Annotated in this window: 47 protein-coding genes, 2 tRNA genes, 2 pseudogenes and 1 riboswitch; of the genes and pseudogenes, 23 read left to right on the top strand and 28 right to left on the bottom strand. The window is 71.6% G+C overall.

Going from position 1 to position 56,180, the window contains the following annotated elements; genetic code table 11:
- Window positions 1–166 precede the first annotated feature (166 nt).
- On the bottom strand, window positions 167–721 hold the full coding sequence (locus tag AB0J02_RS35455; RefSeq protein WP_363197945.1) for a MarR family transcriptional regulator: 555 nt from the start codon (window positions 719–721) through the stop codon (window positions 167–169).
- A 118-nt stretch (window positions 722–839) separates the two neighbouring features.
- On the opposite strand from AB0J02_RS35455, the gene AB0J02_RS35450 reads away from it, so the two are divergent.
- Window positions 840–2,114 (top strand): MFS transporter, encoded by a 1,275-nt coding sequence (locus AB0J02_RS35450; RefSeq protein ID WP_363197960.1) that lies wholly within the window; start codon window positions 840–842, stop codon window positions 2,112–2,114.
- Between the two features lie 33 nt (window positions 2,115–2,147).
- On the opposite strand, the gene AB0J02_RS35445 is transcribed toward AB0J02_RS35450, so the two are convergent.
- Together AB0J02_RS35445 and AB0J02_RS35440 are read right to left on the bottom strand one after the other, a co-directional pair.
- Complete coding sequence (locus AB0J02_RS35445) at window positions 2,148–3,812, bottom strand: SpoIIE family protein phosphatase (RefSeq protein WP_363197944.1); 1,665 nt, start codon at window positions 3,810–3,812, stop codon at window positions 2,148–2,150.
- Window positions 3,813–3,993: 181 nt separating this feature from the next.
- Window positions 3,994–5,394, bottom strand: coding sequence for an NAD(P)/FAD-dependent oxidoreductase (locus AB0J02_RS35440; RefSeq protein WP_363197943.1), 1,401 nt, complete (start codon window positions 5,392–5,394; stop codon window positions 3,994–3,996).
- A 362-nt stretch (window positions 5,395–5,756) separates the two neighbouring features.
- Between AB0J02_RS35440 and AB0J02_RS35435 the strand changes: the two genes are divergently transcribed.
- Together AB0J02_RS35435 and AB0J02_RS35430 are read left to right on the top strand one after the other, a co-directional pair.
- Entirely contained in the window at window positions 5,757–6,521 is a 765-nt protein-coding gene (locus AB0J02_RS35435; protein ID WP_363197942.1) for a helix-turn-helix domain-containing protein, read from the top strand.
- Window positions 6,522–6,773: 252 nt separating this feature from the next.
- Entirely contained in the window at window positions 6,774–8,711 is a 1,938-nt protein-coding gene (locus tag AB0J02_RS35430) for a sigma-70 family RNA polymerase sigma factor (protein ID WP_363197941.1), read from the top strand.
- A 12-nt stretch (window positions 8,712–8,723) separates the two neighbouring features.
- On the opposite strand, the gene AB0J02_RS35425 is transcribed toward AB0J02_RS35430, so the two are convergent.
- Entirely contained in the window at window positions 8,724–11,975 is a 3,252-nt protein-coding gene (locus tag AB0J02_RS35425) for a BTAD domain-containing putative transcriptional regulator (RefSeq protein WP_363197940.1), read from the bottom strand.
- Between the two features lie 636 nt (window positions 11,976–12,611).
- Entirely contained in the window at window positions 12,612–12,998 is a 387-nt protein-coding gene (locus AB0J02_RS35420) for a nuclear transport factor 2 family protein (RefSeq protein WP_363197939.1), read from the bottom strand.
- 98 nt (window positions 12,999–13,096) lie between these two features.
- Here AB0J02_RS35420 and AB0J02_RS35415 point away from each other — a divergent pair, with 98 nt between their 5' ends.
- Together AB0J02_RS35415 and AB0J02_RS35410 are read left to right on the top strand one after the other, a co-directional pair.
- Window positions 13,097–13,675, top strand: coding sequence for a TetR/AcrR family transcriptional regulator (locus AB0J02_RS35415; protein ID WP_363197938.1), 579 nt, complete (start codon window positions 13,097–13,099; stop codon window positions 13,673–13,675).
- A 14-nt stretch (window positions 13,676–13,689) separates the two neighbouring features.
- Window positions 13,690–14,217: pseudogene (locus AB0J02_RS35410) on the top strand (IS630 family transposase); the annotation flags it as partial.
- Here the strand turns inward: AB0J02_RS35410 and AB0J02_RS35405 are convergent.
- Window positions 14,214–16,310 (bottom strand): asparagine synthase-related protein, encoded by a 2,097-nt coding sequence (locus AB0J02_RS35405; RefSeq protein WP_363197937.1) that lies wholly within the window; start codon window positions 16,308–16,310, stop codon window positions 14,214–14,216. The pseudogene AB0J02_RS35410 and the gene AB0J02_RS35405 overlap by 4 nt on opposite strands.
- Window positions 16,311–16,916: 606 nt before the next feature.
- Between AB0J02_RS35405 and AB0J02_RS35400 the strand changes: the two genes are divergently transcribed.
- The 4 genes from AB0J02_RS35400 (at window position 16,917) to AB0J02_RS35385 (ending at window position 21,828) form a co-directional block, all read left to right on the top strand.
- Window positions 16,917–18,338 carry an MFS transporter gene (locus tag AB0J02_RS35400; protein ID WP_363197936.1) on the top strand — a complete coding sequence of 474 codons (1,422 nt, stop codon included), beginning with the start codon at window positions 16,917–16,919 and terminating at the stop codon, window positions 18,336–18,338.
- Between the two features lie 87 nt (window positions 18,339–18,425).
- Complete coding sequence (lhgO, locus tag AB0J02_RS35395; protein ID WP_363197935.1) at window positions 18,426–19,634, top strand: L-2-hydroxyglutarate oxidase; 1,209 nt, start codon at window positions 18,426–18,428, stop codon at window positions 19,632–19,634.
- Window positions 19,635–19,687: 53 nt separating this feature from the next.
- Window positions 19,688–20,461 carry a tRNA (guanosine(46)-N7)-methyltransferase TrmB gene (trmB, locus tag AB0J02_RS35390; protein WP_363197934.1) on the top strand — a complete coding sequence of 258 codons (774 nt, stop codon included), beginning with the start codon at window positions 19,688–19,690 and terminating at the stop codon, window positions 20,459–20,461.
- 170 nt (window positions 20,462–20,631) lie between these two features.
- Window positions 20,632–21,828, top strand: coding sequence for a PrsW family intramembrane metalloprotease (locus AB0J02_RS35385; protein ID WP_363197959.1), 1,197 nt, complete (start codon window positions 20,632–20,634; stop codon window positions 21,826–21,828).
- Window positions 21,829–21,899: 71 nt separating this feature from the next.
- Here AB0J02_RS35385 and AB0J02_RS35380 read toward each other — a convergent pair whose 3' ends face one another.
- The 4 genes from AB0J02_RS35380 to AB0J02_RS35365 all read right to left on the bottom strand — a co-directional run bounded on the left by AB0J02_RS35380 (window position 21,900) and on the right by AB0J02_RS35365 (window position 25,709).
- Window positions 21,900–22,853 carry an aldo/keto reductase gene (locus tag AB0J02_RS35380; RefSeq protein ID WP_363197933.1) on the bottom strand — a complete coding sequence of 318 codons (954 nt, stop codon included), beginning with the start codon at window positions 22,851–22,853 and terminating at the stop codon, window positions 21,900–21,902.
- 66 nt (window positions 22,854–22,919) lie between these two features.
- Window positions 22,920–23,960 (bottom strand): M23 family metallopeptidase, encoded by a 1,041-nt coding sequence (locus tag AB0J02_RS35375; RefSeq protein ID WP_363197932.1) that lies wholly within the window; start codon window positions 23,958–23,960, stop codon window positions 22,920–22,922.
- A gap of 11 nt (window positions 23,961–23,971) precedes the next feature.
- Window positions 23,972–24,130: riboswitch (cyclic di-AMP (ydaO/yuaA leader) on the bottom strand.
- Window positions 24,131–24,374: 244 nt separating this feature from the next.
- Window positions 24,375–25,472 carry a PP2C family protein-serine/threonine phosphatase gene (locus AB0J02_RS35370; protein WP_363197931.1) on the bottom strand — a complete coding sequence of 366 codons (1,098 nt, stop codon included), beginning with the start codon at window positions 25,470–25,472 and terminating at the stop codon, window positions 24,375–24,377.
- Window positions 25,473–25,635: 163 nt separating this feature from the next.
- Window positions 25,636–25,709: transfer RNA gene (locus AB0J02_RS35365), tRNA-Met, on the bottom strand.
- Window positions 25,710–25,903: 194 nt separating this feature from the next.
- Between AB0J02_RS35365 and AB0J02_RS35360 the strand changes: the two genes are divergently transcribed.
- Window positions 25,904–26,191: a hypothetical protein gene (locus AB0J02_RS35360; RefSeq protein ID WP_363197930.1), complete on the top strand. Its 288-nt coding sequence runs from the start codon at window positions 25,904–25,906 to the stop codon at window positions 26,189–26,191.
- Window positions 26,192–26,250: 59 nt separating this feature from the next.
- Here AB0J02_RS35360 and AB0J02_RS35355 read toward each other — a convergent pair whose 3' ends face one another.
- Entirely contained in the window at window positions 26,251–26,658 is a 408-nt protein-coding gene (locus AB0J02_RS35355) for a rodlin (protein ID WP_363197958.1), read from the bottom strand.
- Window positions 26,659–26,832: 174 nt separating this feature from the next.
- Window positions 26,833–27,243: a rodlin gene (locus AB0J02_RS35350; RefSeq protein ID WP_363197929.1), complete on the bottom strand. Its 411-nt coding sequence runs from the start codon at window positions 27,241–27,243 to the stop codon at window positions 26,833–26,835.
- 207 nt (window positions 27,244–27,450) lie between these two features.
- On the opposite strand from AB0J02_RS35350, the gene AB0J02_RS35345 reads away from it, so the two are divergent.
- The 3 genes from AB0J02_RS35345 (at window position 27,451) to AB0J02_RS35335 (ending at window position 29,144) form a co-directional block, all read left to right on the top strand.
- On the top strand, window positions 27,451–27,861 hold the full coding sequence (locus tag AB0J02_RS35345; RefSeq protein WP_363197928.1) for a rodlin: 411 nt from the start codon (window positions 27,451–27,453) through the stop codon (window positions 27,859–27,861).
- A gap of 189 nt (window positions 27,862–28,050) precedes the next feature.
- Window positions 28,051–28,242 (top strand): chaplin, encoded by a 192-nt coding sequence (locus AB0J02_RS35340; RefSeq protein ID WP_363197957.1) that lies wholly within the window; start codon window positions 28,051–28,053, stop codon window positions 28,240–28,242.
- Between the two features lie 89 nt (window positions 28,243–28,331).
- On the top strand, window positions 28,332–29,144 hold the full coding sequence (locus AB0J02_RS35335) for a chaplin (protein ID WP_363197927.1): 813 nt from the start codon (window positions 28,332–28,334) through the stop codon (window positions 29,142–29,144).
- Between the two features lie 218 nt (window positions 29,145–29,362).
- On the opposite strand, the gene AB0J02_RS35330 is transcribed toward AB0J02_RS35335, so the two are convergent.
- Both AB0J02_RS35330 and AB0J02_RS35325 read right to left on the bottom strand, forming a co-directional pair.
- A complete protein-coding gene (locus AB0J02_RS35330; RefSeq protein ID WP_363197926.1) occupies window positions 29,363–30,634 on the bottom strand; it encodes a SidA/IucD/PvdA family monooxygenase in 1,272 nt (423 codons plus the stop codon).
- Window positions 30,634–31,935 carry an ATP-grasp domain-containing protein gene (locus AB0J02_RS35325; protein ID WP_363197925.1) on the bottom strand — a complete coding sequence of 434 codons (1,302 nt, stop codon included), beginning with the start codon at window positions 31,933–31,935 and terminating at the stop codon, window positions 30,634–30,636. The genes AB0J02_RS35330 and AB0J02_RS35325 overlap by 1 nt, the downstream gene beginning before the upstream one ends.
- A gap of 133 nt (window positions 31,936–32,068) precedes the next feature.
- On the opposite strand from AB0J02_RS35325, the gene AB0J02_RS35320 reads away from it, so the two are divergent.
- Complete coding sequence (locus AB0J02_RS35320) at window positions 32,069–33,316, top strand: glycosyl hydrolase (protein ID WP_363197924.1); 1,248 nt, start codon at window positions 32,069–32,071, stop codon at window positions 33,314–33,316.
- Window positions 33,317–33,353: 37 nt separating this feature from the next.
- On the opposite strand, the gene AB0J02_RS35315 is transcribed toward AB0J02_RS35320, so the two are convergent.
- The 9 genes from AB0J02_RS35315 to AB0J02_RS35275 all read right to left on the bottom strand — a co-directional run bounded on the left by AB0J02_RS35315 (window position 33,354) and on the right by AB0J02_RS35275 (window position 43,846).
- The gene (locus AB0J02_RS35315) at window positions 33,354–34,487 is read right to left on the bottom strand and encodes a GNAT family N-acetyltransferase (RefSeq protein WP_363197923.1); all 1,134 of its coding nucleotides are present in this window, start codon (window positions 34,485–34,487) and stop codon (window positions 33,354–33,356) included.
- A complete protein-coding gene (locus AB0J02_RS35310; protein ID WP_363197922.1) occupies window positions 34,487–35,158 on the bottom strand; it encodes a lipopolysaccharide biosynthesis protein in 672 nt (223 codons plus the stop codon). The genes AB0J02_RS35315 and AB0J02_RS35310 overlap by 1 nt, the downstream gene beginning before the upstream one ends.
- Window positions 35,155–36,294, bottom strand: coding sequence for a glycosyltransferase (locus AB0J02_RS35305; RefSeq protein ID WP_363197921.1), 1,140 nt, complete (start codon window positions 36,292–36,294; stop codon window positions 35,155–35,157). Before AB0J02_RS35305 ends, AB0J02_RS35310 begins: the two co-directional genes overlap by 4 nt.
- Window positions 36,291–37,073, bottom strand: a complete 783-nt coding sequence (locus tag AB0J02_RS35300) for a polysaccharide deacetylase family protein (RefSeq protein WP_363197920.1) — start codon at window positions 37,071–37,073, stop codon at window positions 36,291–36,293. The genes AB0J02_RS35305 and AB0J02_RS35300 overlap by 4 nt, the downstream gene beginning before the upstream one ends.
- On the bottom strand, window positions 37,063–38,748 hold the full coding sequence (locus AB0J02_RS35295) for a lipid II flippase MurJ (RefSeq protein ID WP_363197919.1): 1,686 nt from the start codon (window positions 38,746–38,748) through the stop codon (window positions 37,063–37,065). Before AB0J02_RS35295 ends, AB0J02_RS35300 begins: the two co-directional genes overlap by 11 nt.
- The gene (locus AB0J02_RS35290; protein ID WP_363197956.1) at window positions 38,745–40,034 is read right to left on the bottom strand and encodes an O-antigen ligase family protein; all 1,290 of its coding nucleotides are present in this window, start codon (window positions 40,032–40,034) and stop codon (window positions 38,745–38,747) included. Before AB0J02_RS35290 ends, AB0J02_RS35295 begins: the two co-directional genes overlap by 4 nt.
- A gap of 67 nt (window positions 40,035–40,101) precedes the next feature.
- Window positions 40,102–41,574: an exopolysaccharide biosynthesis polyprenyl glycosylphosphotransferase gene (locus tag AB0J02_RS35285; protein ID WP_363197918.1), complete on the bottom strand. Its 1,473-nt coding sequence runs from the start codon at window positions 41,572–41,574 to the stop codon at window positions 40,102–40,104.
- Window positions 41,571–42,719: a glycosyltransferase family 4 protein gene (locus AB0J02_RS35280; RefSeq protein ID WP_363197917.1), complete on the bottom strand. Its 1,149-nt coding sequence runs from the start codon at window positions 42,717–42,719 to the stop codon at window positions 41,571–41,573. The genes AB0J02_RS35285 and AB0J02_RS35280 overlap by 4 nt, the downstream gene beginning before the upstream one ends.
- Before the next feature lie 62 nt (window positions 42,720–42,781).
- Window positions 42,782–43,846: a DUF3344 domain-containing protein gene (locus tag AB0J02_RS35275; protein ID WP_363197916.1), complete on the bottom strand. Its 1,065-nt coding sequence runs from the start codon at window positions 43,844–43,846 to the stop codon at window positions 42,782–42,784.
- 414 nt (window positions 43,847–44,260) lie between these two features.
- Here AB0J02_RS35275 and AB0J02_RS35270 point away from each other — a divergent pair, with 414 nt between their 5' ends.
- From AB0J02_RS35270 to AB0J02_RS35240, 7 genes are all read left to right on the top strand, one after another.
- Window positions 44,261–44,449: a chaplin gene (locus AB0J02_RS35270; protein WP_363197955.1), complete on the top strand. Its 189-nt coding sequence runs from the start codon at window positions 44,261–44,263 to the stop codon at window positions 44,447–44,449.
- Window positions 44,450–44,574: 125 nt separating this feature from the next.
- Window positions 44,575–45,252 carry a hypothetical protein gene (locus tag AB0J02_RS35265; protein WP_363197915.1) on the top strand — a complete coding sequence of 226 codons (678 nt, stop codon included), beginning with the start codon at window positions 44,575–44,577 and terminating at the stop codon, window positions 45,250–45,252.
- Window positions 45,253–45,451: 199 nt separating this feature from the next.
- The gene (locus AB0J02_RS35260; RefSeq protein ID WP_363197954.1) at window positions 45,452–45,742 is read left to right on the top strand and encodes a hypothetical protein; all 291 of its coding nucleotides are present in this window, start codon (window positions 45,452–45,454) and stop codon (window positions 45,740–45,742) included.
- 95 nt (window positions 45,743–45,837) lie between these two features.
- Window positions 45,838–46,341, top strand: coding sequence for a DUF5949 family protein (locus tag AB0J02_RS35255; RefSeq protein WP_363197914.1), 504 nt, complete (start codon window positions 45,838–45,840; stop codon window positions 46,339–46,341).
- Window positions 46,342–46,452: 111 nt separating this feature from the next.
- On the top strand, window positions 46,453–47,034 hold the full coding sequence (locus AB0J02_RS35250) for a vitamin K epoxide reductase family protein (protein WP_363197953.1): 582 nt from the start codon (window positions 46,453–46,455) through the stop codon (window positions 47,032–47,034).
- Between the two features lie 24 nt (window positions 47,035–47,058).
- Complete coding sequence (locus AB0J02_RS35245; protein ID WP_363197913.1) at window positions 47,059–47,475, top strand: tyrosinase cofactor; 417 nt, start codon at window positions 47,059–47,061, stop codon at window positions 47,473–47,475.
- A 5-nt stretch (window positions 47,476–47,480) separates the two neighbouring features.
- Window positions 47,481–48,332, top strand: a complete 852-nt coding sequence (locus tag AB0J02_RS35240; protein WP_363197952.1) for a tyrosinase family protein — start codon at window positions 47,481–47,483, stop codon at window positions 48,330–48,332.
- A 72-nt stretch (window positions 48,333–48,404) separates the two neighbouring features.
- Here AB0J02_RS35240 and AB0J02_RS35235 read toward each other — a convergent pair whose 3' ends face one another.
- Window positions 48,405–48,704: a chaplin gene (locus tag AB0J02_RS35235; RefSeq protein WP_363197912.1), complete on the bottom strand. Its 300-nt coding sequence runs from the start codon at window positions 48,702–48,704 to the stop codon at window positions 48,405–48,407.
- A gap of 205 nt (window positions 48,705–48,909) precedes the next feature.
- Between AB0J02_RS35235 and AB0J02_RS35230 the strand changes: the two genes are divergently transcribed.
- Together AB0J02_RS35230 and AB0J02_RS35225 are read left to right on the top strand one after the other, a co-directional pair.
- A complete protein-coding gene (locus AB0J02_RS35230) occupies window positions 48,910–50,106 on the top strand; it encodes an FAD-dependent monooxygenase (RefSeq protein ID WP_363197911.1) in 1,197 nt (398 codons plus the stop codon).
- A 373-nt stretch (window positions 50,107–50,479) separates the two neighbouring features.
- Complete coding sequence (locus tag AB0J02_RS35225) at window positions 50,480–50,734, top strand: chaplin (protein ID WP_363197910.1); 255 nt, start codon at window positions 50,480–50,482, stop codon at window positions 50,732–50,734.
- Window positions 50,735–50,803: 69 nt separating this feature from the next.
- Here the strand turns inward: AB0J02_RS35225 and AB0J02_RS35220 are convergent.
- From AB0J02_RS35220 to AB0J02_RS35205, 4 genes and pseudogenes are all read right to left on the bottom strand, one after another.
- Window positions 50,804–50,876, bottom strand: a tRNA-Lys gene (locus tag AB0J02_RS35220).
- Window positions 50,877–50,965: 89 nt separating this feature from the next.
- Complete coding sequence (locus AB0J02_RS35215) at window positions 50,966–52,471, bottom strand: amino acid permease (RefSeq protein ID WP_363197909.1); 1,506 nt, start codon at window positions 52,469–52,471, stop codon at window positions 50,966–50,968.
- 47 nt (window positions 52,472–52,518) lie between these two features.
- Window positions 52,519–55,575 (bottom strand): FG-GAP-like repeat-containing protein, encoded by a 3,057-nt coding sequence (locus AB0J02_RS35210; protein WP_363197908.1) that lies wholly within the window; start codon window positions 55,573–55,575, stop codon window positions 52,519–52,521.
- A 210-nt stretch (window positions 55,576–55,785) separates the two neighbouring features.
- Window positions 55,786–56,180, bottom strand: a pseudogene (locus AB0J02_RS35205) (RNA helicase); the annotation flags it as partial.

The raw sequence follows: 56,180 nt of genomic DNA, 5'->3' as shown, positions 1-56,180 counted from the left end.
TTGAATTCGGGCACGCCGAAAACAATCCCGGTCTGGGAGATCGTGCTGGTGTTTGAGTGCCGCTTGAGCGGCGGGAGGTGCTGCCGAAGAACCGTTACGGCTCTGTGGCAACCCGAAGAACCTTACGGATCGGGCGGGGCAGTGTCAACCCCCGCCCTGCGAAGCCCTAGTCGAGGTCGGTGAGGCGGCCGCCGGCGTCCGGCTGGGCGTCCTCGACCCTGCGCAGGAGACGGGTGAGCACCTCGCCCAGGAGGCCGCGCTCGACGGACGTCAGGTCCTGGAGGAGCTCCTCCTCGAAGACGGACGCGAGGCGCATCGCCGACAGCCACTTCTCACGGCCCTGCGGGGTCAGCTCCACGATCACCCGGACGCGGTTCTTCTCGTCGCGGTCCCGGGTGACCAGCCCCTCCTGGACCATGCGGTCGATGCGGTGGGTCATGGCGGCGGGCGTCAGGCCCAGGCGCTTCGCGAGGTCGCCGGGGCCCATCCGATAGGGGGAGCCGGAGAGGACCAGGGCCTTGAGGACCTCCCAGTCGGCGTTGCTGATGCCGATCTCCGAGGTCTGGCGTCCGTACGCCACGTTCATACGGCGGTTGAGTCTGCCGAGCGCCGAGACGATCTGTTCGACCTGGGGGTCGAGGTCCTGGAACTCGCGCTGATACGCGGCGATCTGCTCGTCGAGGGTCGGCTCGGCTGGCGGCCCGCCCGTGGTGTCGGCCATGCCGCGCAGTATGGCACGCGAGTGGTTGGCGTTGAAGTCCTTCTCTGTGTATTGTTTAGTTTCTAACTTTAGCTTCGAAGTCTTGACCGCGAAAGGGCAGGTGAAAGTGACCAGGGCGATGGGCGGCGCTGCGATGCGCCGGGTTCAGGTGGGGAGCGCGCTGAGCGCGTTCGGTGTCGGCTTCACGGTTCCGTTCCTCTATGTGTATGTGGCCGAGGTTCGGGATCTTGGTGCCGGTGCGGCCGGCATCGTGCTGGCCGCGTTCGCCATGGCCGCCCTGATCGTCCTGCCTTTCACCGGCCGCGCCATCGACCGGCGCGGCCCGCTGCCCGTCCTGCTGGCGGCGTCGGTCGTGGCGTCCGTGGGAGCGGTCGGCCTGGGGCTCGCGACCAGTGAGCCGGCCGCCATCGGTGCGGCCGCCGTACTCGGTGCCGGGACCGCGGTGCTGCAGCCGGCCCTCGCCACGATGATCGTGTGGTGCTCTTCACCCGAGACGCGCACGCGCTCCTTCGCCATGCAGTTCTTCCTGCAGAACCTGGGGCTCGGCATAGGCGGCCTCATCGGCGGCCAGATCGTGGACGAGAGCCGGCCCGACAGCTTCCTGCTGCTCTTCGGCATCGAGGCCGTGATGTTCCTGGTTCTCGCCGCCGTCGTGCTGAGTGTGCGGATGCCGCACACCCCGTCGTTCGGCGAGGCGATACCGACGGGCGAGTCCACGGGCGGCCTGCGGGCGCTCCTGGGGCACCGGGCGATGGTGCAGTTGTGCGGGCTCGGGTTCGTGCTGTTCTTCGCCTGCTACGGGCAGTTCGAGTCGGGGCTGAGCGCGTACGGGGTCGAGGCCGCCGGTATCTCGGCGTCGACGCTCGGGATCGCGCTGGCCGCGAACACCGCGATGATCGTGGTCGCGCAGTTCGCCGTGCTGAAGTTCGTCGAGCGGCGCAAGCGGTCGCGGGTCATCGCCGCTGTGGGGCTCATCTGGGCCGTCGCCTGGATGGCCGCCGGATACGCGGGCCTCGGGCACGGCAGCCAGGCCATGGCCACCGCCGCGTTCATCTCCACGTACGCGCTCTTCGGGCTCGGTGAGGCGATGCTGTCGCCGACCGTGGCGCCGCTGGTCGCCGATCTCGCGCCGGCCGGCATGGTCGGCTCGTACAACTCGGCGTTCGCGCTGGTGAAGCAGCTCGCGCTCGCGGTCGGGCCTGCCGTGGGCGGTCCGATGGGGGCCGCGCTGCACGGGCCGTACATCGTGACGTTCCTGCTGTTCTCGCTGGGCATCACGTTCCTCGCGCTGCGGCTCGGGAAGCGGCTCACCCCGGTGCAGAACCAGCCGTCGCTGGCCGGAAGCCGTGTGGTGATGCAGAGCTCGCGGGAGCCCGCCACAGCGGAGGCGTGAGCGCGAGGCAGCGCTCGCCCTCGGGCCGCGGGCTCACCCCGTCCCGCGCGGCAGTACGAACTCGCACCACACCGCCTTGCCGCCGCCCGGCGTGCGCCGCGAGCCCCAGTTCGAGGCGATGGTGGCGACGATGGCGATGCCGCGGCCCGTCTCGTCGCCGGGCTCCGCGCGGCGGCGGCGCGGGAGGTGGTCGTCGCCGTCGGTCACCTCGATGATCAGACGGCGGTCGGTGCGGCGCAGACGCAGACGCATCGGGGGGGTGCCGTGCTGCAGGGAGTTGGCGACGAGTTCGCTCGCCGCCAGGACGCCCAGGTCGTGCAGTTCGGGTGCGAAGCGCCAGCTGGTCAGGACCCCGGAGGCGAAGGCGCGGGCGCGCGGGGCCGCCTCGACGCCGCCGAGCAGCTCCAGGGCGGCGTTGCGGAAGCGCTCGCCGTCGGGGCCCTTGCGCGCCGGGTGCTGGAGGACCAGGACCGCCACGTCGTCATCGTGGTCGGCCGTGACGCCCGCCGCCCGGATCAGGCGGTCGCAGACCACCTGGGGCGTGCCGGTCGCGCCCGACAGCGCGTGTTCGAGCGCCGCCACTCCCTCGTCGATGTCCTCGTCCCTGCGCTCCACCAGGCCGTCGGTGTACATGACCGCCGTCGAACCGGGGCCCAGCGGCACGGAGCCCGAGGTGTGCAGCCAGCCGCCGGTGCCGAGCGGCGGGCCGGTGGGTTCCTCGGCACGGTGGATCGTGCCGTTCTCGTCGCGTACGAGGATGGGGAGGTGGCCGGCCGACGCGTAGACGAGGCGGCCCTCGTTCGGGTCGTGGACCGCGTAGACGCAGGTGGCGATCTGCTGCGGGTCGATCTCGATGGCCAGCCCGTCGAGCAGTTGCAGCACCTCGTGCGGCGGCAGGTCGAGGCGGGCGTAGGCGCGTACGGCCGTGCGGAGCTGGCCCATCACGGCGGCGGCGCGCACACCCCGGCCCATCACGTCGCCGATGACCAGGGCCGTGCGGCCGCCGCCGAGGGTGATGACGTCGTACCAGTCGCCGCCGACCGCGGCCTCGGTGCCGCCGGGCTGGTAGGTGGCCGCGATACGCAGGTCGTCGGGCTCCTCCAACTCCTGTGGCAGGAGGGATCTTTGGAGGGTCACGGCGGTCTCGCGCTGCTCGCGCATGCTCGTGCGCAGCCGCTCCGCCGCGTCCGCGTGGTCGGTGACGTCGGCCGCGAAGACCAGTACGCCGGGGCCTTCGGCGGTCTCCAGCGGGGTGCAGGTGACCGTGTACGAGCGGCCGCCCGCGCCCTTGCGGGACTTGACCGTGCGGGGCTTCGCGCTGCGCAGCACCTGGTCGAGGAGGGGGAGCAGGCTCAGCTCGTCGAGTTCGGGCAGGGCATGGCGGGCCGGTTCGCCGGTGGGGCGGTCACCGAAGGCGGCGACGTACGCGTCGTTGACGTACGCCACGCGGTGCTCGGGTCCGTGCACCAGGGCGACCAGGGCGGGGATGCGGTCGAGGACGGCGCGGAGGGGCAGTTCGTCCACGTCACCACCATCGCCGCCACCGCCGACACCCGTCTCGGGTTCGTCGTCGGGCAGCTGCTCGGCGCGGGCCGCGGGTACGGCGCTCTCGCCTAGCTGGGGTTGGCCGTGGTCGGCCCGCGCTGCGGCGCGGCGCTGTGTTCCGGGGAGCCGGGCGCTCCAGCGCGTGAAGTTCACTGTGGGACAAGCCTCGTGGGGTCGAGGGCGGGCGATGGTGCCCGCCCAGGGTCGTGGACCAGTCTGGCCGACCGTACTGACAAACGTCAGACGCCGGTCCGTGAGCGGGAGTTTCGCTCTCCGGTCGGCCAGCGGTCGGGAGTTCGGTCGTCGGGTCGTCGCAGGGGCGTCGGCGGGACGGTCAGGGCGACTCTTTCGGGCTGCCGGACGGCGGAGGAGGGTCCTCGGGAGGAACGGCGCCGGCCGCGAGTTCGAACTCGGCGCGCGGCCGCTCCAGCGAGCCCAGTGAGACGATCTCCCGCTTGAACAGGCCGGAGAGTGTCCATTCGGTCAGGACGCGGGCCTTCCGGTTGACGGTGGGCACCCGGCTGAGGTGGTAGACGCGGTGCATGAACCAGGCAGGGTAGCCCTTCAGCTTGCGTCCGTAGACGTGTGCGACGCCTTTGTGGAGGCCCAAGGAGGCCACGGAGCCCACGTACGCGTGCTCGTAGTCGGTGAGGGGCCGGCCGCGCAGGGACGCCGTGATGTTGTCGGCGAGCGTCCTGGCCTGGCGCACCGCGTGCTGCGCGTTGGGCGCGCACTCCGTGCCGGGCTCGTCGGCGGTGACGTCGGGGACGGCGGCCGCGTCGCCCGCGCCCCAGGCGTGCGGGGCGCCGTCGACTCCGAGGGCGGCGGTGCACTTGAGACGGCCGCGTGCGGTCAGCGGCAGGTCGGTGGCGGCGAGCAGCGGACTCGGTTTGACGCCGGCCGTCCACACGACCGTACGCGTGGGAAAGCGGGAGCCGTCGCTGAGCACCGCGGTCCGGTTCTCGCAGGATTCGAGACGGGTTTCCAGGCGTACGTCGATGTTGCGGCCGCGCAGTTCGCGGATCGTGTACTGGCCCATTTCCGGGCCGACTTCCGGCAGGATCCGGTCGCTCGCTTCCACGAGGATCCACTTCAGGTCATCCGGTGTGACGTTGTGGTAGTACTTCGCCGCGTACCGGGCCATGTCCTCCAGCTCGCCGAGCGCCTCGACGCCCGCGTAGCCGCCGCCGACGAAGACGAAGGTGAGGGCCGCGTCGCGGATCGCCGGGTCGCGCGTGGAGGAGGCGATGTCCAGCTGCTCGATGACGTGGTTGCGCAGGCCGACGGCCTCTTCGACGGTCTTGAACCCGATGCCGAACTCGGCGAGGCCGGGGACCGGGAGCGTACGGGAGACCGATCCCGGTGCCAGGACCAGTTCGTCGTACGGGAGCGGGGCCGGGCCGGCGCCCTCGTCCTTGCTGGCGAGCGTGGCGTACGTGGCCGTGCGCTTGGCGTGGTCGACGGCGAGGACCTCGCCGACGATCACGTGGCAGTGCTCCAGGACGCTGCGCAGCGAGACGACGACGTGGCGCGGGGAGATGGAACCGGCGGCTGCCTCGGGCAGGAACGGCTGGTACGTCATGTACGGGTCGGGGGTGACGACGACGATCTCCACGGCGCCGCTTCTGAGCTCCGGTTTGAGCTTCTTCTGTAGGCGCAGGGCGGTGTACATCCCGACGTAGCCGCCGCCGACAACAAGAATGCGCGCAGGTTCCCTCACCCTCCCATGACGCATCGGCCCCACGCGTTTGTCCACAGCCCCGGCAATTTGTGTGACGCGGCCAAGGCCCTCGTGACGGAGGGGCTCTTGACCGGTGTGCGGGACAGGTGCGCAGGTCAGCGGGGAGGGAGGGGGCGGGCGGCAAGGGGGCAATCGGGGCGGAATCGGCGCGTACTCCGTTCGGGGGGCGCACTGTGCGGAACCTGCCCCTTCTGAATTGACTCCAGCTCAACTATGTTCGTGTGCTGTCGGGGTGTCGGGGGATGCACTGTCGGGCCCGCCGGGCGGGTCCGGAAATCGCTGTCTGTTCCTCACGCTCCGGCTGACAATGACGGGGAGTGTCTCCGGGGGGAGACGTCATTACCGGGGGAACACATATGCACATTCAGGAAAGTCAATGGACCTCAGCGCCTGCCGTCGCGCCCACGGGCGTCTCGGGAGGGGCCAACGGGCGGGGTGCGGGCGACAGTTCGCGCTCGACGCCGCTGCGGGTGGACGCCCAGCGCAATCTTGAGCATGTGCTGCGCGCGGCCCGGGAGGTTTTCGGCGAGCTGGGGTACGGGGCGCCCATGGAGGACGTGGCGCGGCGCGCCCGCGTCGGTGTGGGCACGGTCTACCGGCGTTTCCCCAGCAAGGACGTACTGGTGCGACGGATAGCCGAGGAAGAGACGTCCCGGCTGACCGACCAGGCACGCACGGCGCTCGGCCAGGAGGACGAGCCGTGGTCGGCGCTGTCGCGCTTCCTGCGGACCTCGGTGGCCTCGGGCGCCGGACGGCTGCTTCCCCCGCAGGTGCTGCGGGTGGGCGTGGCCGAGGAGCGGTCCGACGGTGTCCGGGACGAGAGGCGTGTCCCGGAGCAGCGCACCGGGGCGCCCGAGCTGCGGCTCGTGGAGCAGCGGCCGACCGCGCTCGACGAGAGCGTGATCGCTGACGACGCGGGCGCGGCGACGCTGCTCGAGGTCGTGGGGCGGCTCGTGGACCGGGCGCGTGCTGCCGGTGAGCTGCGCGGCGATGTGACGGTTTCGGACGTTCTGCTGGTCATCGCGACGGCGGCGCCCTCGCTGCCGGACGCGGCGCAGCAGGCGGCGGCGTCGGCCCGGCTGCTCGACATCCTTCTGGAAGGGCTGCGCTCACGGCCCTAGTGGATGTGCGGATGCCTTGACCGCGGGCGGCAGAAATGCGCCGTTCGCGGTCAACTGCCGTACAGGGCGTGGCGGTTGCGCCTCCCCCGGGTGACTTCCCGGATGAGCGCCCGGATGAGTGAACGGTAGTGCTCAGGTACGGCGAATCTCCACGGATGAGTGGTTGCTGTGCATGGACCGGTCCCGTGGGGCTCCGGTGTGACACTCTTTCCCGGTGTTCGGGTCAGAGTGTGCGGTCGGGGGCTTTCCGCTATGAGCGTTGACGGGCGGGATGAGCAGCGGCCCGACGGTGGGGGGACGAGCGACGAGAGCCTCCCCTCTCAGCAGGTGCCGAGCCAGGGCGGGCCCGGAAGGACTTCCGGCGAGCCGCGGAGCACGGCGCACGACGCCGACGCGTCCGTACCGGCTCAGCGGGAGAACGGTGGCACGGCTGCCCCGGGCGCGTCGGGTACTGGGCCGGGAGCGTCCGAACTCCCTTCGTCCGACGCCGATTTGATCGACCGGATGCGTGCGGGCGACGACAGCGCGTACGAGGAGCTGTACCGCCGGCACGCCGCCGCCGTCCGCCGCTACGCCCGCACCTGCTGCCGCGACGCGCACACCGCGGACGACCTGACGGCCGAGGTGTTCGCCCGCATGCTGGGCGCCGTCCGCGGCGGCAAGGGGCCCGAGCACGCGGTGCGCGCCTACCTGTTGACCACGGTGCGCCGCGTCGCCGCCACCTGGACGAAGACGGCAAAAAGAGAACACCTGGTCGATGACTTCGCCGTGTTCGCCACGCAGGCCGCCCGTTCGAACGAGGTCTCGGACGACGACACCCTCGACCTCGGCGCCGACGTCCGCGCCATGCACGTGGCCGAGCAGTCGATGGCCATGCAGGCCTTCCGCTCCCTTCCCGAGCGCTGGCAGGCCGTGCTCTGGCACACCGAGGTCGAGGACGAGTCGCCCAGCGACGTGGCCACCCTCTTCGGCCTCGACGCCAACGGCACCCGGGTGCTCGCCAAGCGGGCCCGCGAAGGGCTGAAGGAGGCCTACCTCCAGGCCCACGTCTCCACGACGCTCACCGAGTCCGAGGAGTGCTCCCGCTACGCGGACCGGCTCGGCGCGTACGCGCGCGGCAGTCTCCGTACGCGCGCCGAGCGGGGCTTGCGCAAGCACATGGAGGAGTGCGCCAAGTGCCGGCTGGCCGCGGGCCAGATCAAGGAAGTCGCCAGCGGCATCCCGGGGGTCGTGCCGATCGCCGTCATCGGCTGGTTCGGCGCCGCCGGGTACGCGAAGGTGGCCGCGCTCATCGGCGGCGGCGCCGCGAGTGCGGCGGGCGCCGGGGCCGGTGCGGCCGCCGCGGCGGGCGGGAGTTCGTCCGGCGCGGCCGGCGGGGCCGCGTCCGAGGGGCTCGGGGCGCCCGCCAAGGCCGGTATCGCGGCCGGTGTGGTGGCGGCCGGGGTCGCCGTGGCGGTGGCCATCGCGCTCGCCGGCGACCCGAAGCAGGAGCCCGAGGCGAAGGCGGCGAAGCCGCCGGTGTCGCAGCCGGTCCCGCCGCCGAAGCCCTCCCCCGAGCCGCCGACGCCCACGCCCGAACCCCCGGCGCCGAAGCCCACGCCCAAGCCCAAGCCCACGCCGACACCTTCGAAGCCGAAGCCCGCCCCCACGCCGAAGGCGCCCGCGAAGCCGGCCCCGAAGCCCGCGCCGCCCGAACCGTCGCCGGTGAAGCCGACGCCGAAACCGACACCCCCGAAGCCGACTCCGCCGCCCGCCCCGGCTGTCTACCAGTGGAACCGGCTGGCGTACGGGGCCCTCGGTGACGGCGCCGAGCCCGAGATGCGGCTCGGCGAGAGCAGCTGGGTGTGGCAGCGGTACGGCATGTCGATCGGCGGCAAGCAGTACGCGAACGGGGTCTCGGTGCACTCCGCGTCCTCCGTCACCATCGACCTGAACCGCACATGCACCGCGTACGACGCGTTCGCCGGCGTCGACGACATGACGCTCGGGCTCGGAGCCGTCCGGTTCTCCGTCTACGTCGACGGCGCGCGGGCCTGGAGCTCCCGGGTCGTCCGGGGCAACGACCCGGCCGTGCCGGTGCACGTCGGTCTGGCCGGGCACAAGACGATCCGGCTCGTGGTCGAACCGCACACCCCGTTCGGCACGGTGGCGCTCGCCGACTGGGCCGAGTCCCGCTTCACGTGCGGCTGACAGCGGGCCGCGTCAGGCCGCCTCGGCGCCGGTGATCAGTTCGGCCAGGATCGCCTGCTGGGTGAGGGCCACGCCCGCGGCCGTCTCGGCCTCGTAGCGGGCGTCGCCCAGCTCGGCCCGCGCGCGGGACTCCACCTCCGCGTACTCGGCCAGCTCCGGCATCGGCCGGAGCCGGCCGTCGCGCAGCCGGTCGGCTGCCGCGAACAGGCGCACCGAGCGCGTCAGATCGCCGCCGCGGGCCAGCAGTTCCGCCCCGATGTCGATCAGGCCCGCGGTGACCGACTCGGCGCAGCGCTCCATCACCGCGTCGCGCAGCACGCCGACGAGGCGCGCCAGGCCGGCCGCCGGGCCGGACTCTGCGGCCACGATGCGTGCGTCGGCCATGCCGAGCGCCGCGACGAACTGTGGCGGTGGTGTGCCTCCCAGAGCCACCGAACCGGCGCGGTCGCACAGCTCACGCGCGCGGACCACCTCACCGTCGGCCAGCGCGAGATGCGCCCGCAGCAGCGCGACGAAAGCCGTCGTGTCGACGGTCCCGTGCTGCTCCGCCTCCTCGCTCGCCACGTCGAGGGCCTTGTCCGCGGTCGCGCGATCACCCTCGCGATAGGCGATCTCGGCGAGACGGGCCATCAGGAACGGCGTCTCCGCGTACGCCCCCACTTCGTAGGCGAGACCCAGCGCCTCCTCGAACTCCTCCTTCGCCTCGGCCAGGCGGCCGCGCCCCATGGCGGCCTCCCCCGCCGCGCTGCACACCTGGGCGCGCATCCAGCGGTCGCCCACCCGGCGGCTGATGTCCCGCAACTCCACCAGGTCGGCGTCCACGCCGTCCATGTTGCCCGGCATGTCGACGGCCGCGTGCGTACGGAACATCAGGGTGACGCCGACCTCCCAGTCGCCGCCGTAGCGACGGCAGTTGGCGACAGCCGCTTCCAGGGCGGGCCGCACGTCCTTCCATCGGGCGCTCTTGACGAGGAACAGCGAGAACGGCCAGATGAGCCCGGGGAAGCGGGCGCCCTGCGGGCTGGGCGGCTCGAACGCCGACCGCACGCGCTCCACGTGCGCCCGGTCCTCCTCACTGCCGACGGCATCCTGGGGCCGGGCTTCGGCGATCATGAAGAGGGACAGCAGCCGCAGGTTCATCCGCGGCCAGTACAGCGGTTCCGCCGGATCGCCTTCGACCAGACGGTCCGGCATCATCCGCTCGATGGCCTCGATCCAGGCCAGGCCCTCCGGGCGGTAGTTGCGCAGCCACCAGAACCAGCCCATGTGCAGCGCCAGGGCGATCGCACTCTCCTCGTCGCCCGGGCCGGGCCCGCTCGTGGTGCGCGCCAGCGCCGCCCGGATGTTGTCCATCTCCGTCTCCAGGCGCTGGATCCACGGGAGTTGCTCGGCCGACCGCAGCTTCGGATCGGCCTGCGCGACCAGCGCCCGTACATACGCGATGTGCCGGCGCTGGGCATCCAGAAGCAGGCCGGGGGTCTCCTCGGCGCGCTCCGTGGCGTACTCGTGGATCGTCTCCAGCATCCGGTACCGCATGCCGGTGCCCTCGGGGTGCGGGCCCTGGTGAGGCGTGGCGATCAGCAGCGACTTGTCCACGAGGGAGCCGATGATGTCCGCGACCGTGCCCGCGTCGCCCGCGCACACCGCCTCGGCCGCCTCCAGATCCCAGCCGCCGGCGAACACCGACAGCTCGCGCAGCGCCGCGCGCTCCCGGTCGTCGAGCAGGTCCCAGGACCAGTCGACGACCGCGCGCAACGTCTTCTGGCGCGGCAGAACCGTACGGCTTCCGCCGGTCAGCAGGCGGAAGCGGTCGTCCAGGCGGTCCGCGATCTGGCGGGGCGTGAGCAGTCTGAGACGCGCCGCCGCCAGCTCGATCGCGAGCGGCAGCCCGTCGAGCCGGCGGCAGATCTCGGCGACGGCCGCCGGGTCGCGGCCCGGGTCGAAGCCGGGGCTCACCGCCTGCGCGCGCTCCGTGAACAGGCGGTGCGCCGGGTCCGGGGGCAGCGGCTCGATCGGGCGCACCGATTCGCCCGGGACGCCCAGTGGTTCGCGGCTCGTGGCGAGGATCGTGAGGTCCGGGCAGTGGGTGAGCAGGGTCTCCGCCAGCTCCGCCGCCGCGTCGATCACGTGCTCGCAGTTGTCCAGGACCAGGAGCAGGCTGCGGTGGGCGCAGTACTCCAGGAGCAGCGCGGTCTGGTCGTCGAGCGGGACCGACAACTCGTTCGTCATCAGGATCGTCTCGCGCAGGCCCAGTGCGTTGACCACCGCGCCCGGGACCGCGCGGGGGTCGTCCAGCGGGGCCAGCTCCACCAGCCAGGCGTGCGGGGTCGGGGCGGCGGACTCCTCTGCCAGGCGGGTCTTGCCGGTGCCGCCCGGGCCGGTGAGTGTGACCAGTCGGGCTTCTCGTATGTCCGAACGGATGGCGGTCAGTTCGGGTTCCCGGCCCACGAAGGAGTTCAGGCGGGGGCGGATGTTGCCCGGGCGGGTGGGAGCGGGGGGCTTTGTGGGTGGTGCGGGCGGTGTGGGTGGTGCGGGGTGTGCGGGGGGTTGTTCCGACAGCAACTCCGCGTGCAGTCCCGTCAGTTCCGGGCCCGGGTCCGCGCCCAGCGCCTCCGCCAGGACGCGGCGCGTCCTCTCGTACGCCGCCAGCGCGTCCGCGCCCCGGCCCGCCGCCCGCAGAGCCCGGATCAACAGGGCGTGCAGGGGCTCGTCGTACGGGTGCGCCGTGGTGAGTTCCCTCAGTTCCGGTACGAGTTCGGGGGCGCGGCCCAAGTCCAGGTCGGCGCTCACGCGCGCGCGGGTCGCCTCCAGGCGCTGGGCCTCGGGGCGCGTGGCCGCCGTGTGGTCGGGCAGGTCGGCCAGGGCGGGGCCGCGCCACAGGGCCAGGGCCTCGCGCAGGATGCGGGCCGCTGTCGCCGGGTCGTCGGCGGCCAGGGCCGTGGTGCCCTCGCGGACCATGCTTTCGAAGACGTACAGGTCGATGTCGGCGCGGGTCGCGGCGAGGCGGTAGCCGCCCGCCTCCGAGGTGATCGCATCCTTGCCGAGTGCTCGGCGCAGGCGGCCCACCAGGGCCTGGAGGGCCGCCTGGGCGTCTACGGGCGGGGCATCCGCCCAGACGTCGTCGATGAGGGCGTCGATGGGGGCCGTGTGCGGGGTGTGCAGGGCCAGGGACGTGAGCAGGGCGCGGAGGCGGGGGCCGCCTACGGGCACATGGGTGCCCTTGTCGTCGTGGGCCTGTGTGGTGCCGAGGATTGTGTACTGCACCTGGGCATTGTCGCTGGTTCGGTGGGTGGTGGGGGGTGAGTTTCTCGCCTGGGCCGAGTGTCGCGTGCCGTGTGCCGTGCGCCGCGTGCCGTGCGTACGTGGATGGGTGGGGCGGGGCCGTGGCGGGGTACCTCCTCGGCCGGATCGGTCTCGTCGCTTCTTGTACGCCGTAGGCGGGTCGTCCGCCGCGGAGTTCCTGCGGTGTCCTGTGGGGGCGCCCCGCCACGTCCCCTCCCGTAGTGACGCGACTGAACGCCGGTGGGGTGGCGTGTCCCGGTCCAGCGCACCGCCGTCGGCTGTCGCCCCCTGCCCGTCTCCCCCGCCCCGACTTGGGCAATCTGCCGCCTTGGGCGGCAGGGTGGGCAAGGCGGTACCCCCAGCGCCGGGGCACCGTGCAAACAGGCCCGCGCGCGAACCCCGTTGCAGGACCCCGGCGCCGGATGCGTCACGGAGGCCGGGCCGCGCAAAGGGCGGCGGAACCTAGCTTGAGTTTTAACCTCAGACCGGCTTGCCCGCCCCGTCTCCGTGGTATCCGCCGCCGATCCCGCCCGCCTCAGGGCGGACGCCAAGAGAGCGGAGGCATGGTCGCGATGGAGCGGGGAGCCGGTCGAAGATCAGGACCCGAGCCGGGAGTCGTCAGACGAAGAAGGCGTTCATCCCGGGCACGTCGGAGAGATAGGTCTCGATACTCGCGATTTTTCCGTCGCGGAGCCGGCATACCGTGGCCAGGTATTCGTCCAGCACGGCGTCCTCCCGGTGCGCCGTGTTGTGCAGGGAGAGCGCCATGTTCTCCCTGCTGACCAGGAGATGCAGCAACTCGAAGTCGAGGCCGTACGAGGCGATCAGCTGAGCGCGCTCCACCACCGCGTCGGCGCCGTCGGCTGTGCCGGAGATGGTGTTGTCACCGGGCAGGGTCCAGGTGGCGTCGTCGTGCAGCAGGACCCGGATGCCGTCCCAGTCGCCCGAGACAAGGGCCTGGTGGAAGGTGCGCCCGAGGGCGAGGGCGGCTTCGTTGGTGGACATGGCATTCCCTTCACAACACTAAAGCGGCGATCTCCGCTTTAGTGTGACCGTAAGCCCCCTGCCCACTAAGGCGCAACTCTTTGCTTTAAGGTGGAGGGGTGAACGCTGACGCATCGACGAAACGGCCCGGCGGCCGCAGCACCCACGTCCGTGCCGCCGTACACAGCGCCGCGGTCGCGCTGGTGGGCGAGTTCGGCGCCGACCAGGTGACCCTCCCCGCCGTGGCCCAGCGCGCGGGGGTCAACTCCAGCACCCTCTACCGGCGCTGGGGTACGCTCGCCGCGCTCTTGGCCGACATCGCCAAGCACCGCAGCGACGCCGGCGCGCCCCCGCTCGTCGGCGACCTGCGCACCGACCTGGAGAACCAGGCGCTCTGGACACTGACGGAGCTCTCCCGGCCCGGTGGCATCGCGTTCTTCCGCGCCGAGGTCGCGCCCGACGTCGACGAGCGCCACGACGGACTACGTGAATGCCTGCGCAGGGTCAGCGAGCGATTCCGCCCTGTCCTCGACGCGGCGCGGGAGCGCGGCGACGCGCCCCCGTCCCTGGAGCAGGTTCTGGATCGGATCGTTGCGCCGCTCTACTTCCGGGTGGTCTTCTCGATCCCCGGTACGGATGAGGCGTACGTCCGCGACCTTGTCGCGGAGCTGCCTGGGAAGCTTCAACCTGAGTTGTGAACTTCGCTCGGCTCCGGTCTCAGCCCGTGCTGCCGATGATGCCGGGCGTTCCCGAGCGGGCGACCCATGACTACGTCCGGGCCGGCACCACCACGCTGTTCGCCGCGCTCGAGGTCGCCACCGGCAAGGTGATCGGTTCCCTGCACCGCAGGCATCGGACGGAGGAGTTCAAGAAGTTCCTGGTCAAGCTCGACAGGGAAGTGCCTGCCGACCTGGGGATCCACCTGATCGGCGACAACTACGCCACCCACAAGACCCCTGCGATCAAGAAGTGGCTGTTGGCCCGCCCCCGGTTCCGTCTGCACTTCACGCCGACCGGCTCGTCCTGGCTGAACCTCGTCGAGCGTTGGTTCGCCGAACCGACCAACAAGCAGATACGGCGAGGCGTCCACCGGTCCGTCCAGGCCCTGGAGAAGGACATCCGTAACTGGATCGCCGCCTGGAACACCGACCCCAAGCCCTACGTCTGGACGAAGACCGCGGACGAAATCCTCGAACGCCTCGCCTCATATCCGAACAGAATTCCAGACTCGGAAGACTAGCGGAGCGGGCCCGCTCCTAGGGCCCGGTCCGGGACCACGCTGCCCGTGGGGACCGCTCGGGCGCGGGCGGGCGTGCCGGTCCAGCAGGTACCGCGGCGCGACAGCAGGCGGCGCAGCCACAGTTCCAGGGCGACCAGGTCGGCGAGGCCGTCCAGGGGCAGGGGCTCACCGTCGGCGGCCTCGCGCAGCGCCTTGCGGACCACGCGGGCCTCGACCAGGCCCGTCTGCGCGAGCAGCGGCGTATCGAAGAGGGCGATCAAGTTGTCCGCCGCCACCCGCAGGCCGGTGCGGGCGGCCGCCGCCGAGGACGCGTGGGAGGTCGCCCCCCAGCCGGGCGGCAGGTCGGCGACGCCGGCGCCCTCCAGGACCGTACGCAGGATCGTCGCGCGGGCCCCGGGCTGGACGCGCAGGGTCTCGGGAAGCGCGCGGCAGGCGCGGACCACCTGGTTGTCGAGGAACGGGGCGTGCAGGCGCTGGAAGCGGATTTCCGCGGCCTGTTCGAGGATGCGCAGGTCGGCCGCGTGGCGGGCGAGGGCCGCGCGGGCCCTGAATTCGCCGGGCCGTTGGCCGGGGCCCGGCCCCGGGCGGGTCGTTCCGAGTTGGAGACGAACCGATACTTCTCGGAGGGCCTCGCCGGTGAGCCAGCGCGCGGCCGGGCCCGGTCTCGCCCAGGTGAGTGCGGCGAGGGACGCTCCGACGGCGCCGCCCGGCTCGTCGAAGCTGCGCTGCAGGAGCCGGTCCGCGAGGTTGTCCAGGCCCGCCTTGTAGGACGTACGGGCCAGTTTGCGGGCCGCGCCGTACACGCGCGCGGGCACCGTGAACGAACCGTCCGCCTTCGTGAGGGCCGCGACCGGGCGCACCATGTGGCGGCGACGGCGGTCCATCAGGAGGTCGGTCAGGCGAGCGGGGTGCGCGTCGAGGACCTGGCGTGCTCCGTAGCCGGTGAAGTGGTCGGCGCTTCCGGAGGTGAGGCGCACGCGGTGCCGGGCCGCCGAGACGAGGGTGGCGCTCGGCTCGTCGGTGAGGGGGCCTTCCAGGTCGGCGTAGGGCAGGGCCTCTTCGCCGGCGGCCACCACTACGTGGTGCAGGCGCGGGTTCGCCGCGATCGCTCCCGCCCGTTCGAGCTCCGCTTCGTGGGTGGTCGTGGCGGTGGAGATGTCGTTGAAGGTCACCGCGAGGAGGCGCTCGCCGGCCCCCGTGCCGTGGCCCAGGACCGTTCCGGGCAGGCCGGGCAGGCCCGCCGCGAGGAGGGCGAGGGTGCCGGAGGCGGGGCCGCCCGAGAGGTCCGCGCCGATGCCGGGCACGGGCATGCCGCGGGCGGCACGCCGCTCGGCGGGGCCCATGCCGGGCACGGGGCCGGGGTCCAGGTCGGTGCCGGGCATGTGCCGGGGCGCGGCGAGCCGGGTGCGTACGGCGTCCACGAGCGCGTCCCGCACGCCGTCCACGGCGCCTACGGGGTCGACGGGGCCCGCGCCCACAGCGAGGGACGACACGGCCTCGTATCCGGCGATCTCGCGGGCGCCGGTCCGCAGGATCAGCGCGTGGCCGGGCGGGATGCGGCGGACGCCCTGGTACGGCGTCGAGTCGTGCAGCGCCTCCGGGACGTCGGGGGTGGCGAGCAGCGCGGCGAGATGGCCCACGTCGAGGCCGGCCTCGATGAGGTCCGCGAGGGGCAGGGCCGCGGTGGCGTAGGCCGTACCGCCCGCCCAGGGGGTGTAGAAGACGGGCCGGGCGCCGGCCAGGTCGCCGGTCACCATGAGGCGGCGGCCCACCTGGACGACGGCCGTGTAGCTGCCCGGCCAGTTGGTGAGGTGGCGCAGGGCGCCGCCGCGTGCGGCGAAGAGGCCGACGCGCAGTTGTTCGTCGGAGGCGCCGCACACGCCGAGGACCGCGATCCGCGTCCGCTCGTCGACCTTGACGATGCGCACTTCGTCGGGGCGCCAGTCGCCGACCGCCCAGAGCGGATCGGGGTCACCCCAAAGGAGGTGGGAGCCGACCGGATGTACCGTTTCGCCGTCCGCTCCCATGGCGCCCGCGGACTCGAGGGAAACAGGTCCGGCGGCGGTACTGCTCCATCCCACCAACCACCGCATCGCCGCCTCCACGACCTGTGGACAACCAAGGGTTCCCCATGCTGCCACGAAGGAGGCGCCGAAGAGGGGCCAAGTGGGGAGCGGAACTCGTCGCACGCTCCCCTTAATGCGCCCCTTTCGAGCCGTAGTTGAACCGTGGCACCACCACGGCGAGGTAGGACGACAGGGGCTGGATTCGGCCAAATCGGCTTCTGTTGGCCGGAGCTGCACACCCCGCTTCGGCCACAGCGCGCAACGCACAGTCCGGGAGGCGCAGTTCGCCTCCCGGACCGGTCCGCCGCCCGCGGGGATGTAGGCGGCGGTGTCCCCCAGCCCACTGGATCCAGTACAGCGGGCCGACCCACGCAGGTTCCATGCAAGCGCCGCCCCCCTGCCCGAGTAAGAGCGCACGCACGGGCGCACGGCACCACACCAGGAGCACACGGTCACAGGGCGTGGCCTGCGCCGTACTTCCAGGCGGACAACAATCTCGCCATCCGGAACTACGCCACTTAACGCTTGGGATTCGGCGAACTACGCTGGGTGTACGAATGCCGCGCGGTTATGCCAGGCCGACATGGTCTGCGAAGTGCCGGCGCGGCAGCCGTCTGTGTCGAGGGGTGGCGCATGTCCAGGGAGCTACGCGGACCGAACGAGAAGCTCGGCGCCGTCCTCGCCCTCGCGGGAATCAGTAACGCGGGGCTGGCGCGTCGTGTCAACGACCTGGGCGCGCAGCGCGGGTTGACGCTTCGCTACGACAAGACATCGGTGGCGCGATGGGTGTCCAAGGGCATGGTGCCGCAGGGCGCCGCCCCGCACCTCATCGCGGCCGCCATCGGGCAGAAGCTCGGCAGGCCCGTGCCGTTGCACGAGATCGGGCTGGCCGACGCCGATCCCGCGCCTGAGGTGGGCCTCGCCTTCCCGCGCGACGTCCGTGCGGCGGTGAAGTCCGCGACGGAGCTGTACCGGCTCGACCTCGCCGGGCGCCGGGCGGGCAGTGGCGGTATCTGGCAGTCCCTGGCCGGATCTTTCGCGGTGAGCGCGTACGCGACGCCCGCCTCGCGGTGGCTGATAACCCCGGCCGATTCCTCGGTCGCGCGGGAGGCGCACACCACCGAGGAGGGCTCTCCCCAGAAGGTCGGCCACAGCGACGTACTGAAACTGCGGGAGGCCGCGGAGGACGCGAGGCGCTGGGACTCCAAGTACGGGGGCGGCGACTGGCGTTCGTCGATGGTGCCCGAGTGCCTGCGGGTCGAGGCGGCGCCCCTGCTGCTCGGCTCGTACTCGGACGATGTGGGCCGCTCCCTGTTCGGCGCTTCGGCCGAACTGACGCGTCTCGCCGGGTGGATGGCGTTCGACACGGGGCAGCAGGAGGCGGCGCAGCGGTACTACATCCAGGCGCTGCGGTTGGCGCGGGCCGCCGCGGACGTGCCGCTGGGCGGTTACGTACTCGCCTCCATGTCGCTGCAGGCCACCTACCGCGGATTCGGGGACGAAGGCGTCGACCTCGCGCAGGCCGCCGTCGAGCGCAACCGGGGGCTGGCGACGGCGCGCACCATGAGCTTCTTCCGGCTCGTCGAGGCACGCGCACACGCGCGCGCCGGTGACGCACAGGCGGCGGGTGCCGCGCTGCGGGCCGCCGAGGGCTGGCTGGAGCGCTCCCGGGACGGCGACAGCGATCCCTCCTGGCTCGGCTTCTACTCCTACGACCGGTTCGCCGCGGACGCCGCCGAGTGCTACCGGGACCTGAAGGCGCCGCGGCAGGTGCGCAGGTTCACGGAGCAGGCGCTGTCGCGGCCCACCGAGGAGTTCCAGCGCTCGCACGGCTTACGGCTCGTGGTGTCGGCGGTGGCCGAACTGGAGTCGGGGAACCTGGACGCCGCGTGCGAGCAGGGAACCCGCGCACTGGAGGTCGCGGGACGGATCTCGTCCGCGCGGACCACGGAGTACGTGAAGGATCTGCTGCACCGCCTGGAGCCGTACGGCGACGAACCGCAGGTGGTCGAGTTGCGGGAGCGGGCCCGGCCGCTCCTGATGGCACCGGCCTGATCAGGCCGGCCGGACCAGGCCGTGCCCCTTGTCCCGCATGGATTGTCAGTGGCGTCGGGCAAGATGCAGGGCAGGAGGTGAGGTCCGGTGGGAACGGCTGCGTATGACGGGGACGTGCTGGTGATCGGCGGCGGGATCGTCGGGCTCGCCACCGCCTATGCCGTCTCGCGCGCCGCACCGGGCACGCGGGTCGTCGTCCTGGAGAAGGAGTCGGGCCCGGCCAGGCATCAGACGGGGCGCAACAGCGGGGTGATCCACAGCGGGATCTATTACCGCCCCGGTTCGCTCAAGGCGCGGTTCGCGGTGCGCGGAGCCGCCGAGATGGTCAAGTTCTGCGCGGAGTACGGGATCGCGCACGCGGTCACCGGAAAGCTGATCGTCGCCACCGAGCGGGACGAGCTGCCGCGCCTGCACGCCCTCGTCCAGCGCGGCAGGGAGAACGGGATCGCGGTGCGCGAGCTCGGTCCCACGCAGATCCAGGAGTACGAGCCCGAGGTGCGGGGCCTGGCCGCCATCCACGTCGCGAGCACCGGCATCGCCGACTACCGCGCGGTCGCCGAGCACCTCGCCGAGACGTCCGGCGCCGACATCCGGTACGGGGCGGACGTCGTACAGATCGACCGGCGGCCCGACCGGGGCGTCGCCGTGCGGACCGCCGCCGGCTCCGTCGTCCGCGCCAGGGTCCTGGTCAACTGCGCGGGGCTGCGCTGCGACCAGATCGCCCGGCTCGCCGGGGACGACCCGCGGATGCGCATCGTGCCGTTCCGCGGCGAGTACTTCGACCTGGCCAGGCCCGAGCTGGTGCGCGGGCTCGTGTACCCGGTGCCGGACCCGGCGTTCCCGTTCCTCGGGGTGCATCTGACGCGCGGCATCGAAGGCAGCGTCCACGTCGGACCGAACGCGGTACCCGCGCTGGCCAGGGAGGGGTACGGCTGGGGCGTCGTCCGCCCCCGGGAGCTGGCGGGGACGCTGGCCTGGCCCGGGTCGTGGCGCGTCGCGCGGCGCCACTGGCGGTACGGGGCGGGCGAGTTGCTGCGTTCCGCGTCGAAGCGCGCGTTCACCGACGCGGTGCGCCGGCTGGTGCCCGCGGTCTCGCCGGACGACCTGGTCGCGGCGCCCGCCGGGGTGCGGGCGCAGGCGGTGCTGCGGGACGGGACGCTGGTCGACGACTTCCTGATCCAGGAGGGCCCCCGCACGGTCCATGTGCTGAACGCGCCGTCGCCCGCCGCGACGGCCTCCCTGCCCATCGGCAGAGAGGTGGCCCGCCGGGCACTCGACGCGCTCGGTCCGGCCTGACGCCTCGGCCTCCGGAGCGGCCGCGCGCTCCGGACCCGTAAAATCACCCCACTGTGTCTGAGTCCGAATCGCCCAAGCCCCCCGCCCCGCCCGTGCGCCCGAACGAGCCGCGCTTTCCCGACGGCCCCCGGCCCGACCCGGCCGGATCGCACTTCGAGCGGCGCATCCGCAGCTTCCAGCCGCGCCGCAGCCGGGTCACCACCTCGCAGGCCGACGCACTGCGGCGGCTGTGGCCCCAGTGGGGCCTGGACATCGACGGGCAGCGTGTTCTCGATCTCGCCGAGCTCTTCCCCGGCCTGGACCGGGTCGTCCTGGAGATCGGCTTCGGCATGGGCGAGGCCACGGCGCAGATGGCGGCGGAGGACCCGTCGACCGGCATCCTCGCGGTCGACGTCCACACCCCGGGCCAGGGCAATCTGCTGGCCCTCGCCGAGCGCGGCGGCATGACGAATGTACGGGTGGCCAACGGCGACGCGATCATCCTGCTGCGCGCGATGCTCCCCGACGACAGCCTCGACGGGCTGCGCGTCTACTTCCCCGACCCGTGGCCGAAGGCGCGGCACCACAAGCGCCGCCTGATCCAGCCGGAGTTCCTGGACCAGGTGGCCGGGCCGCTCAGACCCGGAGCCCTGGTGCACTGCGCGACGGACTGGGAGGAGTACGCGGAGCAGATGCTCGAGGTGCTCACCGCCCATCCCGACTACGAGAACACGCGGCCCGACGGCGGTTACGCGCCGCGCCCCGCGTTCCGCCCGCTGACCCGCTTCGAGGGCCAGGGCCTGGACAAGGGGCACGTGGTGCACGACCTGCTGTTCCGGCGCCGGTAGCCGGGAAGGTCCCGGGCCCCGTCGCGGCGCGCCGCATCCCTCGTTAGGGTCAACGAGTGGCTTCGTATCCCGGCTGCCCGCCCCACCAGGACCACGCCCCCGGCACCCGGCCGGCCGGCGCGGTCCCGCACCCGCGCTGGTGGGAGCGGAAGGGTGTCCGGGCCACGGGCCTGGCCACGCTGCTCGCGCTGTCCGGCGCGGTCATCCTGGCGCTGGTGCGGGAGCAGACCGGCACGGAGGGTTTCCTGGTCGGGCTCGGCCTGGCCGTGCTGCCCGTGCCGCTGCTGATATCCGCGTTCCGCTGGCTGGACCGGGTGCGGCCCGGACCCTGGCGGAACCTGGTCTTCTCCTTCGCCTGGGGTGCCTGCGCCGCGGCCCTGATAGCGATCGTCGCGAACAGTTTCGCGACCCGGTGGATCGAGACCGCCACCGCCGACCCGACCGGCGCCGACACCCTCGGCGCCACCGTCATAGCGCCTGTCGTGGAGGAGTCGGCGAAGGCCGCGGCCGTGCTGCTCGTCTTCCTGTTCCGCAGACGGGACTTCACCGGCCTCGTCGACGGCGTGGTGATAGCCGGGGTCACCGCGACCGGCTTCGCGTTCACCGAGAACATCCTGTATCTGGGCAACGCGTTCGGCACCGATCAGCTGACCGGCACGGGTCCCGGCCTGACCTCGGTGACGGCGGCGACGTTCTTCGTGCGCATCGTGATGTCGCCGTTCGCGCACCCGCTGTTCACGGTGCTCACCGGCATCGGTTTCGGGCTCGCCGCGATCATGACACCGGAGCGCGGCCGGGTCCGCCGGATGCTGCTGCCGCTCGCCGGGCTGCTCGCCGCGATGGGCATGCACGCCTTCTGGAACGGATCGTCGTCCTTCGGCGAGTACGGGTTCTTCGCGGTGTACGCGGCGTTCATGGTGCCGGTGTTCGGCCTCCTCACCTGGCTCGCGGTGTACGTGCGCCACCGCGAGCTGCGCACAGTGCGCGACGAGCTGTCCGCATACGTCGCCGCGGGCTGGCTCGCGCCGCCCGAGCCGTTCGCCCTGGGCTCGCTCAAGGCCCGCCGCCTGGCCCGGGAGTACGCCGCGTACTACGGCGGCAAGGAGGCGGAGGCGGCGGTCGCCGCGTACGAGGCGGACGCGACGGCGCTCGCGCTGCTCCGGCACCGCGGCCGCAAGGGCCGGGCCGGCGCCGATTTCGTCGTACGGGAGCGGGAGTTGCTCGACGCGCTGTGGGAGCGGCGCGGCTACGCGCGCTCCGCGCTCGCGTACGCCTCGCGGATCGCGGCCCCGGTGTGGCTGCCGCCGATGTACGCAGGGCCGGGGCCGATGCCCCAGGGCCCCGCGTACAACCCGTACCGCTCCTAGGGGCCTGTCTTCGAACTCCCCTCTGCCCGGCCACGCCCTCCGGGCGACGAGGGGAGTTCGAAGACAGGCCCCTAGGCGGAGGCGTCCGTGAGGCGGCCGAGCTCCGCGTCCGTCAGCTCCAGGTCGGCCACCGCGAGGAGCGCGGGCAGCTGCTCGACCGTGCGCGCGGACGCGATCGGCGCCGCCACGGTGGGCTGCGCGGCGAGCCAGGCCAGGGCGACCGTGGCGATCTCGGCGCCGCGGGCCTCCGCGATCGCGTCGAGGGCGGTCAGCACCTTCTGCCCGCGCTCGGTCTCCAGGTGCTTGGCCGCACCCCCGGCCCGCGCGCTGTCGACCGTGACGCCCGGCCGGTACTTCCCGGTCAGGAAGCCGGAGGCGAGCGCGTAGTACGGGACGGCGGCGAGCCCCGCGCGGGAGGCGATGTCCTGCCGGGCGCCCTCGTACGTGTCGCGGGAGACGAGGTTGTAGTGGGGCTGGATCGCGACGTACCGGGCGAGGCCCTCGCGGTCGGAGAAGTCGAGGGACTCCTGCAGGCGCTCGGGCGAGATGTTCGACGCGGCGATGGAACGCACCTTGCCCGCCTTCACCAGCTCGTCGAGCGCGCCGATGATCTCCTCGACGGGGATCGTCTCGTCGTCGAAGTGCGTGTAGTACAGGTCGATGCGGTCGGTGCCCAGGCGCTTGAGGGAGGCGTCGGCGGCGGCCTTGATGTTGGGGCCGCGCAGGCCCCGGAAGTCGGGGTGCCGGGCGACCTTGGTGGCGATGACGACGTCGTCACGGTTGCCGCGGGCCTTGAGCCACTTGCCGATGACGGTCTCCGACTCGCCGCCCTCGTTGCCCTCGATCCAGGCCGAGTACGAGTCTGCCGTGTCGATGAAGTTGCCGCCGCCGGCGGTGTAGGCGTCGAGCACCGCGAAGGAGGCGGCCTCGTCGGCGGTCCAGCCGAACACGTTCCCCCCGAGGGAGAGCGGGAAGACCTCCAGATCGGAGGAGCCGAGCTTGCGCAGAGAGGGAGAAGAAGTCATTCGTCGTTCAACGCCCCTACGGAACCCGCTATTCCATCGACGGTGTTCCGCAGGGACGGACCGGACTCAGGGCGTGAGGCCCTTGCCGCGCAGCCACGCCGCCGGGTCGATGCCGGTGGCGTCCCCGCCGGGGTGGACCTCCAGGTGCAGGTGGGGTCCGGTGACGTTGCCGGTGGCGCCCACGCGCCCGATGACGTCGCCGGTGGAGACCTTCTGCCCGGCGCTGACGTTGACCGAGGACTGGTGGCAGAACCACAGCTCGGTGCCGTCGTCGAGGGTGATGATCGTGCGGTAGCCGTACGCGCCCGCCCAGCCGGCCTCGGTGACGGTGCCGCTGTGGACGGCGTAGATCGGCGTACCGGTGGAGGCCGCGAAGTCCAGGCCCGTGTGGTAGCCGGAGGACCACATGGCTCCGGGCTGCCCGAAGGTGCCGGTGATCGTGTACGAGGCGACGGGGAGCTTGAAGCTCTTGGCCAGCTTGGCGAGCCGCTCGGCCTCGGCCTTCTTCTTGGCCTCCGCCTCCGCCTTCTTCTTGTCGGCAGCGGCCTTGGCCTCGGCCTTCTCCTGCTTTGCCGATGCCTCCTCGGCTGCCTGCTTGGCGGCGGCCTCCTCGGCGGCGGCCTGCGCCGTGGCGTCGGCGGCGTCCTGCTGGGTCTCGGCCTGCTGCATGATGCGGGCCCGCAGCGTCTCGCCCGCGTCCGACTGCCCGTTGCTCATCGTGGTGAGCGGGCTGGCCGAGGACGCTCCGGACGAGGAGTCGGAACCGCCGGATATGAGCGCGCCCACGCCGGGCAGCGACTTGGCCTCGGGCAGCGAGTCCTTGACGGCGGAGAGGTCGGGCATGGAGATGTGGACCGCGGGCTTGCCGCCCTGCGCGCTGGCGATGCCGCCCGCGCCGACGGCGGCGATCACGCCGACGCCGAGGACCGTGGAGCTGCGCGCGAGCCCACCGCGCTGCCGGGCTACGCGGTGTTTGCCGCGGACGGGACGGACGGACTCCTCGGTGGGATTCCACTCCTCCCAGCTCTCCTGCTCGACACCGAACCCGCCATCGGCGGGCTCGGCGGAGAATGCGGAGAACTCGGGGGCAGGACGGTTCGACGCCACGGGGGCGCTCTCCTTTCCTTCCTTCTCGCCTACCGGGTTAGCTGACGGGTTCGGAGCAGGAAGGTCTCCTACGAGCACGGCCCGACGCCCGAAAAACGTCGGAACGATGCCTGATTCACCCCAAGTTGGTGGTTCCCCGGCTCCCTTGCGGGATTAAGCGTGTGCGCACGGAGCCGTCGCTTGTGACGGCTGGGACGACCGCGCTGCGTTATCGAACGTTAATAGACAGCAGACAGTAATTCCAAGCCGTTCCCATTGATCGTTCACGTTCACGGCCGGGACTTAACGGGGCACCAGTGGGCGGAATCGGGCGAGTTGACCGTCGGTTTTGACGCACGCCAAACCCGCCCGTTTCTGACGTAGTGTCAATTGTTATGCGCAGCGGTGTCGTCCGGTCACCGCTCGTGACATTGATCAAGGACGCCGTACGGCGAGCAGCGCCATGTCGTCGGAGGCGCCGCCCCCGGTGTGCAGGCGCACCTCTTCGGCCAGGGTCGCGAGGAGCTCCCCCGGCCCCGGGAAGAGGCGCCCGGCGAGCCGGGTCGCGGGGTCGTAGAAGACGCCCTTCGCGTTGCGCGCCTCGGAGAGCCCGTCGGTGTAGAGCAGCAGCGTCGCCGCGGGCGGGAACCTGGCCTCGGTGGCCCGGTCCGGCCAGGAACCGAGCTCGCCCAGGCCGAGCGGCAGCGCCGCCTCGGCCGGCTCGACCACCTGGACCGTGCCGTCCTCGAGCAGCACGATCGGCTCGGGATGGCCGCGGTTGAGGATGCGCAGGAGGTCGCCGCCGTGCGGGATCTCGGCGAGCACCGCGGTGGTGAAGCCCTCGAAGTCGTCGATGCCGCGGCGCCGCCCGCCCTCCCGGGCCAGCGCCCGCTCCAGGCGCTGGGCGACCGCCTCCAGGCTGCCCTCCTGCTCGGCGGCCTCCCGGAACGCGCCGATGACGACGGCCACGGCGGCGACCGCGCCCATGCCCTTGCCGCGCACATCCCCGACGACGAGCCGCACGCCGTGCGGAGTGTCCTGCACCGCGTACAGGTCACCGCCGATGAACGCGTCGGCCTGCGCCGCCTCGTACCGGGCCGCGATGGCCAGGCCGCCGATCCGCCCGGCAGGCTCCGGCAACACCGCGAGCTGGGCCGCCTCCGCGATCTGCCGCGCGGAGGCGAGCTGCTCGTCGCCGCGGCGCACGATCCGGTTGATGAAGCAGGCCAGGACGCACACCGTGGCCACGGTGGCCATCTCGGTGTAGACGTCGGAGTGGAACGAGTACCGGAGGTGTACGGCGACGATGGCGCCGATCGACACGACCCCGGCCATGATCGTGCTGCCCAGCGAGAAGAACGGGGCGACGACCAGGGGCGCGGCGCTGAACAGCGGGGAGCCGGCGAATCCGGACGGGGTGAAATATTCGTAGACCGCACCGCCCGTGATCATCAACAGGGGCAGCACGCGGAGAAAGGCACGCGTGGCGACGGAATCAGCCCCGAGCCCGTGCCGCCCTCCTCGCTGCCCCACCACTAGTCTCCCGCCACGTCCGCGGCCGATATACGGCGTCTCACCAAGGGTTCCCGCAAGGGGGGCCAGGGGCGAGCATTACTGCTCCGTCCGGGTGAAACCCGTAAAGGCCCGCAAACAGAACGAGGCCGGAATCTCGAAAGATTCCGGCCTCGGACTTCAGTAGCGGGGACAGGATTTGAACCTGCGACCTCTGGGTTATGAGCCCAGCGAGCTACCGAGCTGCTCCACCCCGCGTCGATGAATGCAACTCTACGCCATCAGGGACGACGAAAGCCAATCGCCTCCGTGACCGCGCCCGTGCCCTCCGCCGCTCCGCCTCCGAGCGGTCTGTCGCACGCCCTGTCGCACGGCCGCCCGGCATTTAGACCTGTCGAGTGGGGGGCTTCCTCGTCCCGTGTCCGCCGTGTCTTGCACGCAGTTATGAAGACATGACCTCAACTCGACGAGCCATCACCGCTGTCCTGATCGCAGTCGGCGCCACCGCGATCGCCGCACCGGCCGCGGGCGCCGCCACGCTGCCCCATTCGTCCGGCAACGCCATCTCCCCCACCGCGACCCTCGACGCGGTCTCCACCATGGCCGTCCCGGCCTCGCACCGCGACGAGGTGCCCCGTACGGCCGAGCAGCTCCAAGGCCTCAACCAGCTGAACAAGCTGAGCGAGCTGCACCAGGTGACGGATCTGGTGGCGCCGGTCACCAACCTGCTCGGCAGCTAGTCAGAGCACCCGGACACGTCTGAGGGGCAGCTGCGCTCGGCAGCTGCCCCTCAGGTATTTCAGTGGTTCTGCGTACCGTTGGCCGAGAGGACCGGGATGTCGCTCAGAAGGTGCGACAGCGGCTCGTCCTCCTTGGCCTGCGTCGAGTTCTCCGCGCACTGCTGGTTCTGCGGGGCCGACAGGACCGGGATGTCCTGAACGGCGACGTTCACGAGGCCGACCAGCGAGCCGACGTTGGCCTTGACCGGCAGACCGACACAGGGCTTGTTGAGCGCGCCCTGCACCAGGGTGAGCTGCGGGCTCTGGTCCCCCTTGACGGAGGAGTTGCCGAACGCCTGCTGGGCGCCGTTGCCACTGGCCGACGTGGTGCTCCCGTCGTCACCGATGGCCAGAGCCTGAGGAGCAGCCACCGCCGACAGGCCGGCCACGGAAGCGGCAATCGTTGCGGTTGCCCACAGCTTCTTCATGCGAATTCCCTTCATGAGCGAACTCCGTTGGCGGAGCTACGCATAGACAACTGGCCAGGATTGCGACAGTTGCGGACCCTGACCCATTCGGCCTAATACCTGCGAACTACGCGTGCACTCGTAAAACAAAGTTGGGCCGCCGATACCGGCGGCCCAACACGTACGGCATGCGGATCAGTGGTTACCGGTTCCGTTGCCGGAAAGGACCGGGATGTTGTCCAGGATGTGCGACAGCGGCTCGTCGCCCTTGGCCTGCGTCGAGTTCTCGACACACTGCTGGTTCTGCGGGGCCGACAGGATCGGGATGTCCTGAACGGCGACGTTCACGAGGCCGACCAGCGAGCCGATGTTGGCCTTGGCGGGCAGACCGATGCAGGGCTTGTTCAGCGAGCCCTGGATCAGCGCCATCTGCGGGCTCATGTTGCCGTGCGTGGACGAGTTGCCGTACGCCTGCGACGCGCCGTTGCCGCTGAACGAGGTCGTCCCGCCGTCATCGCCCGCCGCCAGGGCCTGCGGAGCCACCGCGGCAGAGATGCCGACGAGTGACGCGGTGACAGCGGCAGCCGCCACAGCCTTCTTCATCATGAGAGATTCCCCTTCGTTGTTTCCGAGAGCATTAGTAACAACTACGCAAGGGGCAGTTTGGTTGCACAGATTCACTCGGATGGGGATCGACACTCCGTGAGGATTATCCGACTCTCGGCGTTACGGGTGAACATGAGGAACCATCCCGACCTCGGGGAGTTATTCCTTTCGCAGTAACCGGTGCCTGTCAGAAAAGGAACAGAAAAAATGCTCAAGAAGGCAATGGCTGCAGCTGCAGTCGCCGTGTCCGTCGTCGGTGTCTCCGCTGCGGCCGCGCCGCAGGCGCTGGCGCTCGGTGACGACAGCGGCACCACGTCCGCCAGCGGCAACGGCGCGTCGCAGGCTTTCGGTAACTCCTCGACCGACGGCGACATGAGCCCGCAGCTCAGCCTGGTCCAGGGTTCGCTGAACAAGCCCTGCATCGGTCTGCCGGTCAAGGCCAACGTCGGCTCGCTGGTCGGCCTCGTGAACGTCGCCGTTCAGGACATCCCGATCCTGTCGGCCCCGCAGAACCAGCAGTGTGTCGAGAACTCGACGCAGGCCAAGGGCGACGAGCCGCTGTCGCACATCCTGGATGACATCCCGGTCCTCTCCGCCAACGGTACGCAGAACGGCTGATCGGCCACCGCGCACCCGGCCCGGGCCGTCCGCATCCTTCAACTGCGGGCGGTTCGGGCCTTTTTATCGCGGGGAGTCCGGGCGGTACAGGTGACTGCCTGGCCGCTCGGACGCCTTGAAAACTTCCTCGGAAACAGGAGAAACAACATGTCTGTCAAGAAGAGCGCCACCATCGTGGCCGGTGCGGTCATGGCCCTCGGCATGGCGGCCCCGGCGTTCGCCGACTCCGGCGCGCAGGGTGCGGCCGTGGGCTCCCCGGGTGTCCTGTCGGGCAACCTGCTGCAGGTCCCCGTCCACATCCCGGTCAACCTCTGCGGCAACACCGTGGACGTCATCGGTCTGCTGAACCCCGCCTTCGGCAACACCTGCGCCAACGACTGACGCGGGAACCGCAGTTAGTCCCCCGGCCGACCCTGGATGCCTCCGAGCTCCAGGGTCGGCTTCGAATTTGGAGCAGGAAGGGAAACACATTGAAGCAGGCACTGAGAATCGGGGTTGTGGCGGCCGCGGCGGCGACAGGCATTCTGTCCATGCCCGGCGGCAGCGCGATCGCCGGGACGGGCGGCGCGGCACAGTCCGGCGGTTCTCCCGGCGTACTGTCGGGCAACTCGGTCGCGGCTCCTGTGGCGGTACCGGTCAATCTCTGCGGCAACTCCGTCGACGCGGTGGGCGTGGGGAATCCCGCCATGGGCAACACGTGCAAGAACGAGGGGCACGCCCACGCCGTCGCTTCCTCGGTCAGCCGCCCGCGGACGGGCGGATACGGGGACGACAGCGCGCCCGAGCGCGGTCCCGCCGAGGCACCCGCGCCCCACGCCGACTCGGCCACCGCCACCGGGAGTTCGACGCACTCCAGTGGCGTCCTGGCGGGCAACTCCGTGCAGGCCCCGGTGAACGTCGGCCTGAATCTGTGCGGCGACACCGTCGATGTGGTGGGTGTGCTCAACCCCGCCATGGGCAACGCGTGCGCGAACGGCGGGGACACGCCGGCCACACCGGGCCCCGGCGAGGACGAGGTGCCCCCGGCGCCGCCCGAGGGGCCGTCCGAGCCGCCCACCGACCGGGCCGTCCCCGGCGGGCACCACGCCGTGGAGGTCGACGCGGTCAGTCGCCGGCACGTGCCCTCGGTGGATGCGCCGGCCGTTCTCCGGGCGCCGGTGGCGCGGGAGCAGCTCGCCGAGACGGGAGTCGACCAGAACGTCCTGGCGGCAGCGGCGGCCGGCGCCGGCCTCATGCTCGGCGGCGGAATCCTGTACCGCAGGGCCCGCTCCGCACGGCGCTGAGTGTCGGGCCGGGAAGAGCTACGCCAACACTCTTCCCGGCCCCCAGAGGACGCCGCGGATACAGGCTGCCCTCCATCGGCGTGAAGCCGACGGCTGGACGGAAGGCAGCGCGGCCGTTCTCATGGCAGGCGACAGTGCACCACCGACCCGCGGGCCCCGGAGTACCGGTTCACCCGTTTGCCCGCGCTGTCACCCCATCGAGCCCCGTAGCCGCCGCCTCAGCTCTCGGAGGCGACCGTCACCGGGTCCTGGGCATGCCTCCTGCCCGGCGGAACCGCCGAACTCCCGCGCCAGGGCTGCCGCTTCAGGTACCGCTCGACCCCGTCGACCAGGGTGGGCGCCGTGTAGGTCGCTCCGTGGACGAAGCGCATCGCCGGCCCGTAGTCGGGCGTCGTCACCAGGCCCGCGAGGAAAAGACCCGGGCAGGCGGCGGCGAAGCCCCGCGCCACCCGCGGTGTCTCCTCGGGCCGGGCCAGCTTCTGTCGCACGCCGGGTGCGAGCAGCGTCATCCGCGCGCAGGTCGCCTGGAACCCCGTGGCCGCGATGACGTGATCGGTCTCGAAGTCCTCCATGCCCTGCGGGGAACCCACTGCGCGCAGGTGGATCCGGCCCGCCGCCGGCTTCGCGTCCACGAGGGTGCGCCCCATCCGGATGTCGATGGCGCCGGCGTCCACCCGGTCCCTGACCCACCAGGCACCCGCGGGTCCGAGCGCTGTCGTGGCGATGGCGGCCCGGGTGCGTTCCGGCAGCCTTCTGAACGCGCCCGGCCTCTCGGAGTAGAACCAGTTGCGCCAGCCGCTGCCGAGCCCGCTGTGCGGAGCACGCAGGCTCTTGTGCAGGGGGCGCTCCCACGGTGGCGGGACCGTGTTCCAGGCCAGTTCGGCGGCGCGCGCGACGATCCGCACCCGGGTCTGCTGTTCGGCGAGGAGCGCCGCGATCTCCAGCGCCGCCTGCCCGGCTCCGACGACCGTGACGTCCGAGCCCCTGAACCGGCCGAGATCGTTGTGCTGGCTGCTGTGCGACACCTGCTCGCCCGTCAGGTCCCGCAGGGCTTCCGGGATGTGCATGTACGGCAGCAGGCCGTTGGCCAGGGCCACGGCCCTGCTGCGCAGGGTCTGCCCGTCCTCGGTCCGCACGACGAATCCGTCGGGCGCCGTGTCGATGTGCTCGATCAGCCGCTCGTCCAGCTGCGACACCGCTTGCCGCGCGAACCACAGGCCGTAGGACGCGAAGGTCTCCACAGGGATGGGCAGGCCGTGCCGGGCGACGAGGCCTTCGCCCGCGCAGTACTGGTCGAGGCGGTACCGGGCCCCCGGCGCGGAGAGGTTGGAGGCCCACGGCTCCGACTTGAGGAACATGCCCCGGGGCATGTGGTGGCGCCACGAATCCATCGGGCGTCCGAACACCCGGGTGTCGAGGCCGCGCGCTTGGGCGTGGGCGGCAATGGACAGGCCATAGGGGCCGGCGCCCACAACCAACAGGTCGTGCATCAGCAGCTCGCCTTTCGTTCAGCCGTCGCGGTCCGGACGGCGGCAGCGGGTTCGGTCGGGCCGCTCGGACCCTCGTCGGGTGTCCCCGGAGCGGCGGCCGGCGCCGGGCGCGGGCGGCGCAGCAGCCGGCGGGCCGCGTGCTGGGACCATTCGGCCGCCATGGCCCGCGCGGGCGCGGCGTCGTCGGTGGCGTGCCAGGCGAACTCCCCGGTCACGGCGGAGCGTCGGGCGGGCAGCGTCGATGTCATCAGGGCCCGCAGCGCGGACAGCGGCGCGTAGTTCTCCACGATGAAGGTGCGCCCGGGCAGGGCACGCCCGTCGGGCAGTGGTTGATGGGTCAGGTCGAGGTACTGGGCCCGTACGACGTCCAGCCCGTTGCCGTCCGCGAACACCCTGAACTGGGCGCCGGGGCGGGGGTTGAAGTCCAGCAGGCAGTACTTGCCCGTCTCGGCGTCCACCCTGAAGTCGATGTCGAAGATGCCCCGGTACTCCAGTGCCTCGACGAGGTGCTCGACGGTGACCTGCAGTTCGGGGACGGGGGCCCAGCGGCCGACCGCGGTCAGCCCAGCGCGGCGCGGCCAGGCGTGCTCCTTGGTGCCGGCTCCCCCGCCGTGCAGCTTCCCGTGCCGGTCGACGTACCCGTGGAAGAACCAGTCGCTGCCCCGTCCCGCGGCCAGGTACCTCTGCAGCAGCAGTTCGCTGCCGGTGCCCTGGCCCCTCAGGTAGAGGCTCCTCGCCTCCTCCGGGGTTCTGACCAGGCTCGTACTGCGCAGGCCCGAACCCGGGGGAAGGAGCCACGGGTGGCTCCACTTCGCCACGACGGGCAGGCCGAGTTCCTCGGCTCCGCTGTACGCCTCGTACTCGTCCCGCGGCAGCAGCGTGGCCGGGTGCTCGATGCCGACGGCGCGGCAGAGCTCGGGCAGCCGTGCCTTGTCCGCGACGTACTCGGCGAGGTGTTCGGGCTGTTCCGGCAGGAGGAACATCTCGGTCAGCGTCTCGCGCAGCTGGCTCACCGCGATGGCCCCCGCGTCATCCATCGGGATCAGCACCGCGGGCCGGGCGATCCGTGCCGCCGTTCGCCGCAGGATCCTGACGACCTCGTTCAGCGACGCGCCCGGGCGTGGCGCGGGGTGCATCTGTGTGACGTAACGCGAGCGGGCCACCGGGCTGCCGGCCGCCACGGCCGCCACATGGACCTCCACACCGCAGCGTCCCAGGGATCGCGCCGCCCCCAGCGTGCCGTGGTGGAAGGGGTTGGGGTCGATCCGCAGCAGCACGACCGGCACACAGGGGTCGAGCATGTGTCGATTCCTTTCCAGGAACTAACCCGTGAGGGTGAGGGAGGGCGGCCATCGGCCGTTCCACGATTGGCGCCATACGCATTCATATGACTGAGTGTCAGAAATGGAGCGAGCGCGGGACGAAGGAGCAGACATGGTCACAAAACGCCGTTGGACGACGCGCAGACGCCTGCCGCTGATCGCGGCGGGAGTCCTGATCTCCGCGATGGTCGCGTCGGGATCCGTGACCATCGAGCGGGCGGACGCGAGCCCGCGCGGTGAACCGGTCCCTTCGCAGTCACCGTCGGCCACGACGGTCCCGAGCCCGGCACCGGCCGCACCGTCGGCCGCGACGGTCCCGGGTCCGGCACCGGCCGCGGGAGCGGACAAGTTCCCGGCCTTCGGGGCCTACCTGGATTACGGGCCGCCCGGTGTGACGCGGATGACGAAGCTGTCGCAGTGGCTCGGCGGCGCCGACCTGCGCGTGGGGCACACCTATCTTCCCGGTGACCGGTGGAGCAACATCGAGGGCTCCCCGACGTTCCTCGACAGTTGGGCCAAGTGGCGTCGTGAACGCGATGACCGGCTCTTCGTACTGAATGTGCCGATGCTGGAGCGCAACGAGGCGCGCGTGCCGGACGCGCAGGTGCGCACGCTGCTCGGGCAGGGCGCGGCAGGCGACTTCGACCAGCACTTCCGCACCCTGGCCGAGCGCCTGGTCGCTCTGCGCGTACCGGACACCGTCCTCGTGCTCGGCTGGGAGATGAACGGCACCACCTACACGCACCGCTGCGGACCCGACCCCGTGGCCTGGAAGAAGTACTGGAACCGGATCGTCACGGTGATGCGGTCCGTGCCGGGGCAGAAGTTCCGGTTCGACTTCACGCCCAGCCGGGGCCGGGACGCCGTGCCCTGGACCGACTGCTACCCCGGCGACAGCGTGGTGGACATCGTCGGCACGGACTCCTACGACCAGCCGGCGGGCAGATCCTTCGACGAGCAGGTGTCCGAGCCGTACGGGCTGCAGGCGCAGGTCGACTTCGCGAAGCAGCACGGCAAGCCGATCTCCTACCCGGAGTGGGGGCTCTTCCGCAACGGCGACAACGCCGATTACATGCGGCGCATGCTCGCCTGGATGGACGAGCACAAGCCGCTCTACAACACGCTCACGGACTACTGCCCGCACGGCGTGTGGCAGTGCGCCGACAACCCGAAGGCCTCGCAGGTCTACCGGACGGCGCTGACCGGCCGCGACAAGCCGGCCACCACGCCCACGAAGCCGACCGCACCGACGCCCCCGGCCAACCCGCAGTGTTCGCCGGTCAACCTGGGCGACTGGGTCGAGCACTGGCTCGGCGGCAAGCTGTGCCTGCGGTTCGACTGGTGGAAGGGGAACTCCTGACCCGGCACGACCGTGGGACGCGGTGGCGGCGCGGCTTCTATGCCGGGTCGCCACCGCGCTCCTTCCAGGCACGTCGGGCGCGCTTGGCCCAGGACCGGGCGCGGACGTCGGCGAGGAGCGCGGCCAGCAGCGGGGCGGAACCGCGGCGGGCCAGCAGGAAGCGCTGGTTGACCCGTTGCTCGGGCCGCCAGTGCAGCTTGTAGGGCTCGGTGCCCCGCAGCAGGCTCAGCACGCCGTCGCGGGAGCCGGACTGCAGGTGCTGGGCGCACGAGCGCAGCAGCATGGTGGCCACGTCGACCTTGCGCTCCCTCAGTTGCGGGTGCGCGCCATAGAGGTAGCCGCCGGCCAGCCGGGGCGACAGGAAGGTCAGATCGGCGGCGACGACCGAGCCGTCCAGGGTGAACTCCGTGACGACGGCATCGCCGGTCTGCGCCATCAGGGTGACCGAGCGGGTCAGATGCTCGGCGAACCGCGGCCTGACGTGCTCGGTGGTCACCTTCCTTTCCTGCCACTGCAGTTGGTGCAGTTCCAGGAGGCGCCGTACCGACGGGCCCACCTCGGCGGTGGGGACGACGCGGCGCTCGATCCCCATCGCGTCCAGCTTGCGCAGTTTGGCGCGGGCCCGCTGCGCCCGCGGCCGGGGCAGCCGCTGCACCAGGTCCTCCATCGGCAGCGCGGGCAGCTCCAGGCACGGCGAGTCGTCGAGCCGGCGGCGCGGACCCGGCCAGCGGTCGTGGAGGGACTCCACCGTGCTGCCCGGCCGCACTTCACGGAAGTCGATCACCGCGATGCGGGCCAGTCGCCACAACCCGGCGCCGAGGGCATCGACGGCCCGCCCGGCCGAGCCCTCCGGCCCGTCCTCGACGAGGACGTCGCTGAAATCGGAGATGGCCGTGCCGAGCGGGGTCAGCGAGGGGAAGGGGCGCAGCCGCAGCATGAGGGGCGCCGCTGCCACGAGCCGGCCTTCATGGCGTACGAGTACGACGCGCAGCCGGCCGGGGCGGCCGTAGGAGAGCCACCACGAGTGGAGCCAGGCGTGGCTCTGGAACGGTGTCGCTGTCCCGCAGGAGCGGTGCAGGCGGTTCCACTCCTCGCGCAGCGCCCCGAACTCGGCCGCGTCGGTGCACACCGTGACGGCCGGGGCGGGCAGCGCGGGCGCGCCCGACGGCATCAGGCGCCGCCGCGCATCGCGGCCGCGGCGGCGGGGGCCGGCACGGTGGGTGTCGCGCGGCCGGGCTCGCGGCGCGGGCGGAGCAGCAGCGCCAGGCCGCCGAGCAGCCCGCCGGCGCAGGTGCCGACGAGTGTCGTCAGTCCGGCCGAGGGCGAGGACGGCTCGGTCGGCTGCACCGCCCGCGTGAACCGCAGGAGTTCGACGTGGGTGGAGTCCTTCGTGTGACTGGCGTTGGCCGTCAGCGCGCGGGCGACGGCGTTGGCCATCCCCATCGCCTCGGCGGGTTCGTCCGAGGACGCGGAGATCGCGACCATGGGCGCGTCCGGGGAGGTCTCGGCGCGGACGCTCGACCGGAGAGTCGCCACCGGGACGCCCGCCGCGACCTGCGCGTCGCTCAACACCGCGACCTGAGTGGCCACCCGGCTGTAGGCCTGCGCGAAGCCCGTCGCGGACATCGGGTCGGCGCCCTTCATCGGTACGGCGACCACGTAACTGGTCGCCGTGTACTGCGGTGTACTGGCCACGCCGTACACGCCGCCCGCCAGCGCTCCGAGTAGGATGCCCGCCGGCAGGGGCCACCAGCGCGGCGCTTTCCCGGCGCGGGTGCCGATGCGGCCGATACGGGCGGACAGGGGGCGGGAGGCGGCCCTCTCCTGGGTGGTTTCGTTCATCGCGTACTCACTCCTGGGGTCGAGGCGCCCAGGGCCGCCGCGTACACCTCTAGGTGCCGCGTGGCGCTCCGGGCGATGCTGTAGTGGAGGGCGGCCTCCGACGGCGTCCTGGCGTCGGCCGGTTCGGCACGGAGTCTTCGCACCTCAACGGCGAACGAGGCGGGCGTGCACGGGACACGGACGGCCCGGACGGCAGTGCCCGCGGGCAGATCGTCGACCGCCGGACAGGTGACGTAGAGGACCGGCAGCCCGCCGGCCAGCGCCTCCACGACCGCGAGCCCGAACGCCTCGTCGACCGAAGGGGAGGCCAGCACGTCCATCGCCGACAACAGGGCGGGCAGATCGATGGAGCCGGGGTCCGCCGCGGTGTGCGGCCGCTCCCCGGCGAAGACGACACGGTCGCCGACCCGGGCGCGGTCCGCCGCCTGCCGCAGAACCTCCTCCTCCGGGCCGGTGCCGACCAGGAGAAGCCGTACGTCCGCCGGGAGTTCGCGCAGCGCGTCGATGAGTACGTCGAACCGCTTGCCCGGCACCAGGCGCCCCACCCCGCCGATGACGAAGGCGTCGGCGGGCAGCCCGAGGGCACTGCGGGTCCTGGTGCGGGCCGCCGCGTCGTAGGTGAAGCGGGAGACGTCGACGCCGTTCGGGACGACATGCACGCGGTGCGGTGCCACGCCCCAGCCGTGCAGCCGCTCGGCCACGGCCGGGGACACCGCGATGGTCGCCCGGCCCAGCCGCTCCCCCGCCAGGTAGAGGGCGCGCACGCCGCGGGACAGCGGGCGCCCTTCGATCTGTGTGTCGCCCAGCGAGTGTTCCGTGGCGACCACGGCCCGCACGCCGGCCAGCCGCGCCGCCGTGCGGCCGTACAGGCAGGCCCGGTAGAGGTGCGTGTGGACCACGTCGTACCGGCCGCCGCGGATGAGCCGCACCAGGCGGGGCAGGGCGCGTCCGTCCCGGTTGCCGGCCATGCCGAGGTGGGCGACGCGCACGCCGTCACGGGTCAGCCCTTCGGCGACCTGCCCCGGGTTGGTCAGGGTCACGACGTCGTGCGACTTCGGCAACTGCCGCAGCAGGAGCCGCAGTTGCTGTTCCGCGCCGCCCGCGCCCAGGCCGGTGATGACGTGCAGGACCTTCACCGCGCGTCCTCCCCGACCTGCCAGGGGCGTCTTCGAATGCGGTGGACCCGGCGCTTGAGCTCCAGGCGCCACGGCGTGTCCGCCTGGCCGACGAAGACCCGGGGCATGGCGTACACGCTGGTGAGCGGCCCCGGGGAGATGGCGCAGCCGTACCGGTAACCGGCCCGGCGGACGCCCTCGACCGTCTGCGCGTCGACGGACCCGTACGGATAGCAGAAGCCGAACACCTCGCGTCCGATGAGCTCCTCGATCTGCAGTTTGCTGCGCTGGATCTCGGCCCGGCGCTGCTCGTCGTCGGCGAGGGTGAGGTCGACGTGCGTCAGCCCGTGCGAGCCGATCTCCATGCCGGCGGCGGCGGCCGCCCTGATGCCCTGCGCGGTCAGCAGCGGCTTGCGCGGGCCCTCGGCGTCCCAGCCGTTCTCGCCGCCGAGCCGGCCCGGGAGGACGAAGACCGTGGCGGTGCATTCGTAGTGCCGGAGGAGCGGCAGGGCGTTCTCCAGGAAGTCGCCGTAGCCGTCGTCGAAGGTGAGGGCGACCAGGCCGCGGCCTGCTCCCCGGCAGCGGGCGTCGAGGAGCTGGGCCACGCTGACGCCGTGCAGGCCGCGCGAGCGCAGCCAGTGCAGCTGCTGGCGCAGCCGGTCGGGGGTGACGGTGACGTTGTAGGGGTCGTCGGCGCAGTCGTCCACCGAGTGGTACATCGCCACCCACGGCGAACGCCCGGGCAGCAGGTCCCTCGTTCTGTGGCCGGGTGATTCCTGGAGCGCAGTTTCAACTGACATTCCGAAGCTTTCTGGTCGCGATGCGGACGGCGGGCAGGAATGCCTGGACGTTGAGGGCCCACAGCAGGAAGGCGAAGACGGCCCCGATGGCCAGGCAGGCGAGGGCGAGAGCCGCGAGAGGCTGCTCGATACGGGACGTGCACAGCAGGCCCGCGCCGGTGGCGGCGACCGCCGCGAGCAGGGTCTTGCCGAGTTCGAGCAGCACCACGGGAAGCCGTACGGGGACGCTGCGCCGGTCCATCGCCGTGAGCAGCAGCACCGCCGTGAAGGTGATGCCCAGAGCGTTGGCGGCGGCGATGCCCCCGACGCCCCAGAAGGCGACCGCCCAGGTGCCCGCTCCGGCGGTGAGCGTCATGCCCGCGGCCATCGCGGCCACCGGGTACCAGGTGGGCCGGCCGGCGGAGAAGTAGGAGCGGACCAGCGCGCCGACGAGACAGTGCCCGAGCAGGCCGAGCGAGTAGACGCGCATGATGGAGGCGGTGGCGGCGGTGTCCTGGCCGGTGAACGCGCCGCGCTGGAACAGGAGTTGGATGATCTCGGGGGCGCCGGCGAACACCACGGCCGCCCCGGACAGGACGATGCAGGCGGCGAGCGCGATGTCGCGCTCCACCCGGTCCCGGGCCCGTTCGATGTCGCCCCGGGCCAGGGCGTTGGCCACGACCGGGAAGGTGACGGTGCACAGCATCAGGGAGAGCACCATCGGCAACTGGGCGACCTTCTGCGCGTAGTTGAGGTGCGAGATGGCGCCCGACGGCAGGGAGGAGGCGAGGAAGCGCTCGATGAAGACCTGCGACTGCCGGCACAGCGCGAACAGCAGGACGGTCGCGATCAGCGCCAGGTCCATGGACTGCCTCTTCGACGCCTTCGCGTCCACGCCCCGCACGGGCGCGCTCCCGCTGGCCGCGCTCTTCAGACGGCGGCGCAGTGACGGCGCCTGGACGAGCACCATCAGTCCCCCGCCGACCGCCACGCCCGCGGCGGCGGCGCGGACACCCCAGCGGTCGGCCAGCACCAGCAGCGTGACGATGATGCCCGTGTTGTACGCGACGTAGATGGCGGCCGGGGCGAGGTAGCTGCTGTGGGCCCGCAGGGCGGCGCTGCAGTATCCGGTGAGCCCGAAGGTCAGTAGGCAGGTCGCGGTCAACCTCGTACAGTCGACTGCCAGTTGGGGATCGGGAAGGCCGGGAGCGAGCAGTTCGACGAGTTGCGGCGCTCCGATCATCAGGAGCACGGCGGAGGCCAAAAAGGCCAGGGCGAGCCGGGGCAGCGAGCCCGCCACCAGGGCCCGCACCGGGTCCTGCTCCGTCGGCAGCGCGGTGGCCCGCGCGGCGATCGCGGCGCTGAAAGCGGGGACGAGCATGAACGCGAGCCCGTCCTCGATCAGCAGCGTCGTGGCCACCTCGGGCACCGTCCACGCCACCAGGAAGGCGTCCGTCGCGCTGCCCGCCCCGAAGAGGTGGGCCAGCGTCTGGTCCCGGACGAGGCCGAGCAGTGACCCGGCGGCGGAGAGCACGGCCGTCAGCAGCGCGGCCCGGGCCAGGAAGGTGCTCGACGTGCCGGGTACGTCGGGGCTCTTCCCGGCGCCGGGCGGCGCGGACGGCTCGGCCGTCGCCTGCGACGGCATGGCGGGAGAACGCACGGTCTCTTCTCCGTCGAGCGGGAGAGTGGGTTTCATCGCTCCCCCGCCTCGGAGAGGGCGGACGGTGCCAGCGCCCACCAGGCGACCGCCCCGAAGACCACGGCGGTGAGCACGGTGGACGGCCCGCCGATGTCCGCGTACGCGAAGTCGATCAGCTGCCAGAGCAGCAGCCCGCAGGCGATGAGCGCGCAGTCCAGGCCACGGGCCCGGTGATGGGCCGTGGCGAGCCGCCGCAGACCGCACACCAGCAGCGCGGCCCAGCTCCCCACGACGGCGCCCAGACCCAGCAGGCCCTGCTCGCTGAGGACCAGCAGATACATGTTGTGCGGCGACAGCAGGGGCTGCCGGTGGAAGACGGCTCCCGCGCCGGCGACGTCACTGCCGGCGGACAGCGCGATCGACGCGTGGCTGTCGCGGTACGCGGGGAAGTTCTTGAGCCCCACCCCGGTCGCGGGGTGCTCCTCCCACATGTCGATCGCCGCCGCCCACATGGTGTACCGGTCCGTCACCGACTGGTCGGGCGTGGCCGCGACCTGCGTGATGCTGCTCAGGCGTTCCTGGAGCATCGACGTCCCCACACCGAACCCGCCGACGAGGACGACCGCCGCGGCGGCCCCCACGACGAAGAGCCGGGCGGCACGACGCAGTCCGGCGAGCACGATCTGCAGGACGCAGACCACGCCCGTCGCGATCCACGCGCCGCGGCTGAAGGAGAGCGCCAGCGGCACCAGCAGCCCCAGCGCGCAGGCCAGGGCGGTGAGCCGCACGCGCGGGGTGCCGCCGCCGAGGGCAAGAGCCACGGCGCAGATCAGCCCGTACGCGACCACGGTGGACATGCCCATCACATCCGTGGCCCCGAACGTGCCGACGGCCCGGATGTCCTCACCGGCGTACGAGGCGCCCGTACCGGTCAGGTACTGGTAGACGCCGATCGACCCCTGCCACAGGCCCAGCGCGACCAGCGCCCAGCCGACCAGCCGGAAGTCGCCGCGGTCGCGTACGAGCAGCAGCACGGCGGCGGGCACGAGCACGAAGATCTGGTAGTAACGCACCATCCCTTCAAGGGCGTTCGCCACCGAACCCGCGCCGAGGGCGGCCACCGCGACGGCGATCACGGGCAGACCGAGGACGACGTAGGCCGTACGGGTCAGCGGGCGCAGCCCACCGCGCACGGCACGGACGACGCAGAAGAGCACCACGAGACCGGAGACCGCGTCGGCCGGCGTCTGCCCGCTGCCCGCGTCACCGCCCATCGCCCCCAGCGGCAGGGCCAGCAGGCTGATCAGCAGCAGGATGGGGAGCACGGGCCCCGCCCGGCGCACGGTCCGTAACCATGCGGCCGCCGGACCGGTGCGTACCTCGGTGAAGACGGGTACGGCTGTCACTTCGTCAACTCCCCGTGGGGCGGAAGAATTCGGTCGCCGTGCGGATCAGGATGCAGACGTCCCGCCACAGCGACCAGCTGTCGATGTAGGCGTTGTCGAACCGGCAGCGGTCCTCGATGGAGGTGTCGCCGCGCAGCCCGTTGATCTGGGCGAGGCCGGTGATGCCGGTCGGCACCCGGTGCCGCTCGCTGTAGCCGGGGTAGGTCTCGCCGAACTTCATGACGAAGTACGGGCGTTCGGGGCGCGGGCCGACCAGGCTCATGTCACCGCGGAAGACGTTCCACAGCTGCAGCAGCTCGTCCAGCGAGGTCCGGCGCAGGAACCGGCAGAACCACGGCATCTGGTGCTCGTTGGCGACGCTCCAGCGCGTCGCGGACTCCATCGGGTCCGCCGGGCGGTGGGTGCGGAACTTCAGCAGCGTGAACGTGCGGCCGTCCTGGCCGACGCGCTCCTGCCGGAACACCACACCGGGCCCCTCACCGATCCGGAGCCGGAGCGCGCACACCAGGAGCACCGGAGCGGCCAGCACCAGCAGGACGGCGGAGACGGCCACGTCCAGGGCGCGTTTGCCGGGGTGCAGCCGCTGCGCGGCCCCGCTCAGCGGGCGGTAGCGGAACCCGGCCAGGTGGCCGTCCGCATCCTGCCCCTCGGACACGTACACCGACGGGTTAGGGTCCAACTCCCAGAATTCGCACCGCAGTTCAGCGAGGCTGCGCAGCCAGGGCCGGTACCGCGGGTCGCCCGCGCTGCCCAGGAGGATCGCGCGCCGCACCCCGTTCTGGATCACCGCGCGCCGTACGTCGTCCACGCTCGTCAGTACGGGCAACGGGGCTTCCTCGCCCTCGCTGCGCGGGTCGGCCGCCTCGCCGTTGACGATGCCCACGAGACGGATCCCGCTCGGACGGCCGCGCTGGAGAGCCGCGGCGACCTGGCTCGCCTCCGGCTCCGGGCCGACCAGCAGGGTCGCGCGGGGCCGGCGGATCAGGGCCGCCCTGCACCGCCAGTGGACGAGGGCACGGGACACCACGGTGAGCACGCCGTGCGCCGCGCATCCCGTGAGCACGGCGTGCGGCGGAATCCGCTGGAGGGACGGCAGGGTCGCCAGGGCCGCCGTCAGCACGCACCAGGCGAGCGCGAGGCGGCCGGCGACGGCGGGGAGGTCGTCGAGGACGCGGCGCGACTCGATCCGCCGGTACAGGCCGGCCGACCGGAGCAGGACCAGCACGAGGACGACGAAACCGGCCACCAGCAGCGGGTGACGCTGCGGCGAGGTGAGGGCGGCGGTGGCGAGCAGCGCCGCCGTACTGTCCGCCGCGAGCAGGAGTACGCGGGAGGAGTGGTCCCGGGCGGGGCCACCGATCAGGGTGAGCTTGTTGCCGTCGGCGGTCCGCTGGGCCACGACCATGGCGGAGGCGGCTGCCTCGTCCACGGTGAGCTGCGGACCGGCCGCGGGAGCGACGGTTCGTTCCGGGGTCACGTCGTGATCGGCTCTCTTTGCTCGGTGATCTCCGGGCCCAGAAGTTCGCCGTACACCGCCGCGACCGCCGCGGCGGTGTGCCGTACGTCGTGGTGGGCGTGCACATGGCGGTAGGCGTCACGGCCCAGGGAGCGGAGTCCTTCGGTGTCGCGCAGCAGGCCGATGAGGGCGCGGGCCAGAGCCGCGGCGTCCTCCGGCGGGACCACACACGATTGCGCCAGGCGGGGCGGCAGGCTCTCGCGGGCTCCGTCCACGTCCGTGACGAGGACCGGACTGCCGCAGGCCATGGCTTCCAGCGGAGCGAGCGCTATGCCCTCCCACCGCGAGGGCATGACGACCAGGTCCGCCGCCCGGTACCAGGGCACCGGATCGTCGACCGCGCCGACGAACGACACGGAGCGCGGCGCGGCGGCCCGCAACTGCGCCGTCTCCGGCCCGTCACCCACCAGCACCAGACGCGCCCGGGGCAGTTCGCGGAGCACTTCCTTCCACGCCTCGACCAGGATGTCCTGGCCCTTCTGCCGGCACAGCCGGCCCACGCACACGGCGAGCGGCCCGTCGCCGGGCCCGCGGGGTGCCGTGCCGCGGGGCTCCGCCGGACGGAAGCGCTGCAGGTCCACGCCGTTGGGGACGAGCCGCCACTCCGCGTCGATCCCCTGGCTCCTGCCGGTGCTCTGTTCGGCGCGGCTGACACAGACGAGCCGGGAGGCCCAGCGCGCGCCCAGCCGTTCCCAGCTCAGGGCCATCCGGGCGTTGACCCCGCGGACGGCCTCGAAGGACCAGGCGTGCGGCTGGAAGACGGTGGGGACGCGGCCCCGGACGACGAGCCGGGTGATCAGACCCGCCTTGGCGCTGTGGGCGTGGATGAGGTCCGGCCGGGTCCGGGCCACCACGTCGGCCAGCCGGAGCCCTTCCTGGATCAGGCCCTTCCCCGGGGAGCGCGACGCCTGCCACTCCAGGACGTCACATCCCGAGGAGGCCAGGAGACGGGGGAGGGCGCCGGAGGCGGGACAGGCCACCGAGACCTTCATCCCGGCGGCGAGTTGCCTGCGCACGAGGTCGGCCACCACCCGCGCGACTCCGCCGTCGACCGGTTGCGTCACATGAAGGACATGCGGCGGCACGGGTGCAGACGTCACATGCATCGCCTTTTCCTTGGCTGCTTGGCTGTTGGGGCTGCTTGGCTGGAGAACGGGGGCCGGGCCGGTCAGGGGCGGACGTCGACGGCGCCGAAGAGCACGCCGATCCAGGCCGCGTCCTCGGGGGAGGCCAGCCGGAGGTCCAGCGCCGTGGCACCCCGGCCGACGGCCCGGCCCAGCGGGAACACGTCGGAGTCGTAGCCCAGGGTGTTGTCGTGGGCGGGCACGCGCTCGGACGGCCGCGTACCGGGTTCGGTGATGGTCGAGTTGAGGACGTCACGCGCGGGGTTGGCCCGGTCGGACAGCGTCACCGGGCTCCGCCGGCCGGTCCAGGCCGTCAGGGAGTCGCCGGTCCGGCCGCGGTCACCGTTGTAGGCGACCAGCCCCACATAGCCCTTCGCGCCCTCGGCGGGCGCCGTTTCGACGTGGAAGTCCTGGCTGGTGTGCTGCTCGCTGAAGGTGTCGAAGCCGTCCTGCAGGAACAGGTGCCGCAGCGGCTCGGACTCCTTCTCGTAGGCGGCGACGAGCGTCCAGCCGCCCCAGGCACCGGCGGCCGTACGCCCCATCGCGACGTTCACCTGCGCCACGGTGTACAGGCCGGATCCGCCGGCCCGCACCAGGTCGGTGACGTCCGCCGAGGCCTGGAACGCGTCCGCGCCGTTGGCCACCCGGTGCCCGACCACACTGTCGGCCAGCACCTGCTTGTACTCGCCGCCCGGCTCGGCGACCAGGACGCGGCCGTTGTCGCGGGGCGGCTTCTGTTCGCCGACCCGGAGGTTCCCGCCCCAGTACAGACGCGCGTAGGCGAGGCGTGCTCCGGCGGGCAGCCGGACCTCTGCCCGGGTCGAGTTGTAGGTGTTGGGGTCGCGGTCGACGTCCGTGTAGAACATGTCGAAATCGCCGTTGCTCGCCGTCGCGCCCGCACGCGCCGCGGAACACCCCACGTTCTTGGCCGAGTCGGCGCCCCTGCACGTGATCGCCGCGTTGGCCGCGCGGACGAACCCGCCGTGGAGCACGGAGTCGTACCGCGTGGTGAACGGGATGCGGGACTCCTCGGCCACCGGCGCCGCCGGGGACGCGGTGGCCTGGCAGGTCAGGGCAACCGCCGCCAGGGACAACAGGCCCACAGTCATACGACGCAGGACACAGCCTTTGACATTTGGCACGGCCGACTTCCCTTTCAGAAATGAGAAGTTTCTCTGCGATGCAGAGCAACAAATAAGAAAGTCACACTTATCTGTCGACTCCCCGGACCCTTGCCGCTCGAACGAGGAGCGGCCAACAGTAGCGGCCGGAGAGCGAGTTTTACTTGATACACGATGTGTGTTGGATTTGTGAAATTATCGCCTCCATCACGGCGACTCTCCGTAACGCACTTCAATGCCCTAACGGCTATTCACCCGTTCGGAGCCGCAACCCCAAGGAAGGCCGCTCCGTTGCACCACAAGCCGGGCACCTGTCCCGGCCGAACGGAACGACCCCCAAGGAGCATGTTCATGTCGCGTACCGCCAAGGCAGTCGTCTTCTCCGCTGTGGCCGCCGCCGCCATGGCCGGCAGCGCCGGCATCGCTGCCGCCGACAGCGGCGCGCAGGGTGCGGCCACCGGCTCGCCCGGCGTCATCTCGGGCAACGCCGTCCAGGTTCCGGTCCACGTGCCGGTCAACGTCTGCGGTAACACCGTCGACGTCATCGGCCTGCTGAACCCGGCCTTCGGCAACACCTGCGCCAACGACTGACCAGCTCAGTCCGGCTCTTCCGCAGCCGCCCCTCTTCCAGGGGGGCGGCTGCTTCCTGTTGCAGGGCGTGACGAGACGTCACACGGTGTTCTCACGTACCAACACGCCCGCGAAAGGGAAACACCATGCCCGCTCAGCCCGTCCGGCGCCTCGCGACCTCGGTTCTCTGCGCGTCTCTCCTGATCGGTGCGGCGTCTCCCGCGTTCGCCGCGGACTCCGGCGACGGGCCCGTCGGCCCCACGGGCACATCGGCCGCGCCCGTGCCCGGAGCGGCCGCGCTGCTGGCCCAGGCCAAGGTCCTGCACGACGCCGGGGGTGTCCTCACTCCGGTCAGCGACCTGATCACCGCCGTCCTCAAGGCCAACGGAAAACTGGACCCCAAGGACGCGAAGAAGCTCGCCGACCCGATCAAGACGGCCATCGACACGGCGAAGAAGACCGCCGCCACGCCGGTCCCGAAGACCGCCGGCGGTGCCGTTCCCGACGACGCGAAGGCACCGCTCGACGTGCGCACCGACGCGCTCGCCGTACTGCAGTCCGCGGTCGACGCCCTGGTGAAGGCGGCGACATCCGGCGACGCCGGCGCCGTGGCCACCCAGGTGCCGGCCGTCGTGACCGGGCTCGTCAACGTCCTCGCGGCCACCCTGCTCGGCAGCGGCCTGCCCGCCCCCAGCCTGTCGGGCCTCCCCGCGCTCCCGAAGCTGCCGACGTCCGGACAGCCCGGCCCGGCGACGTCGGCGCTCCCGCTCTTCCCGACACTCCCGCAGACGCCCGCGCTGCCCGAGACTCCTCTCTTTTCGTAAGGGAGGCCCGCCTGTGGCGAAGCAGGCGCGGAGGGCCCGTCGGGGCGTGCCACCTGGCGCATCCCGGCGGGCTCTCGTCATGTCCACTCGAAATTCGTGCGGGGCGCCGGGGTTTCCGTCGGCGGAGACGCTCGTTGAGCACCTCGAATGGCGAATATTTCGCTCCGGTGACGGAACGTCATCGAAGAAAGGGAGAATGATGAAGGCTTTGAAGATCGCCGCTGTTGTGGCCGGTTCCATGGCGATCGCCGGTGCCGCCGCCCCCGCCTTTGCCGCGGACCTCCCGCCCATGAGCCTGAACGGCGGTCTCAACGACGCCCTGACCCAGGTCACCAACCAGCCGCTCGCCTCGCCGATCGACACCAACCTGCTCGACCCGAAGCACGAAAAGGGCCTGGTCGGCACGGTCTCGGAGGCCGCGAAGGGCCTGAACCCCGGTAGCGCCACCGCTCCCCTCGGCATGCTCGGCGGACTTCCGCTCGGCAAGTAGTCGCGTCGAACTACTTTCTCGAACGAGTGGGCCCGGTTCGGCCGATCGAGTGACATCGCGGCCGAGCCCGGACCATATCTCGCTAGGCTTCCTCGGTGACTTCTACGTCGAGCATTGATACCCCGTTCAGGGCCGCCGATCTGGGAACTCTGGCCGTCATCGCCTGGAGTGGCGAGCGTCCGGGAGAGAAAGACGACATGCCTTTCCTCCTCGCCTACTCCACAGGGGATTCCCCCGCGGGCCCCGAGGCCGGGGAAGCGGCCATTCGAGCCCTTCTGCGCAATAACGGACTCACCGTGGGGACCACCGTCCACGACGGCACAAAGAACCCGAGTTTCCCTGTTTCCCTGCTCGTCGAGGCGGGCCAGGCCGTCGTCTCCATGCCTCCGATGAACGCGCAATGCCCGGTGCCCCCCGAATGGCTCACGGCAGCGGAGGTGCGGGGCAAGGCCTATTTCCTTTTCACCACGCGTCCCTGGCCCACCGCGACCCCCGGCCACCCTGTCACCGAGGAAGACCTGCAGAGCTTCGTGGGTGACGAAGAGACCCTGATGGCCTCGGCGCACTGCCTTCTGCCCGTCAGGCGGATCCGCAGCTAGTCGCCCCCGCCCACGCCCTACCAGGGAGGTCGAGTGAGTACGGATCATCAGCGGGTTCTCACCCCCGTTCCACCCCAGGCCGGCCGCGCCGCCCGGCCGGTCGGCGCCGCGGTGCCGCACGTGGACCGGAATCTGCCCCTCGCACTCGTCCTGGTCATCACCGGGGCCGCCGGAGTGCTCGCGTCCTGGGTCATCACCCTCGACAAGTTCAAGCTGCTGGAAGACCCGAACTTCACGCCCGGGTGCAGCCTGAACCCGGTGGTGTCGTGCGGCAACATCATGAAGAGCGAGCAGGCGGCCGTATTCGGCTTCCCCAACCCCATGCTGGGGCTCGCCGCCTACGGCGTGGTGGTCTGCGTCGGGATGAGCCTGCTGGCCGGTGCGCGGTTTCCCCGCTGGTACTGGTTGACCCTCAACGCGGGCTGCCTGTTCGGGGTCGGGTTCGTGACCTGGCTGCAGTTCCAGTCCCTGTACCGGATCAACTCGCTGTGCCTGTGGTGCTGTCTGGCCTGGGCGGCGACCATCGTCATGTTCTGGTGCCTGACCGCGTTCAACGCCCGCAGCGGTTTCCTTCCCGCCCCGGCCGGGGTCCGCTCGTTCCTCACCGAGTTCCCCTGGGTGCTGCCCGTACTGCACATCGGAGCCGTGGGCATGTTGGTCCTCACCCGCTGGTGGGACTTCTGGACGAGCTGAGAGACCAGCTGAGAGAAGGCGTACGTGAACCCCGATGTGTCCCGAAGCGGCCCGGCCCTCACCCGTCGCAGCGCGGCCCTGATCCTGCTGGGCGCCGCCTCCACCACCGCGGCCGTCCTGCAGATCCGCCGCCCGGCCGGTACTCCTGAGCCGGGGCCGGAACCCGAGGCGTTCGACGAGACGTACCGCGGCCGGCGGATCTCCGGCGTCAGACTGCCCGACCCGGCGACCGGGGAGGCGGGTTCATGGCAGGTCACCGTCGACGGGCGGCCGCTGCACCTCATGCGCCGGGCCGACGGTTCGTACCTGAGCATGGTCGACCACTACGAGTCGTACGCGGGCCCGCTGGCCGCGGCGCGCGGGGCCGTGGCGGAGCTCGGCAACCAGGAACTGCGGTCCCAGGAGAGCCGGCCGGAGACCGCCCGAGACCGAAAGGCGTGACGACGGTGGTCTACACCCGGCAGAACCAGAGCACGCTCACCAAGGCGCAGAAGAGGCGCTTCGTGAACGCCGTGCTCGCCCTCAAGCGCACAGGCCGCTATGACGAGTTCGTGCGGACGCACATCGAGTTCTACACGGGCGACGGGGACGGCGGCCTGCGCGTGGCGCACATGACCCCGTCGTTCTTCCCCTGGCACCGCAAGTTCCTGCTGGAGTTCGAGACGGCTCTGCGGCAGGTCGATCCGGGGGTCTCGGTCCCGTACTGGGACTGGACCGTGGCCCGTACGCCGGCCGCCTCCTTGTGGGCCGAGGATTTCCTGGGGGGCAACGGGCGCCGCTCCGACCACCGGGTGACCACCGGCCCCTTCGCTCAGCAGCACGGCGACTGGACCGTCACCGAGGCAGTGACGGACGGCGACTTCCTCATGCGGGACTTCGGCCGCCCGCAGGATCCGATCGCGCTGCCGAGCAAGGCCGAACTCGCCGGAGCGATGGACGAGTCCGTCTACGACAAGGTCCCCTGGAACTCGCTCTCCCCCGCCGGGTTCCGCAACAAGCTCGAAGGCTGGCCCAGCCGCCGGGGCGACCGCACCTGGTACAACCACAACCGCGTCCACCGCTGGGTGAGCGGGCACATGCTGGGCGCCGGATCGGTGAACGACCCCGTCTTCTGGCTCCACCACGCCTTCGTCGACCTGTGCTGGTCACGGTGGCGGCAACGCCATCCGCGGGCGGCTCCCTACCTCCCCGCCGAGCAGCGTGACGAGCGCGTCCTCGCGGCGGGCGACACCATGCCGCCGTGGGACACCCCGGTCGGCGACATGCTCGACCACTCGTCGCTGTACCGGTACGAGTGAGCGCCTACGCACGACTGATGGCCCCCGCACCGCCGTGCCGGGGGCCATCATGAGGGCGTGAGCCCCGGGGGCTCAGCTGCCGTAGCCCTCGCTGCCACCGTTGCCGTGGTCGTCACCGTGGTGGTCTTCGTCCTGGTCGTTCGCGCACTGGTTGCCGAACGCCGGGTTCAGCAGGCCGATGACGTTCACGGTGTTGCCGCAGGCGTTGACCGGGATGTGCACGGGGACCTGGACCAGGTTGCCCGACAGGACGCCCGGCGAGTTGGTGGCTGCGCCCTGGGCACCCGCGTCGGCCATGGCCAGACCGGCTCCGCTGAGCACCACGGCACCCGTGCCGACAGCGACAGCGGCGGCCTTCGCGATGCGAGACATCACGTTCTCCTTTTGCTTGGCAGGTGCGGCCGCGTGGTCGCAGCCGTCGGCCTGTTCAACGGCCGCGACCCACAGGCAGTAACGGTTGCTGCAGGGATACATCCTGAAAACGATAGGAATCCGTACGCCGCGCATTGGAGAACCACCAGAACGCAGCGTCGTTCTCCGGGTAATACCCGAACAGGCCGTAATGGAGAGGAACCGAATGAAGGTGCTCTGCGTGGGCGGAGGGCCCGCGACCCTGTACCTGGCGATCCTCCTGAAATTGCGGGACCGCGGTCACGACATCAGCGTCTACGAGAAGAATTCCGCGGGGTCGACATACGGCTGGGGCGTCACTTACTGGCCCGACATGCTCGACACCCTCATGGCCCACGACGAGACGTCCGCCCGGAGCATCAAGGACCATTCGGTGCGGTGGAGCGACGGTGTGGCCCACGTCCGCGACCGGGTCACGGTCCACCACGGCGACGAGGGCTTCGCGATCGGCCGCCACCGGCTGCTGAACATCCTCTCCGAACGGGCGGAGTCGCTGGGCGTGCGCACGCACTTCGGCCACCCGGTCTCGGCCCGGGACCCGGTCCCGGACGCCGACTTGATCGTGGCGGGCGACGGAGCCAGGAGCGTGCTGCGCGACCAGCACGCCGAGCATTTCGGCACGCGGGTCACCGCGGGGCACAACCGGTTCGTCTGGCTCGGCACCACGAAGGTCTTCCGGTCCTTCACCTTCGCCTTCGTGGAGACCGACCACGGCTGGCTCTGGTGCTACGCCTACGGTTTCGACGGCGAACACAGCACCTGCATCGTCGAGTGCTCGCCGGACACCTGGGCGGGGCTCGGCCTCGACACCATGGAGCGGTCGGCCGCCCTGCGGCTGCTGGAGGGCCTGCTGGCCGGGCCGCTGGAAGGCCACCCGCTGATCGGCCGGACCGATGTCCCCGGACCGGCGCAGTGGCAGACCTTCCCCACCGTCACCAACCGCGTCTGGTCGCACGGCAATCTGGTCCTGCTCGGCGACGCCGCCCACACCACGCACTACTCCATCGGCGCCGGCACCACCCTGGCGATGCAGGACGCCATCGCACTGGCCACGTCCCTCCAGGGTCCGGCCACGCTTCGCACAGCCCTCGGCGAGTACGAACGCGTACGCAAGCGCGCGTTGCTCCCGCTGCAGAGCGCGGCGCGGCACAGTGCCGGCTGGTACGAGAATCTGCCGCGCTACGTCGGTCTCGAACCCCATCAGATGTTCGCGCTGCTCGGGCAGCGCCACTCGCCGCTGCTCCCCTATGTCCCGCCCCAGCTGTACTACCGGGTCGACCGGGCGATCGACCGGACCCAGTCGCTGCGCGCACTGAAGCGCTGGCTCGGCCACCGCATCGCGCGCGTGCTGCAGAGCAACTGAACTCGAACGTCACGCGGTTCCGTCATGTGTTCTAGATCGGACCGGGAAATACGAGTTCTCGCGTTTTTCGTTGAGCACACCGTGGAAACGAGGAAAAACGGCCCGACAAGCGCGCCGCACCGCCCATCGGATACTCCGATCTACGAGGCTGTGGTGCGCCTTTGGCAATCCCACGGACGCACGGTCCCTTCCGCGGCCCGGCCCAATCGGCCGGCCCGCGGCTGGGTGCGGGTGGATTCCGCGACCGGGCGACACCGTTGAGAAGTGACCGCGGTGCGTCAGACACGCCCGCCGATGGGCCAATTCGCCGGGCCGGGCGTGCGGTGGCGGTGTGATAGACGAGTCATATTCCCTCATCTCTCAGGGAGATTCGATGCGTCTTCGCGCATTCGCAGCCGCCGCGGTACTGGCCGGCACCGTCGTCATGGGCTCCGCCGGCATGGCGGCCGCAATGGACGACGGCCCGGACGGGGCCACCGCCGTGGGCAACGCCCAGAACAGCCCGGGCCTGCTGTCCGGCAACAACGTGCAGGTTCCTGTGCACGTGCCCGTCAACGTCTGCGGCAACTCGATCGACGTGATCGGGCTGCTGAACCCGGCCTTCGGCAACCAGTGCGCCAACGACTAGGTTCGCAGTAGACAGAAGAAGCGCCCCCGCCCGCGGCTTTCGCCGCAGGTGGGGGCGCTTCTCTGTCGGTAGACCCTGTGGGACTCGAACCCACAACCAATGGATTAAAAGTCCACTGCTCTGCCAATTGAGCTAAGGGTCCACACGCCGGCTCTCGCCGACGCACCCCTGAGCATAGCCGGACGGCGCCGGGACGCCGATCGGGTATCGGCATCCCGGGGTGTCCGGGCGTCAGCGCAGGAACCAGCGGCGGGCCGACGCCAGCCACCACACTCCCGCGAAGCCGAGGACGACGAGCACCGCGACGGGGGCGTAGTTGAAGGTCTCCCAGGTGACGGGGGAGACCTGCGGCAGCATGAAGAGGATCGTGATCACGGCCACCCAGCCCACCGCCACCACGCCCACCGCCTTCGACCAGCGGCCCAGGTGCCAGGGGCCCCGCTCGAAGGAATCCCCCTTGCGCAGCCGCAGCAACGTCGGGATGACGTACGCGATGTAGAGGCCGATCACCGCGATCGAGGTCACCGCCGTGTACGCCGTGACGTTGATCAGGTACGGCAGGCCGAGCACCAGCGCGCCCGCCGCCGCCAGCCAGACCGCCGCGACGGGTGTTCGCGTCCGCGGGCTGACCGTGTGCCACACGCGGGAGAACGGCAGGGCGCCGTCGCGCGAAAAGGCGTAGATCATGCGGCTGTTGGCGGTGACGGAGGCCATGCCGCAGAAGAGCTGGGCGCCGATGACGACCAGGAGGAGCAGCTTGCCGGCCGTCGCGCCCAGGGCGTCCAGGAGGATCTGCGCCGGGGGCGCGCCCGTCGCGGAGTCGAGCGCGCCGTCGTACGACTGGATCGCGAACGTGAAGCCGAGGAGGAGGACGAAGCCCGCGATCCACGACGTCCAGATCGAGCGGACGATGCCCTTGGGGCCCGCCGTGGAGGCGTCGTGCGTCTCCTCGGTCATATGGGCCGAGGCGTCGTAGCCGGTGAAGGTGTACTGCGCCATGAGCAGGCCGATGAGGACGACGTACGCGCCGCTGCCCCAGCCGGTGTTGTTCACGAACTCGGTGAAGACGAAGGACGCCGACTGGTGGTGGTCGGGGACGAAGGTGAGGGCGCCGACGATGACGGCGACGCCGAGCACGTGCCACCACACGCTGACGCTGTTGAGGACGGCGACGATGCGCACGCCGAAGGTGTTGAGGAGGCCGTGCAGGACCAGGATCCCGGCGAAGAGGAGGATCGTGCGGCCGGGCGTCACCTCGAAGTCGAACTGGAGGTTCAGGTACGCGCCGAGGAAGGACGCCGCGCCGAAGTCGATGCCGGCGGTCACGGCGACCTGCCCGAGCACGTTGAACCAGCCGGTGAACCAGGCCCAGGCCGCCGCCGACCGCTCCGGTGCAAGGCGGTGCGCCCAGAAGTACAGGCCCGCGGACGTCGGGTACGCCGAACAGATCTCGGCCATCGCCAGGCCCACGACGAGGGTCATCAGGCCGACCACGACCCAGCCCCAGGTGATGAGGACCGGGCCGCCGGTGTTCATGCCGAACAGGTACATCGTCAGGCAGCCGGAGAGGACCGAGATGATCGTGAAGGAGACGGCGTAGTTGGAGAACGCCGACATGCGGCGGGCGAGGACCTGGGTGTAGCCGAGTTCGGCGAGCCGTTCCTCGTCCGTGCGGCCGCCCGCGCCGGTGCTCGGGGGCGCTTTCCGGTCAGCGGCGTCTTCCGCTTCGTTTGTCATGCCCCCAGCGATTCCCTCGCCGGGGGCGCGACATGCTCCTGATCACGTTACGAGAGGCCGCCCGCGTAATTCGTGTAGCCCTCCCAGACCTGCGTGCGGGCCCCGAACGACCCCTTGCCGTCGCCCAGGTTCCGCCACAGGCGGCCGGACGTGTCGAACGACAGCAGGTCGTTCTTCCCGTCGTAGTTCAGGTCACCGACGCCGACGACCTTGCGATACGAGGAACCCCAGTTCGTGAAGACCGTCCTGCGGTCCCTGAGCGTGCCGTCGCCCGCCCCGTCGTAGCGGAACAGGGTGCCGTCCTCGCGGCGCACGACGAGGTCGCCGACGCCGTCACCGGTGAGGTCGCCCGCTCCCAGGATCTGGTCGTACGTGTTCCAGGCCGAGCGGATCTTCTTGCCCGCGGCCAGCTTGCCGGCGGCGGTGCCGGCGAAGACGTAGATGTCCCCGGTGGACGCCTTGCGGGCGATCAGGTCGGGGTGGCCGTCCCGGTTCAGGTCACCGGCCCACGTCAGGTAGTTGTACGCGGACCAGCCCGTGCCGAGCGACACGTGCGGGCCGGTCTTCTCGACCGCGCCGGAGCAGTCCCCGTCGTAGCGGTGGAGCGTGCCGGACGAGGTGCGCACCAGGACGTCGTTGCAGCGGTCGCCGGTCAGGTCGCCGAACGGGAAGAAGCGGTCGCCGGTCGGCCAGCCGGAGCTGCTGGAGGACGACATGCCGTCGGAACCGTGGAACTCGTCCGCGTGCAGGGTGCCCTTGGAGCTGAAGCCGAGCAGCTCCCCGAAGCCGTTGCCGTCGTAGTCGCGGTGCGTGGTCTTCGCGCCCTCGACGTCCGTGGTGCCCGACTTCACCGTGCGGAAGCCGTCGCCGGCGTCCGCGTCCAGGGACCAGGTGTAACGGCCGCCGTCCACGACACTGCCGTCGGTCCGCCTGCCGTCCCACGTCAGGTTCAGGTGCGCGCCCTGGGCGTCGCCCGTGGTGACGGTGCGCACGGCGCGGCCCGCGACGTCCTTGAAGGTCAGCTTCCAGGCGGTGGCGGGGCGGTTGAGCTGGAAGGAGCCGTGCCAGACGTTCTGCTCGGCGTCGTTGTCCCAGCCCAGGTGGATGAAGGTGTCGGCGGTCGAGTCGATGTTCGTGACGCGGGTGCGCGGCACTCCGGTCGGCCTGACGTGGATGCGCTGCGCGGCGTCGGCGTACACGACCGTGCCCGTGTACCGGTCGACGTCCCAGGTGACGTGGCGCTGCGTCGGCTTGTTCCCCGCGGCCAGCTCGGCGAAGTCGCCGGTGGTCACGGAGGTGCCCGCGCCGCCGTGGAAGTCCGTCAGCACGAGCTTGCCCGCGCCGTCGCGCTCGTGCCGCACGAGGAAGCCGTCGCCGAGCAGCGCCTCGCCGCCGGAGGGCACGGTGATGTTCTTGCCCGCGGTGGAGTCCCACACGCCGGCCTTGCCGGCCGGGCCGCAGTTCCAGTAGAGCCAGCGCCCCAGCGTCTGCAGCTCCTTGGGCACGCAGCCCGAGCCGAGCTTCACGTCGGCGGACGTCTTCTTGGTCTTCAGGTCGTACGCGTTGACGCTGCCCGTCGTCGTCGCGGGCTTCCACAGCTTCGTGCCCCACAGCGCGGCGGCGCCGCGGGCCCCGGTGTGGATGACGTCGTCCGCGCTGTGCTCCTCGGTGTCGCCGACGTAGAGCTTTCCGGCGGACGCGGACTCGAACAGCGCGTAACGCCCGGACGTGTCGAGGACCCGGACGTCGGAGACGCCGCCGGGGCCGAGGATGTACAGGCTGTTCTTGCTGATCGGGAGGTGCACGGAGCTGCCCGACGAGTAACCGGTGAGGCCGGTGCCGGTGCCGAACAGCTCCACGCACGACGAGCCCGCCATGCACTTCTTGTAGGTGTCGGCGAGCCGGTACCGCAAGGTCTGCCCGCCCGGGCGGCCCGCCACGTCCAGGTCGTACGTGTACAGGCCCCGCAGGTCGGATGCGTCGCCGAGGGCCACTGTGGAGACGCGGCCGGCCGCGATCGACAGCCCGTCGACGGCCGCGGCCACCGGCGGCACCGCGCGGACCACGGATTGGCCGCCGTCCGGCGCGAAGCGGCGCACCGCCCAGTCACCGGGGCCCTCGCCGCCCACCGCGAGGACGCTGCCGTCGGGGGCGGTGGCGAGCCGGTGATCGGCGTGCGCGAGCAGCTCGGTGGCGCCGCCGCCGATCGCCACGGAGTAGAGCTTCTGGCCCGCCGAGTAGGCGGGCATCGCCTCGCGGTGGACGACGAGGATGCGGTCGCCGGCGAGCGCCATCTGCGCGTTGCGCGTGGTGGTGGAGCTGCTCGGGCCCGGCACCGAGGTGCGGGTGACGGGCGCGCCCGTCAGACCGCGCTCGGTGGTGAACGCGGTGTCCGAGGAAGGCTTGTAGCCGAGCACCTTGTCCTTCGACAGGGCGACGGATGTGGGCAGTTCGGCGCGGTCGAGACCGGCGAAGACCTCGCTGACGGCGCCGGTGGCGTAGTCCAGCGCGATCAGGTGCAGCTGTCCGTCCGCGTCGGCGAACTGGAACACGGCGCCGTCCCGGTCCTGGACCATCATGCGCCGCAGCTTGAGCCCGGCGGGCAGCTCGCCCGCGGCCCGGTCGGTGCCGTCGGCGGAGAGCAGGTGCAGGGCGCCGAGCGCGCGGTCCCCGCCCACCTCGACGGTCACCAGGACCGACGCGCCGTACGCCTGCGCCCAGCGCTGCCCGGCCGGGACGGTGAACGTGGTGGCGGCACTCGTCCCGAGGTCCGTCACCGTGACCGTGCCGCCCGGCAGACCGTCGCCGGTGGTGGTCAGCCCGGTGTTGAGGTAGCGCGGAGCCGTCGTCTGCGTCCGGCTCCGGCCGGTGTCCGCGTCGGTCCACTGGAGGCCGCTCGTACCCTCCTGCGCGTGCAGGTAGCCCGAGTCCCCCGCGGTGTACAGCACCTCGGAGCGCGGCAGGAACCGGTTCGGCGCGGCGATCACGCTCTCCGCCGGCTGGTCCGCGGCGCTCGCCGGGACACCCGCGGGCAGCAGGGTGCCTGCCAGCGCGAGCACGGCCCCCGCCGCGACGACGGTGGAACGTCTGTGTACGACCCCCATGGGTCCCCTCCCCGAAACGGCGCGCGGCGGATACGCGGCGCGCGTAGGACGCGTCGGAGGGTGTGGGGCCCCTCACAGCAACTTCATGTCCTCTACACAGGACTCCGGGAGCCTAACAGCGAGGCGGGACGGGGCTCGGAGGCGGGGATACAGCGAAGCGGGCCCACCCCCGCAAGGGGATGGGCCCGCTTCGATGCCTAGAACCCGGGGTCAGCCGTTGCGCTTCCAGCGCGGCTTCTCGTCACGGCGCCCGAAGGACGAACCGGAACCGGAACCCGAGCCGGCGCCACGGTGGTCGTCACGACGGCTGTGGGGACGGTGGCCGCCACCGGCCGACGGGCGGTCGCCCTGACGGTCGCGGTTGAACGGGCGGTCGCTGCCCCGGTGACCGCCGGACGGGCGGTCGTCGCGGCGGAAGCCACCGCCACGGTTGTCGTCACGACGCTCGAAGCCACCACGGCTGCCGCCACGGTCGTCACGGTTGAAGCCACCGCCACGGTTGCCACCGCGGTCGTCACGGTTGAAACCGCCACCACGGTTGTCGTCACGACGGTCGTCGCGGCGGAAGCCACCGCCACGGTTGTCGTCACGACGCTCGAAGCCAC

The organism is Streptomyces sp. NPDC050264 (genome assembly GCF_040655895.1).
Taxonomy (GTDB): Bacteria; Actinomycetota; Actinomycetes; order Streptomycetales; family Streptomycetaceae; genus Streptomyces.
This window is presented reverse-complemented; position numbering and strand designations above follow the sequence as displayed.

What these genes read in the sequence shown, in the direction of transcription:
- AB0J02_RS35350 (WP_363197929.1), bottom strand. Translation starts at nt 27,243, where the DNA reads ATGATGAAGAAGGCTGTGGCGGCTGCCGCTGTCACCGCGTCACTCGTC.
- AB0J02_RS35330 (WP_363197926.1), bottom strand. Translation starts at nt 30,634, where the DNA reads ATGCACGACCTGTTGGTTGTGGGCGCCGGCCCCTATGGCCTGTCCATT.
- AB0J02_RS35430 (WP_363197941.1), top strand. Translation starts at nt 6,774, where the DNA reads ATGAGCGTTGACGGGCGGGATGAGCAGCGGCCCGACGGTGGGGGGACG.
- AB0J02_RS35225 (WP_363197910.1), top strand. Translation starts at nt 50,480, where the DNA reads ATGCGTCTTCGCGCATTCGCAGCCGCCGCGGTACTGGCCGGCACCGTC.
- AB0J02_RS35340 (WP_363197957.1), top strand. Translation starts at nt 28,051, where the DNA reads ATGGCCCTCGGCATGGCGGCCCCGGCGTTCGCCGACTCCGGCGCGCAG.
- AB0J02_RS35440 (WP_363197943.1), bottom strand. Translation starts at nt 5,394, where the DNA reads ATGCGTCATGGGAGGGTGAGGGAACCTGCGCGCATTCTTGTTGTCGGC.
- AB0J02_RS35260 (WP_363197954.1), top strand. Translation starts at nt 45,452, where the DNA reads ATGAAGGCTTTGAAGATCGCCGCTGTTGTGGCCGGTTCCATGGCGATC.
- AB0J02_RS35420 (WP_363197939.1), bottom strand. Translation starts at nt 12,998, where the DNA reads ATGTCCACCAACGAAGCCGCCCTCGCCCTCGGGCGCACCTTCCACCAG.
- AB0J02_RS35280 (WP_363197917.1), bottom strand. Translation starts at nt 42,719, where the DNA reads ATGCATGTGACGTCTGCACCCGTGCCGCCGCATGTCCTTCATGTGACG.
- AB0J02_RS35270 (WP_363197955.1), top strand. Translation starts at nt 44,261, where the DNA reads ATGGCCGGCAGCGCCGGCATCGCTGCCGCCGACAGCGGCGCGCAGGGT.
- AB0J02_RS35265 (WP_363197915.1), top strand. Translation starts at nt 44,575, where the DNA reads ATGCCCGCTCAGCCCGTCCGGCGCCTCGCGACCTCGGTTCTCTGCGCG.
- AB0J02_RS35315 (WP_363197923.1), bottom strand. Translation starts at nt 34,487, where the DNA reads ATGCCGTCGGGCGCGCCCGCGCTGCCCGCCCCGGCCGTCACGGTGTGC.
- AB0J02_RS35325 (WP_363197925.1), bottom strand. Translation starts at nt 31,935, where the DNA reads ATGCTCGACCCCTGTGTGCCGGTCGTGCTGCTGCGGATCGACCCCAAC.
- AB0J02_RS35320 (WP_363197924.1), top strand. Translation starts at nt 32,069, where the DNA reads ATGGTCACAAAACGCCGTTGGACGACGCGCAGACGCCTGCCGCTGATC.
- AB0J02_RS35275 (WP_363197916.1), bottom strand. Translation starts at nt 43,846, where the DNA reads ATGACTGTGGGCCTGTTGTCCCTGGCGGCGGTTGCCCTGACCTGCCAG.
- AB0J02_RS35230 (WP_363197911.1), top strand. Translation starts at nt 48,910, where the DNA reads ATGAAGGTGCTCTGCGTGGGCGGAGGGCCCGCGACCCTGTACCTGGCG.
- AB0J02_RS35380 (WP_363197933.1), bottom strand. Translation starts at nt 22,853, where the DNA reads ATGACTTCTTCTCCCTCTCTGCGCAAGCTCGGCTCCTCCGATCTGGAG.
- AB0J02_RS35300 (WP_363197920.1), bottom strand. Translation starts at nt 37,073, where the DNA reads ATGTCAGTTGAAACTGCGCTCCAGGAATCACCCGGCCACAGAACGAGG.
- AB0J02_RS35360 (WP_363197930.1), top strand. Translation starts at nt 25,904, where the DNA reads ATGACCTCAACTCGACGAGCCATCACCGCTGTCCTGATCGCAGTCGGC.
- AB0J02_RS35210 (WP_363197908.1), bottom strand. Translation starts at nt 55,575, where the DNA reads ATGGGGGTCGTACACAGACGTTCCACCGTCGTCGCGGCGGGGGCCGTG.
- AB0J02_RS35345 (WP_363197928.1), top strand. Translation starts at nt 27,451, where the DNA reads ATGCTCAAGAAGGCAATGGCTGCAGCTGCAGTCGCCGTGTCCGTCGTC.
- AB0J02_RS35455 (WP_363197945.1), bottom strand. Translation starts at nt 721, where the DNA reads ATGGCCGACACCACGGGCGGGCCGCCAGCCGAGCCGACCCTCGACGAG.
- AB0J02_RS35235 (WP_363197912.1), bottom strand. Translation starts at nt 48,704, where the DNA reads ATGTCTCGCATCGCGAAGGCCGCCGCTGTCGCTGTCGGCACGGGTGCC.
- AB0J02_RS35295 (WP_363197919.1), bottom strand. Translation starts at nt 38,748, where the DNA reads ATGAAACCCACTCTCCCGCTCGACGGAGAAGAGACCGTGCGTTCTCCC.
- AB0J02_RS35310 (WP_363197922.1), bottom strand. Translation starts at nt 35,158, where the DNA reads ATGAACGAAACCACCCAGGAGAGGGCCGCCTCCCGCCCCCTGTCCGCC.
- AB0J02_RS35400 (WP_363197936.1), top strand. Translation starts at nt 16,917, where the DNA reads ATGTCCAGGGAGCTACGCGGACCGAACGAGAAGCTCGGCGCCGTCCTC.
- AB0J02_RS35215 (WP_363197909.1), bottom strand. Translation starts at nt 52,471, where the DNA reads ATGACAAACGAAGCGGAAGACGCCGCTGACCGGAAAGCGCCCCCGAGC.
- AB0J02_RS35450 (WP_363197960.1), top strand. Translation starts at nt 840, where the DNA reads ATGGGCGGCGCTGCGATGCGCCGGGTTCAGGTGGGGAGCGCGCTGAGC.
- AB0J02_RS35435 (WP_363197942.1), top strand. Translation starts at nt 5,757, where the DNA reads ATGCACATTCAGGAAAGTCAATGGACCTCAGCGCCTGCCGTCGCGCCC.
- AB0J02_RS35405 (WP_363197937.1), bottom strand. Translation starts at nt 16,310, where the DNA reads ATGCGGTGGTTGGTGGGATGGAGCAGTACCGCCGCCGGACCTGTTTCC.
- AB0J02_RS35355 (WP_363197958.1), bottom strand. Translation starts at nt 26,658, where the DNA reads ATGAAGAAGCTGTGGGCAACCGCAACGATTGCCGCTTCCGTGGCCGGC.